Source organism: Algoriphagus sp. NF, from assembly GCF_028823735.1.
In the GTDB taxonomy this organism is placed as follows: Bacteria; Bacteroidota; Bacteroidia; order Cytophagales; family Cyclobacteriaceae; genus Algoriphagus; species Algoriphagus marincola.
In genome coordinates, this window is sequence record NZ_JAPEIB010000025.1 from 1 (window position 1) to 57,671 (window position 57,671).

The following is a 57,671-nucleotide window of genomic DNA, read 5'->3' on the forward strand; positions in this document are numbered from 1 at the left end:
GAAATATGTGTTTATATCGACTCTAGGCAGTTTATCAATGAAGATTCTGTGAAAAGCATTAGGAACTCTTTCCGTTAGACCATTTATTTTACCATCTTTAGTTTCAACAGGAAACTGTAAAACTTGGATAAAGAGGTCAAGCACTTCATCAATTTTGAGTTGTGGCTCTTTTGGAAGTATATTCCTCGTTTCGAGTTTAATCTCATTTTTTATTGTTGTCCAATCTATTTTCATAACTCATTTATTTTTGGTAAAAACGGCTCTTTTGGTTTAGCGAAGGGTTGGCTTGTGTGTTGGGCAAACCAAATGTGCCGTTTATGCTGATAGCTAAAAGAAATTTTAAAAAATGCGAGGGGTAGGCTTTTTCTTTCTTTTCTGTCAACTGCTCCAAGAGCAAAACATGCTCAGCTTGTAAGTCTGTCTGCTTGGTCAATATGGTCTGTATGTTGAGTCCTTTTTTAGTCATTGTCTTGCTGTGTCGTCTGTCTTTTTAGCATTGGTGGTAACTAGTAAACATCCTCAATGAGGTGTAAATTTTATCTATTTATCCAAGGGTCTTAACTCCAAAAATCTACTTTTTCCCCTTCCCTCTTCCCAAAGAAAAGCATTTCAAACTAAGAATCTATACCATAAACAGGGTATTTTTTGATTTTTTGGGACAGGAATTGGGAAAATTTGGAAGGAATGTGGGTTTGCGGAACCTATGGTTAATCGGATTTAGATCATTAGCTATTTTTTCTATCTGAGTTTAAGCTGGAAGTTGGGAGCTGGAAGAAGGAAGAAGGAAGAAGGAAGAAGGAAGCCTCCGGAATCTGAACCTTTCCGCTTGATTTTAGGCCGGACGGTTCTATTTCTTTGATTTATCCTTGGGTGGGGAGAGGTGGGGGAATGGAAGAGCGTGGATATGTCTAAAGGCTTTGCTAGATATCGGTAGTGCCGGTTGGAAGCTGGAAGTTGGAAGCTGGAAGAAGGAAGTCGATTATGGCTTGGTTTTAGGCCGGGCGGTTCTATTTCTTTGATTGATCCTTGGGTAAGGACAGGTAAAGGGGTTGAGGAAACGGTACATACTTTCCTTGCGTAAGGACACGCAAGGGGACAGAGTGCCGGTTGGAAGCTGGAAGATGGGAGCTGGAAGGAGGAAGTCGATTATAGCTTGATTTTAGGCTGGGTGGTTCTATTTGTTTGATTAGTACTTGGGTGGGGAGAGGTAAGGGGGAATGGAAGAGCGTAGATATGTCTAAAGGCTTTGCTAGATATCGGTAGTGCCGGTTGGAAGCTGGAAGTTGGAAGATAGAAGAAGGAAGTCGATTATGGCTTGATTTTAGGCTGGGTGGTTCTATTTCTTTGATTTATCCTTGGGTGGGGAGAGGTAAGGGGGCAGGAGAAAACATGAAGACTTGTAAGATTGCTTCTCCCGACCTTGTCGGGATCGCAATGACGGAGCTCACTGAAGAAAAGTAGCATAGCGATTAAGAGTCTACCGTCACTGCGAGGAGGAACGACGAAGCAGTCTCATGGAAAAGAAGACAACTTGGGAAATTGCCTTCCCTCCGGAAGGAGGGCAGTCTCAAGAATAAGAAGACAACTTGGGAGATTGCTTCGGGCATTGGAGGAAGCAGAATAGCTTGTAGATTTTTCGTTTTTGCCCTCGCAATGACGTCTGGACCGTCACTGCGAGGAGGAACGACGAAGCAGTCTCAAGAATAAGAAGACAACTTGGGAGATTGCCTGCCCTCCGGTAGGCGGGCCTGCCCTCCGGGAAGCGGGCTTCGGGCTTTAGAAGAAAAAGGAAGGCTTGAGATCTTCAGGTTTTTGCCCTCGCAATGACGGACTAAAACCTCCACCCTACTCTCAAATCCATATTCTCAGCTACATGCCCATGGGCTTTCATGCCTACGCCTAGTCGGAAATTCCTTCCCAGTTGGTAGGTCAAGGTGTATCGCTGGTAGAAATTCCGATCGGCTTGATAGGTATCCGGCTTGGACGCATACCAGGCAAAGCGTTGCTGGAAATCAAAGCGCCCAAACAAAAAGTGATTGGCAATAAAGGGTGCGGGCATCAGGGATTCCAAGCGGCTTTCCTCTACTGCCAAGGAAAAATCCTTGTTGAGGTCCAAGCCTGCACCCAAGCCCCATACACTCGCCAGTTTCCGGTACACTCCCGCCCCTATCGTAAAATTGGGGGATCTTCCTCCTTGACTATTCGATCGGGAGTTGATTCCCAAATCCAGGTAGAATTGAAATTCCTTCGGGATTTCGGGTTTGTCATAGTCCGGCAAGCTTTCCTTTTTCAGAAAGTAGGTTCCTCCCAAGGCAAACAGGGGGTAATTCATCCCCCGGTTCGGTTGCCGCTGTCCCCCATTGGAAATATGATTGTAATTGAAGGAGGCGGTCAAGTCAAACTGGGAACTCAGGCTGTAAGAAATGACAGGACGAACAAAGAGCAAAAAGCTCAAAGGGGCGGAAAAGAAGGTGTTTCTGGGATTTTCTACAGGATCATAGACCTGCGTCAGGTAGCTGGCACCTATGCCCATATCCAAGGCTAGTTCCAGTTTATTTTTTCTCCATAAAATCGGCTGAAAGCTTCCATAGAAAGTCCAAGCCTGACCCAATTCCTCGGGATTCTGAAAATCCTGCACCTGCAATCCCAAACCCAAATAATGAAAGCAGTTGCAGGCCTCCCAGTTTTCACGCTTGGATTTCAAGACTTGATAGCGCAAACTGAGACCGATGGGATTGGACTGGGAAATGGGAATCAGTTCTTCATTGTGGGGAATAATCCAGCCAGTCTGAGCAGAAAAATCCAAGGCTTTTCGCGCACTTTGCCCAAATGCTGAGGTCCACAGAATTCCGAAAAAAAGAAAAGGCAAAAGTGATTTCATATTTCAATCGCTTCTGCCTTTTTTAACTGATGGGATGGCTATTGGTTACAAATCCCGCTAGTCATTTTTGATAAATCGGGCCTGGTAAACGGTCTTTTTCTCGCCCAAAACCTGAATCCAATAGACTCCAGCTGCAAGTTGACTGATATCCAAATCAGCAGAGCTGTTGGTTGACTGAATAAGCTGAACCTGCCCTCCTACTTCTTTTCCATCCGTAGCGAATACTTGAAAGGATGGCTGATTTTGTCCTATTCCCTCCGGAAATTCCAAACGGATTCGGTTAGTAGCCGGATTGGGATAAACCTTGATAGCTTTCACCACAAAGTCAGGTTTAGCACCCAAGCCTGAAATCGTGAGTGTCACAGATGGAAGCAGGCTGCTACATCCTGCTGCACTCGTCAGGGAAACGGCATACTCGCCCATTAGATTGACCTGATAGCTTTGAGCGGTGGCTCCGGTGATAAGTTCCCCGTTTCGATACCACTGATAGCTAAAGTCTCCCGCAGGGGCAGTTAATACATCCCCATCCACTTCGATCTCGCCCGATGGTAGCGGGTTGACGATCACTTCGAATTCGTTGGATGAAGCAGTACAAGCCCCGATATAGCGGATCCTCGCCTGATAAATTCCACTTTCGCTTACTTCCAGGGAAGCCGCATTCTCATTCGGTATGACAGTACCGTTTCTAGTCCAAGAGATCACCTCAAAATCTCCCGTGGCATTGAGGCTAAGCGTAGCGCTTTCCCCTTCGCAAAACTCCGAATTCCCACTCAAAGTCACCGGATCACCCTCCAATGAAACAATGCTGACGGTGGCATTGGCTTCGGTAACATTTCCTGCGAGATCTTCGGCGCGAACTGTAACCACGAATTCCTTTCCGATATCCTCACAGCCAAACTGACTTTGACTCAGGGAAATTTCCAGTTCGCTGCAATTATCAGTGGCTGTGATGACCAGGTCATCCGCCGAAATCGATGCTTCACCTATTCGCAGATCCAATTCGAGTTCCAAATCCCGGACTTCGAGCACCGGTGCGATTTTATCCTCTACCAACACCAAGACCTCAAAGACCCAATCTGCTCCTCCTTCTGAATTGATAAGCAACTGAACGGTATTTTCTCCCAAATCGGCACAGTCAAATTCAGATTTTGACAGGTCAAAACTCAAACCCGAACTATCAAATGGCCAGGTTTCAAAGAGGGATTCAAGAGTCAAAGTGGCCGAACCTTGCGCATTTAATTCTAGACTCACCGCTTCCTTTACCGGTGGGAAAGGGACTTCCTCTACTTCCACAACCAAGGACTCGGAACTGACCAGACAGCCATTTTCTAAGGCCAAGACAGCGGTATATCTTCCCGGACTGTCCACGATAATCGAATTCCCCTTCTCTCCCGGAAGCTGCTCCAAATCCTTTCTCCACTCCCAGACATCAAAATTCAATTCCTCTCCCAAGCGTAATTCTACAGTTCGCCCTTCGTAGAGCGGGCCTTGAGCGGTCAAGGAAACCTTGCGGGATTCGAAAAATGTCAGTTGTGCATAGGTGGGATAAATCGTGGTATTTCCAGAGGCATCCGTCACGATTACATCCAGGTCAATCGGGTAGTTTGGCCGCTCGGAATCGATATCTGCGCAGCTCACGGATGTTTTGCTCAAGCTAACTTGGATCCCTTCCGAGCCACAATTATCGGTAGGTGGTGAAACGATGAAATCTTCCACATCGAAGGTGAGTTCACCAAGACTTAGATCAAAGTCATATTCAGCTGATTTCCATTCTAATACAGGCGGGATTTCATCGATTACTTGAATAAGTATTTCCAACTCTTTTTTCGCACCATTCGGTTTGGACAAGCTGACAAGTACGGTGTTCTCTCCAAGATCATTACAAGAGAATTGGCTTTGACTGAGGCTAACTTCAATGTCCTCGGCAATTGGCCATTCCGTGAAAACTTGATCATTAGTAAGCTCAGCTAGGCCATTTTGGCCCAAGCCTAAGCTTAGCGAGGCTTTGACCTCCGGAAAATCATCCGCTACCTGAGTGACTTCAATGGTTTCGGATTGGACAATACAGCCTGTGCTTAGTAATAATTTTGCATAGTAAACTCCAGGCTGATCGATTGTTAATGTTTTTCCGGTTTCTCCCTCAATCGGATTGGAAGACTGGAAGAACCAACCAACTACCTCATAATCCAATTCATCACCAAGTATCAGATCGATGCTTTGTCCGGAAACAAGCACTCCTGAGGGCTCAAGACTTACCTTGGTTGATTCTACGCTGTTTAGAATCTGAACTTTTACTTCCCGGATAAACTGATTGCCTGAGGCATCTTCAGCGATCAAACGAACCGGGAATTCTCCAAAAAACACTTCCGGATCCTCAAAGCTGCTACAGGTGATTTCAGGTCCTTCTACCCTGATCGGAAATGTTGAACAATTGTCTGAGAAATCCACCGGGTCAAAGTCGGCAATAGAATACTCCGCTCTTCCAATGCTCGGATCAAACACGACGATGGCGTTTGCTGCATCAAAGTATGGCGCGATGGTATCCAATACGATCAAGCGAGTGGTATCCTTGAAAACCTCCCCATCAAACTGACGGGTGGAAGTGACGATCAATTCCTGCTCTCCGATTGCATCACAATTCAACTGAAAGCCTGTAGAGTATTCAAAGGAAAAATCTTCATCAGGCTGCTCAACGAGTACCGCCTCAGGTGATAAAAAAGCCCTTCCTCCTTCATCGAGGAAGAGTTGCACCGAGTCCTTCAATACGGGTTCAAAGGCTTCAGATTTGAGCAAAACCTTCAGAGAGACTTCATCATTATAAACCCTTCGCTCTACATTCTGAAGATTATAATTCTGATCCAAAACCGGAAATACATAAACCGGTGAAAAGTCGATTTTTGCGAATTCCTGCCCGTTTTCAACCACCCGGTTGATATTCACTTCCAAGTGTCCGTAGTGCTTGCCGCCATCGGTGAGCAGGGGATTTCCACCTGAAGTATTCCATTGCTCGGGTTCGTTTTGATCAGCTGTCCATTGTTTGAAGGAATTGTAATTGAGAAGCTGAAGTGGATTACTGATCCAATTTCGCTTTTCTCCCCGCATACCATCTCCAGCGACTCCCACATCATAGTAAAGAACACCCGTTCCATCATTATTCAGATCTACAAAAGATCGCTCGAAAAGCTCATCATGTCCTGCCAGAACTGCGATAACGCCAAATTCCTCAAAAAGCGGATGCAGCACCCGCATAGGAACACCACCCTGTCCGGTCGCCAATTCATGGTTGATCGGTACACCATGCTCTCCGGAACTGTAAGGAATATGATGAAACTGCACAAAAATCAATTGTCCTGAGTCTTTTGCTTCCTGCAGATTGGCCTCCAGCCACTGATACTGCGGACTGCCGGGGCCGAAACTACTCAAGTCCGTACCACCTGCGGCCTGATAGTCAGACTGCGTATAATTTTCCTGCGTATCGGTTCCATTGACGGTAAAATCCTGATTCTTGAGTTTTTGATCATCCGGAAAATCCGATCGCTTTTGATCGGGCGTACCATTGGATGAGTCCAAGGTCAAAACCGTAACCGGCCCATAATCTACCCGGTAGTAGCTTTGCCTGTGAAGTTGCAGGGGGTCTGAAGTAGGCGTCTCGAAATATTCATGAAAGCGCTCTCTCCCCAATTTAGGCAGAAAATCACCCCGCTCATTTGTTCCATAGCCCCCATTTTTGGCTCCAAAGTTTTCCCAATTTCCCAATGCAGGAATGATGGGATAGTTGGATAAGCCCTGATCATATTCTCCGGCATTATGCCTCCAAAATTCATCCCAGGCGGGTTGATAGCCCGAACCCTGCACCAAATCCCCTGGCATCAGCAAGAAGTCAGGTAGGCGGGAATTTATTATTCGAAGATTATACTCATAGCCTTCCTTTTCGGTCAGGGCATAGTTGATTATATCAAAGCCTTGTTCCTGGGTGGTTCCGAATTTGGCTATCCATGCATCGAAGCCACTGCTAGGCCTGGAAGTAAGCCCAGCCGGATACCAAGCTCTGCGATTGACCCGGCCCAGGGGTTCGGTCTCACTATCGGAAAGGGCTATAAATCGGATCGAAGACCAGTTGGTAGGATCTGGGCCTGTTTGAAATCCGGAGGAAAAAGTTTCTCCTCCCATACTTACCTGATAAAAATAGGCTGCATCAGGGTCCAAACCTTCCAGAGAGATCCTAAATCGCCTTGTTTGATCAGGAAAAAGCCAAGAAGCGGGGCTTAATCCAGGGATACTTTCATTTTTTTCTATGGAAGTGTAATAAATCTCAGCTACCTCCTCCCCTGTCAGGTTTTCGGTTCTGACAGGATTTCCCTGTTCATCGAAAAGCGTAAAGACCGAGCTATTTTCTCCTGTTGACCACCAGGTAAGTTGAAAATTCCCCTCACCATAGGTCTGCAAATAAGGCTTTACACGAAAAGTTGAATTTTCGCTTGCAGGCTGAAATGACAAAAAACCCACCGCGAGCAAAAAAATCAAAGAGAAAGCGATTCTATTCATATCCAAAATTAATCGATTGCTAGAATCTAAGTTATAAAAATTAACTTTTATTCGATCCTCGATTTTAAAATTACCGATTGCACCGGATTCAAAGGATCATTGGTGAAAATGTAAATATTCCGCTGATCGATTCCTCTCCTACCTTTTGGATCAAAAGTCACGATCAAATCCATGCTTTCCCCGGGTGCTAATTCGGTTTTGGGAAGCGTTAGGGAAAGACAGCCACAGTTTCCCTGCACTTTCTTTATTTCCAAAAGCTCTCTTCCCCGATTGGTCAAAGTATAAGTTAGCTCTTGGATTTCATCGGCGGAAATTTCTTTCAAATCGATTTCTGTTGGACTGATCCTCATCGCAGGGACTGATCCAAGTTCATCCTTTGCAAAGCCCGGATAAAACTCAAAAATATTTGCAATCACATCTGTATCTGCCAGTAAGGAATCTGACCAAAAGAATTGAATAGGATCTTCAGAATATCCCAAGTCGTTTTTGGCAGCCCCGTCATAGCTGATTTCTAGAATCCCCCTTTTTCCAGGAGCAATGGAGTCTTGAATTTGGCGAATTTGAATATGGCCAGGACCAAAATATCGTAGACTATCAGCTCGAAGCACCGAGTCTGAGAAGTTGAATATTTCCAAAGCCTTGAAAGCCGGTTCGTTTGTGAACACATCTCCCATATTGGTCTTTTCCTGACGCATCCCAACCGGTCCACTGACAAAAGGATATTCAACCTCAGGGTTTCTAGGTTTGGGAACCGCCTTTCCTTCCAGATAGAGCGTGTCCATCATATTGGCAAGGTTACCTTTTACCACTACCAATCGAGAAAAACCACCTACAGCCGAACCGGGATCAAAGGCCACTTTCAACATCCCAACTTCACCTGCTGACAAGGAATCCTGAGTATATTCCACGGTAGTACATCCACAGTCTGTCCACACTTTCTCTATCCAAACGGCTGAGTCCTGAGAATGGCTGAATTCAAAGGTTGCCACCTGTATTCCTTCTTCCTCCAAAATGGCTCCTAGGTCAAGTTTATTTACTTTCCAGATAAGTCGAGAATCCTGAGTCCCTTGATCATGAAGTACTTGCGCCTGTAGGCAACACAGAAGTATGAAAAAAGACGAAAATCCAAATCTTTGCATAGACACAAATAACGGATAAATCCGGACGAATTATAGGTTGATTTACTTAATTTGCGCTAAAATTAGATTGATGGCAAGAGTACTGACAGGCATACAAAGCAGTGGAAGACCACATTTAGGGAATATTTTGGGAGCAATCGTTCCGGCAATTCAACTGGCTAAAGAAAACTCCGAAGAGTCCTATATTTTCATAGCGGATTTTCATTCACTCACCAGTTCCAAGGATGGAGAGCTTCGCAAAGAAAACACTCTGGCAGTGGCTGCCGCTTGGTTAGCCTTTGGCCTGGATATAGACAAAACGGTCTTTTATCGCCAAAGCCGCAGACCCGAAGTGGCTGAGTTGACTTGGTACCTCAATTGCTTCACTCCATTTCCCATGCTTGCCAATGCGCATAGTTTTAAGGATAAATCCGAACGCTTGGCCGATGTGAATGCCGGACTTTTCACCTATCCAGTCCTGATGGCTGCGGATATTTTATTGTATTCGGCGGATTTGGTGCCCGTCGGCAAAGATCAGATGCAGCACTTGGAGATGACCCGTGATATTGCTACCGCCTTTAACAGGATCGTGGAAGAGGATATTCTTACAATCCCTGAAGCCAGAATAGCAGAGTCAGTCAAGACCATTCCGGGAACTGACGGCCAAAAAATGAGCAAGTCCTACAATAATTACATCGATATCTTCCTTCCGGAAAAGCAGCTCAAGAAGAATGTCAACAGCATTGTCACTGACAGCACCCCTCTTGAGGAGCCCAAAGATCCGGATACCTGCAATGTTTTTAAGCTTTACAGTCTGATCGCTGAGGAAAGCCAAACAGCCGAACTTCGCAAAAAGTACCTAGGGGGCAATTTTGGCTACGGACATGCCAAGAAAGAGTTTTTGGAATTGATCTTGGAAAAATATGCTGAAGAGCGAAAAGCTTTTGATTTATACATGAACAACCCGGAGGAAATTGAGAAAAAATTAGCTGCCGGAGAAGAAAAGGCTAAATTAGAAGGAGAAAAGATTCTTAACCGAGTAAGGGAAAAGTTGGGTTTTAGATAGAGTTCAAATGAATATGCCATTTGGATCTCCAGTTAAAATATTGAATAAACATAAAAAGAGAACCAAATGCAGCACTTCGATTTCAAAGAACGTAATTTAATATTTGGCCCCCACCTACTTGGTCTCTTACTGGTCATCACAGGTATTTTTGTGTTAATCAGTCCGGCTTTTCTTTCAAGCGGAAGTTCGATAGAAAAAGTATTGGCCGTAGGTATGGTGTCAGTAATTATAGGGCTTTTAATTATCCTCACTTACAAAGGGACCCTAATAGACTTTGAAAAAAAGAAATTTAGAAAATATTCTTCCATTGCAGGATTCAAGTTTGGAGAGTGGAAACCCTTGCCACATTTATCCAAAATCAAAGTAGCATCCAAAACTTATATCAGTAGAAACACCCCAAACGGAATAAGTCCAACACTATCTGGCAAGGTAACCGAATTCAATACCCTTATTTATTCCATCGATTCCGAACCTATTTTTTTATTCACCTATCCAAATCAGAAAGAGTCACTTAAGCAAGCCAAGCGCCTAGCCAAAGGTTTGGAGATTGATCTGGATTAAGCCTTCCCTTTTTGGCTTCTCTTTTTTCTTGGAAAATTGCTTCTAACCAATCCTTTAGATATATTCAGACTGCTTGGGGAAATTTTAATCATCAATCCAACAGTACCATGGCTAAAAAGATCGATTGGACCAATCAGTTTTTTAATTTTTTGGGAGTGATTCTGGGGGTCTTATTGGCCTTTTTCATCAATGAACGCGCTAACTCAAATAAGGACAGAAAAGAAAGCCTCATTCTTATGGAATCTTTGATTGGTGACCTTCAAGAGGATATCCAAGCTTATGAAAACTTCCTAATCCCTCAAAACAAACTGATCCTTCAAAATCTAGAAAAGCTCCTAGAATTGATCAGTGAAGGGGAATATGAAAACATAGATGAACCATTTAGCATGGCTCTGCAGGTAGAAAACTATGGGCCAACAAGCGCAACTTATACTTCTACCAAGAGTTCCGGAAAACTAGCCCTCTTTGAGGATTTAGAACTACAAAAGCTACTAAGCAACTACTATGAGTCCATTTCGGAGGAAAGTGTCAAAAAAGGAGAATATCAAGTTCAGTACTTTACCAATGAACTGCTCGCCTGGTTGAGCAACAACATGGACTTGACCAATAATCAGCTTTATAGACCAAGTGATTCAGGCATATTGTTGAACAAACTACTAATTTATTCTTCCCTGATCGACCAAAAAATCGTTTCCTATGAAATCAGCTTAGAAAAAGCCAAAACTTTAAAGGAGGAATTGGAAAAATCCTTAGAAGAAAACAGGAAGTAATATTCGAAAAAATCTATTATTCACCTTTGCATGAACAATCTAATTCTACATGAATCTCTTTAAATTCTACTCTCTTTTTATTTTGTTTTTTCTCTTTAATGGGAAGAATGCCAATGCATGTGATTGTTCGATTCCTAACGTTTTAGACCATATCAGAGAAAGTGATTTTATAGCGGTGGCAAAAATAAATTCCCTCAGTTTAGACCCAGAAAATTCGAATCGCCATAATGCAGAGATTGAAATTCTAAAGTTATACAAGGGTAAGCCAATCAAAGAAATAAAGGTATGGAGTCTATTAAATAGTAGTTGTTCATTTTTACCTGATGAAGGCAGCTTATGGTTGATATTTTCTACTAAAAATTATGAAGGAATTCTTGGTTTTGGTTTTTGTTCTGGAGCCATTTTATTAGACGAAGAATTTGATAAAAAAAAGAAAACTATAAACACCAAAGATTTTTATGATAAAACAAGCTTCAGACTTCAGGTACTTGATTTTCTACCTAAATCTAAACTAAAAAGAGAAAACAAAGCAGGATTGTATATTTCCACTTCAGATGAGTACTTATCAGGTTATAGAGGGTCTGAGATAGAGGGTGACCGCTTTGCACTTTATGAACTTAGCATTGATACAAACCTATCAATTGAGGCAATCGAGCCTATCAAAGAATTTACTTTCAGTTCGTCCAATGGAAGTTTGATTCCCCATTTAAAACAGGATCTTAAAGTGTGGTCTAAAGATCAAGAAAAAACTATTGCTAAGCCTCAAAAAATGATCATTGCCATTTACTACTATCCAGCTGAAGGTGAGTATGAAAGCTTTTTGAGCCTTTTTGATCTTTAGAATAAATTTGTTGGCTTTAAAAATCAACTTCTTGTAACCAAAAAAATACCCCACTCCTTCAGAAGCGGGGATCAATTTTTATCGGCTTCGCCACAGATCTTTGAGTGGCTGTCCATTGATGAGCATTACAAATCTCGCCGGGTTGGGAATCAGCACGATTCTGACATCCTGACGGTCAAACTGATCGGACTCGATCGGCACTCCCTCCTGCCCTTTCACTTCATAGCTGACGATTCCACGTGCATCCGGAAGCAAAGGTTTATACTTATTGGCAACATAGGCTGTGGGAAGAAGGATATCCGTATCTGACTTCAAAAGGCTGTAGATCTTCTCCAGTTCCTTTTCTAAGATATCTTCGTAATCCTCATTGAAATCATCCTCCAAGTCATGAAGTTCCTCCTCGATATCATCGTAATTCTCGTCGTTGTAATCCATTCCAGCGAGTTGAATCCGCTTTTCTACAATTTCGGTTAGCTCCTGATCCAGCTTATCCCAATTCATGCTTTCTGTTTTTGATGGTGGTTTTTGTTTGAAACCACAAAGATGAGGATAATGTCCTGCAAAGCATGGAATTTTGGCGGAAATTAACTCATCAGTAGAATTTTTCCGTTTCTACCGGGCTTTTCGTAAGCCTCAATAGCCTCCCGGAAGGATTCCAAAGGATACTTGCCTTCGATATCAATCTTCGAAGTCTCAGCCATCAAAAAGCCGAAAACCTCGCCAAAAGCTTTTTTGCGGGAATCCTTATCCAGACTTTCGATCCAGGTACTCAGCCAAAAACCTTCGATCGTTAAGCCCTTGAAAATCAATAGTCCACTATTTACAGGCATGTTCTCAATACTGAGCGCCCCGAAGGCCATCATCTTACCGTTTTGGCGCAGACAGCTAAGTGCTTTGGCTCCCAAAATTCCCGATACCGCATCGAAGATAATATGAACGCCCCCATCAGTCTTTTCGGGAATGACTTTCTGAATCTTTTCCTTTTCCGAATTCACGACCAAGTCAGCGCCTAAAGATTGAAGCAATTCGATCTGCTCATCATGACGGACCGTTGCTGCTACTTTGATGCCTTTCTTCTTTGCCAATTGGATTGCAAACTTCCCAAAAGCTGAGGCCCCCGCTGTGATAAGCAACCACTCACCCGCCTGAAGACCTGACTTTTCGATCATTCCATAAGCGGTCAGGGGATTCACAAAGGCCTGACAAGCAACCTCATAAGGCATTGGCTCGGGAATGGGAATCACAGCCTGAACCGGCACACAGACATATTCACGCCAAGTGCCAATTGCTGAAAACATGACTCGTGTTCCGGCTGAAATATGACCTGCTTCATCGCCTTGCTCCACCACCCCTGCTGCTTCAAATCCTGCGCTACTCGGAAGCTGAGGAGTAATTCCATACATCCCTTGTACAAACATGATGTCTGAGGGATTGATATTTCTAGCCTTTACGCGAATGAGTACCTCGTGGGCTTTTGGCTTAGGAATTTCTGACTCTACGAGTTGTAAAACATCAAGTGGCTTACCTATTTTTTCAAAAATGATCTCCTTCATGAAATTTGGATTTAATGTTGGATAAAACTATGGATATATTTTAAGTCTATCCTTCTCGAAGGCCTTTTTTTTTATATCTTGAAAAGAAAAAATCAACCTACATAACATGGACTTATCTTCGGTTTTTTCTCTGGATGGAAAAGTAGCGCTGATCACCGGTGCTAGTAAAGGAATCGGCTTCAGTATAGCGGAAATTTTTGCAGCTGCAGGTGCCAAAGTTGTCATAAGCAGCCGAAAGCAGGAAGCGCTTGATGAAATGGCAGGAAAGCTTCGAGCCAAGGGCTATGAAGTCAGCGGCTTTGCCTGTAACGTGGGCAATATGGATGAACTGCCTAAGCTAGTGGATCAAACCGTTGAGAAATATGGCACTATCGATATTTTGGTGAATAATGCCGCATCCAATCCGGTATTTGGCCCAGTCCATGAGACAAGCTTGGAGGCTTTTGACAAAATCATGGATGTGAATGTCAAGGCCCCCTTTGAATTGACCCGGCTTTGTTTCCCCCACTTAAGAAAATCTGCAGAGGCTTCGGTGATCAATATCAGTTCGATTGGTGGACTTTCTCCGGAGGCCGGATTGGGTATCTACTCCGTGAGTAAAGCTGCTTTGATTTCCCTCACAAAAGTCTATGCCAAGGAATGGGGTGATGCTGGCATTCGAGTCAATGCCATCTGTCCGGGACTGATCCAAACCAAATTTTCGGAAGCACTCTGGACCAATGATAAAATCATGGGGATGATCATGAAGCAACTTTCTATCAAAAGAGCCGGAACTTCCGAGGAAATCGGAGCCATGGCATTATTTCTAGCCTCAGCAGCCTCTTCCTATACCACAGGAGGCGTATTTACTGCAGATGGGGGTTTCACAATCTAAAGCTATGCATATAACCCAAAATCTACCAAGTTCTGAATTAAGCAAGCTACTTGATTCTTACCGTGAATTTGTAGAGACAGAACTCTATCCTATAGACCTCAAAGTAGTCCAAGGGCCGTTTAGATCCTATTTGCCACGATTGAATAAGCTTCGGGAAAAAGCCAAGGACCTAGGACTATTTGCCCCGCATCTCGACAAAGAATCAGGTGGCTTGGGCTTAAGCTTAAGTGATTTTGCCAAGGTTTCAGAGATCTTAGGCACAAGTCCCTTGGGACACTATGTCTGCAACTGTCAGGCACCTGATATCGGAAACATGGAATTGTTGGAGCTTTTTGGATCGGACTGGCAAAAAGAGACTTTTCTCCACCCGCTTCAAAAAGGAAAGATCAGAAGCTGCTTTGCCATGACCGAACCTGCCAATGCTGGTAGCAATCCAGTTGTCTTAAGCACTACAGCATTCATAGATGGGGATTCCTATGTCATCAATGGGCATAAATGGTTTACCACAGCTGCCGATGGGGCCACCTTCACCATCGTCATGGCTGTCACCAATCCTGAGGCAGAATCACCCTATCAGCGTGCAAGTATGATTTTGGTTCCACTGGATAATCCGGGCTTTTCACTGATCAGAAATATCCCCATCATGGGAGAAGAGGGTGAGGATTACCTGTCTCATGCGGAGGTGAAATTCGACAATTGCCGGGTTCCTATTAATCATCTCATTGGAAAAGAAGGACAAGGGTTTGCCTTAGCGCAAGAGCGACTTGGTCCTGGGAGGATTCACCATTGTATGCGTTGGATAGGGATCTGCGAGCGTGTCTTCGATATGATGTGCCGTCGGGCTGTATCACGTGAGTTGCTACCTGGAAAGCCTTTGGCAGAAAAGCAAAGTGTCCAAAACTGGATTGCAGAAAGCCGGGCGGAAATAAACGGCAGTCGCCTGATGGTTTTGAATGTAGCTTCCAGAATGCAGGAATTAGGCAGTAAAGCTGTCAAAGAAGAGATTTCCACCATCAAATTTTATGTGGCTGACGTTTTGATGAAGGTAATCGATCGCGCTATTCAGGTTCATGGAGCTCTTGGAGTCACAGACGACACCTTGCTTTCATTTTGGTACAGACATGAGCGGGGGGCCAGAATCTATGATGGACCGGATGAAGTTCATAAGGCCTCTTTAGCTAAAAGCATTCTAAAAAAATACCGACAGCCATGAATGAAATGAATTTTGACAGGCTTAAGGCTTTTTTGGAGGAGCGGTTTTACTGGGATCCTGCATCGATCAAAATCAGTCCTCTCAATGGCGGCTTTTCTAATCTTACTTTTCTGGTAGAAACACCCAAAGGAAAATTTGCCCTACGCAGACCTCCTTTTGGCTACAAAATCAACACTGCCCATGACATGGCTAGGGAAAGCGGAATTCAGGAGGCCTTGCATAGAGCCGGTTACACCAAAGCCCCAAAATCTATTTTACTATATGAGGATGACCGAATTTTAGGTGCTCCTTTTTTCGTCATGGAATATATCGAGGGAACTGTCATTCGAAACCGAAGGCCCTCAGGGATAATCCCGAATAAAGAAGAATTCGAAAAACTAGCTTGGAATACCATAGATGCACTCTTGGAACTTCATCACCTTGAACTCAGAGAATCAGGTCTTCTGCTCCTAGGAAAGCCCGAGGGATATGTGGAGCGTCAGATACTTGGCTGGACCGACCGATATCTTCGAGCCAAAACGGATGAAATTGCGGAAATGGAAAAGGTAGCTGACTGGCTAAAGTCCAACATACCCAAAAAGGAGAATTACGCATTCATCCACAATGATTTTAAGTATGATAACCTTATCCTGGAACCTGAGGATATCAGCGAAATTAAAGCTGTTTTGGATTGGGAAATGTCCACTGTCGGCGAACCTTTGATGGATTTGGGGACCAGCTTGGCTTATTGGGCACAGGAAGACGATGAAGACATCCTGAAAATGTTCAATCTGACTCATTTACCAGGAAATCCTACCCGACAGGAAGTCATCGAGTACTACGATCGAAAATCTGGTCTGGACTTGAGCAATATGCTTTACTACTTTGTCTATGGGCTATTTAAGGTGGCGGTAATTGCTCAGCAAATCTATAAGCGCTACAAGCTTGGGCAGGCTGAAGATCCACGTTTTGCAGCATTGATAGAAGTAGTAAAAGCTGCAGGTAGAAAAGCAGAAAAAAGTATTCTCACTGAAAAAATCTAAAATGACCATCCAAAAAGTTTGCATTCTTGGTGCTGGAACCTTGGGTTCCCGTGTTGCGCTTCAAGCAGCTATTTCAGGCTACACCGTCTCTGTCTATGACATTCATGAAAAAGCGCTGGATTTCGGTTTTCAAACTATGAAAAAAATCTTGGCTCAATTGGAAAAGGGAAAGCTACTAAAGGAAGCACCCGAGAAGATTCTTTCCAGGATCTATTTCACCACCGATGCTGAAAAGGCGATTCAGGATGCCGACATTGTCAATGAAAGTGTGACTGAGGAGGTCGAAATAAAGAAGGAAGTTTGGAAAAAGTTTGGGAAAATTGCTCCGAAAAAGACCTTTTTCACCACCAACACATCCTACATGCTTCCATCTATGTTTGCTGAGGAGTCCGGAAGGGCTGAGATGTTTTGTGCTTTTCACTTCCATGATGTCTTTTACTCAAGAGTCGTGGATATTATGCCTCATCCAGGTACAGATCCTGCCATGATTCCGATGCTAGAGGACTTCGGGAGAAAACTCAATCAGGTTCCTGTCCTAGTTCAAAAAGAAAACCCAGGCTACATTTTCAATACCATGCTTTTGGCCTTGATCGGTGCTGCTGGTAAATTGCTTACCGGAGAAGTCGGTAGTGTCGAGGATATTGACCGGTCTTGGATGGTCAACTTTCATATGCCAATGGGACCCTTTGGAATTTTGGATTCGATTGGATTGGATACGGCTTGGCATGTCACCAAAAACCGAACCGATTCTGCTTCGCAGGCTTTTGCAAAGCTTCTCAAATCTTATATCGATGAGGGGAAGCTAGGTGAGAAATCAGGTGAGGGTTTTTATTCCTATCCTAATCCTGCTTATAAAAACCCGGATTTCATCCAATAAAGCGAAACTTCAGGTATTTGATTTTCTCTCCCTTTTCAGAAAACATCTTCTCATAGCGGGTTTGAATACCAAAGTGATCATCCTTCCATTCACTTTGATAAAAATCATGGGTGTGACCCAAAACCTCTATATCTTTTCTGGATTGAACTAAGTTCAAAGAGAAGTCAAATAAGCCAGTGTTATCGGTTTTGAAATGGACGGTTCCCCCGGATTTCAAAAGAGGTTTATACATGTCCAAAAAACGATCAGAAGTTAATCTCCGCTTTTCGTCTCCATCCCTCGGAAAAGGATCAGGAAAGGTAATCCACAGCTCATCGATCTCTCCTTGATCAAAAAACTTATCCAAAAGCTGAATCTGAGTTCGTAGAAATGCTACATTTTCCAATCCTTCTTCGGAAGCGGTAGAACTCCCCTTCCAGATGCGGCTTCCTTTGATATCTACCCCGATGAAGTTTTGATGCGGGAATACCCGAGCCAAGCCAACTGTGAATTCGCCTCTCCCACATGCCAATTCAACGACCAAGGGATTTTGGTTTTGAAATTGCCTTGCTCGCCACTGACCTTTGATTTCCTCAAAAATGGGCTTACCCTCTTGTACTACATTGGGGTTTTCTTCATTCGCCTTGAAGCGAACCAATTTTTTCCTACTCATTTACAGCTCTTCGATTTCTGCGACCACAAAAGTACTGCCTCCGATAAATATCAGGTAATCTTTACCCATTTTTTTCGGGAATGAATTTGGCAGTTCGAGAGTCATAACTTTGCTATCCTATAGACTGCTCAAAATGGTATTTAAACCCAACAACCTAATTTAAAGGAATAAGAAATAGATTTAGAAAACCAGCTCTGTATAAAAATCCTTACCTTTAATTATCACGTTAAGACAATCAAATGGATATTTCGGTAAAATATAAAATCATATCTGAAATCATGAAAAGCAATGATGAAGAGAGGCTGAATGCAGTCAAAACGATTTTAAATATCGAGGACAAAGCTGATTTTTGGGAAGAGATAAGCGAGGAAGATCAAGTGGCTATCGATCAAGCCTTGGAGCAACTTGATAGAGGAAATTTCATCTCACGGGATTCTCTTCATGCAGAAATTAAAGAGAAATATAATTTTTAGAATTGAGCCATCCCATTCGATATTCACTCCGAGCTAGACATGAGATTTTGGATATATTGGACTATATCGATCAAAATTTTGGTCGAAAAAAAGCCAAAGAGATTTATCAAAGGTTAGAAAGGGCTATTGATTTGATTTCAGAAGTACCAGAAATGTTTCCTGAATCCAAGAAAAGAAAAGGATTAAGAAGATATGTTTTCAGTAAACAAACCAGTATTTACTATCGTGTAAATTCAGACTCTATTGAAATAGTAAGTCTCCGACCAAACCGAAAAGACCCAAAGAATTTTTAATCCTAATTTACCACTACAGCTCTTCGATTTCTGCGACCACAAAAGTACTGCCTCCGATAAATATCAGGTCATTCGCTTTAGCTTTTTTTCTGGCAAATCGAACTGCCTCTGGAATAGAAGGAATGGTTTCGCCTTTTAAGCCCTGCATAGCAGCTTTTTCCGCCAGTTCTTTTGCTGGCATGGCTCTTGGGATGCTTGCTTCGCAAAAAATATAATGGGCATTTTTAGGCATCGAACTCAGCACTTTTGAAATATCCTTATCACTGACCATTCCTAAGACAATCCACAGTTGCTCAAATTGATAGGTTTTCAATTGCTCCAGTATTGCCTTAATTCCAGGTTCATTATGCCCTGTATCCGTGATGACCCAGGGATTTTTACCCAAAATCTGCCAGCGACCTTTCAACCCGGTAAGTTGAGAGACTTTTAAGAGCCCTTCGTGAACTGATTCATCGCTCAGCTTCCAACCCATTTTTCGCAGTTGCTCAATACTTTCCAAGATTCCTGGCAAATTGAATACTTGGTAGTCACCCAAGAGACCGAACTCAAGTTCTGTTTTCTTCAAATCATGAACTACCTCGTAGGATGCCGATAACAAAATGTCACTTTTAGCCTGGCCTTTATTTGTCTTTTTCACCTTCCAGTAATCATCAGCAAATACCAGTGGAGCACTTCTTTCAATTGCGAGTTGACGAAATACAGGCTCACATTCCTCCTGTGTTTGACTGATCACCACAGGAGTTTCAGCTTTGATAATTCCGGCCTTTTCCGCCGCGATTTTCGGCAAAGTGTCCCCTAAGTACTGCATGTGATCCCAGCCAATATTGGTAATCAGGGATAGTTCAGGCTCAATGACATTAGTGCTATCCAACCTTCCTCCCATTCCAACTTCTATGATGGCTATATCTACCGCTTCCTCAGCGAAGTACCAAAAAGCCATTCCAACGGTCATCTCAAAAAAACTAGGCTTAAGTTCCAGCAGAAACTCACGATTAGCCTCAACAAAGCGGACAACTTCCTCTTCCAGAATTTCTATTCCGTTGATGCGAATTCGCTCAGTAAAAGACTTGAGATGAGGGGAAGTATAAAGTCCTGTTTTGTATCCTGCAGCTTGGAAAACGGCTGCCAGAGAATGAGAGGAACTCCCCTTTCCATTAGTTCCGGCTACATGAACGGATTTAAACTTCTTCTCCGGATTCCCAAGATGATTGCAAAGAGCGATCGTGTTAGACAGGTCTTTTTTGAAAGCTGCAGCCCCGACACGCTGGAACATCGGCAAAGCACCATATAAAAAATCTAAGGCATCCTGATAGGTCATGGGTTTAATCAACCTTGATAATAAATGTGATTTTTCCGCTAGAGAAATCGGCAACGGCGGTACCACCCTGTCGCTTAAAAGAAACTTTATTCACTACTTGACGATAGTATGCAAGCACCTCATTGGAGACATTGTATTCCAATGGAACTGCTTGGACCACGCGTCCGGAATCATCCACAGTGATTTTAAAAACAATCCGCCCACTTCGAGTGGACACTTGGTCATTGATATTGGGTTTAGCGGCAAAATCCCATCCAGCCAAGTCCAAACTATAGCCAGCACCTGAATTGGTACCCTGACCTGAACCCTGCCCCATAATAGCACGACCATCCACAGTACCTTTAGGGTCTCCGGCATCCCCTTTTTCCTTGGAATCACCTTGTGCTCCACCAGCTGCAGGTTGGTTTCCTTTTCCTTTGGTACCACCTGCACCCATCAGCGCTCTTTCATTGATTTTAGGTTGTTCAGGTGCTTTCTGGACCGTTTCTTCTGCTTTTGATTCTGCGGGAGTAGTAACAGTTTTTGCTGGCTCAGTAGGTTTAGGATCCGGTTGTTTGACTGTTTCAGTAGCTTTCTCTTCTCCCTTCAAAGGAGATGGCTTGGCCGATACCGCCTGATTTGTATTGGGCTGAGGGTTTGACTTTGGTTTTGCCTGCTCGGTCTTCGGAGCGGGAGTTGGCGTAGCTTCGGGGCTGACTTTTTGGGCAATTTCACCCGGGGCAGCAGCTTCTACTACTGGAGTTTGAGTTTCAGAAGGCGGGTTAGAGCTATTGATATTACCGGAACCTGTCGGAGTAAAACCCAAATTCAACTCCAAACCAAAAGTGGGAAGCGGTGGAATAGGTTGTTTCCAAACGACAATAAAATAGATCGCAATCAGCAGTAGAATATTCACCAGGAGGGTAATGATACCCGCCCGCTTCTTGTTTTGGCTTTCTACTTTGTCTGCGTTCCAATATTCCATCTTAATACGGTTTTGTGGCAATGGAAACATTTGCTTCCAAGCCTGCTGCTATACCGCCAATCTCAACCAAGTATTCCACAGGTACTTCTTTATCAATATGAAGGACCACTTGGCTATCCTTTCCTTTGAGCAAGGAAGTCAATTCAGCCTTAATTTGATCCCGATTGACCACCTTATCATTTACGGCATATTTGAGGTCTTTGGTGACCGAAACGGTTACCTCCTGCAGAGCTATGTCTGATGTCTCACTCGATGGGAGATTGACAGGAAGACCTGAAGGAGTAATAAATGAGGAGGTCAACATGAAGAATATCAACAAAAGAAAAATGATATCCGTCATGGAGGACATACTGAAAGCTGACTCTACTTTATGTTTGGATTGAAGTGCCATGCTTATTTTTCTTGTAGGAGTTCGATAAATTCGATAGAGGCATACTCCATTCTATGGACCAACTTGGATACTTGGGTAACCAAATAATTGTATCCCAAATAAGCCAAGATACCTACTACCAGACCTGTGGCGGTTGTAATCATTGCCTCATAGATTCCTTCGGAAAGGAGCTTCGGCGAAACCATGCCCTCTTCTTGGGCAATGGCAATGAAAGCCTGAATCATCCCTGCGACCGTACCCAAAAACCCAATCATAGGGGCTGCTCCGGATACCGTTGCCAAAAGACTCAAATTCTTTTCGAGTTTGTAAATCTCTATTTTCCCTACGTTCTCGATCGAAACTTCGATGTTTTTCAAGGGAGAACCAATTCGCTCCACTCCTTTTGCGATCATATTAGCAATGGGAGTTTTTTCATCTGCACAGAGCATTTTGGCTTTTTCCACTTGTCCACTTGCGACCAAGACTTTCACCTGATCCAATAAATGAGCAGGAGTTTTAGAAGCTTTCTTCAAAGTCATCAATCGCTCAATGAAAATGTAAATGGCCAAAATAAACAATAGGTAGAGCGGGATCATCATATACCCACCTTTGATTAAAAGATCAAGCAAACCGATTTGCTCGGCCGCACCATTCATAGCCAGACTATCGGCTGCCGCCAAGGAATCTGTAGAGAGCGTTTGTAATAAGATCATATTAATATTTCAAAATCCACAATGCTTCGGTGTAATCGTCTTTGATCTCAGCGAGTGCATTATTTGCCTGTGTGAAGGAATTGTACTTTCCTAAAGCCAAACGATAATTAGGTGAATCTTCGTATGGTTCAATCAAATAAAGCTCCGGAACACGGGATTGATACTCAGCTGATTTTTCAATAGCAAGTCGCTCGGTACGAAGGCTTCCCACAATGATAAAATAGGTAGCTCTTTCACCTCTTGACTCAATTCTCGTCAAAGAACCTAGCTCTTTACGATCAATTGTTGTACCAGATTCCGCTGTTGGAGCAGGTGGATTTGGATTATTGGAGATAAGATTTGTAGACTTCTGATTATCAATACTTTCAGATTCTTGGTTTTGAGTTTCACTTGGAATAATTTCAGGCTCTGTCGCTGGAGAAATCGTACTTTCAGCCACAGTCTCTGAAGATGGCTCGTTATTCGGTGCAGGAGATGGATTTTCTTCCTTCATCAATTGCCAAACAATCGTAGAAATCAGAAGCAATCCGATAAAGGCTGCAACCATCACCCAAGAACTCGACTTATTTGCAGGAAGCTCAGGGGACTTTTCAGGTATCGTCTTCTTCGCTTCAGCTTTTGGCTCCTTAATATCCTCAACTTCCTTAGGTTCGAAACTTTCGGATAGTTCATCAAGAGGCTCCTTCTCCTGAACAGGTTTTGGTGGAATTTGAGAAAGAACCTTGGATCGTAGCTCAGAGGCAGATACCACTGTTTCTTCTGAGCCTTCTTTAGGCGATTCAGAATTGGACTTGATATTTTCCTCTAATTCTTTAAGTTTTTTGACTTCAACAAAAGGTAACCCAAAGTCTTTGGGATCGGTCCAGGTTTCTTTTTCTCTTTTCTTCACAGTCTAATGAAATTGCCTTGTTACGAAGCTAGTTGATTTGATCAAAAAGCACAAAAATATTAAAACTTCAACCAAGCTCCACCGATCAACTGCACGCCTCGAACCGGATAATTCAACCAACGCACATTTTGGCCATTGAGAAGGTTATTTCCTTCCACAAAAACACCAATCTTTTCTGTAATCTGGAAATCAGCTTTCAATTGAAGGTCTGCAATGGTCTTTAGCTTTTCAGAAGAAAATGGGACTTCTGGGTTTGAAGTAATCGTGCGGGCCTTGATTCCTCCCATAAAATTCAGATTTGCCTGAATCAATAAACCATCCAAAGGTAATAACTGATTATTGATACCTACCTGCCAAGTAGGCCGATGCCAAGCTTCTTCCTGAAGATTCATATCGTATTGAAAAAGGTCAAGCCTTGAAGAGAGTCGATAAAACTCATTGACACGAACCCCAAATTCGGCATTGATGTTAAACACCGTCACTCGATCATCATACACCAATTCAAAGCGGGAAGTATCCGCTCCAGAATTCACAAAAAAGTGCATTTGATTAAATCGACTGACATCTATTCCGGCCCGGTAATCAACCGTATTTTGAACCGTCCCCTCGATTCCTCCTGCTACCTTGTAATTATTAATCGTATTTAGCAATTGTGCAGATGGCCCGATGAAGGGATTTTCCATGGCAAAACTGTAATAAGTATTTCGAATTACATCACCGGAAAACTCCCCGAAGAATCCAAATTCATCAGCAAATTGATAAGAAGCTTTCAAAAGAGGGAAAATTCTGAAATCACTGGATTTTCCCGGAACAGAATCATTTTCTGAAATCAAATTTAAGCCTGCGGTAAACTGAAAAGCATCTAAGCGATAAACCACTCGAGGACGGATGGCAAAATAATTTCTGCTTACATCATAGTCCCTATCCTCAGGATTGGTATTGAAGAATGATAAATTGACCGAACCTGTCCAGTCATCAGAAGGCCTGAAAACCGCTTCTCCTTGCAAAGCTATTTCTGTTTCTTTTGCGAGATAGCTATCCTGGAAGTTTTGAAAATGGACTTTTCCTTGATAAGAGATCGGCCCGACCTTTTCTATGTCCCGGATACCCGCATGAAGACGAATGGTTTGGAATACATTTCCCTGAATTCCGGTAAATTCCAAGTTAGGGTCATTGATTACTGAAGTATCAATTCCGTAAAAAGAGTAAGAATCCTGTGCCCATTCCAAGCCTCCGAATACTTCTATTTGATCCAAAAAGTAACTGGCATTCCCTCCGAGATTGGTATGGGATTCTTTGGACTCTTCCCCCAAAATGGGGCCTTTGCCAAAGCTTTGATGCTTCAGATTGAAGGAGTAATTCCAATCATAGACCTCAGTTGCCATCAATCGAGCCTCCAAAAGAGGGCTGGCAAAATTTCCATAACCAGCCTTCAAAAACCCGGGGTATCGATCAGCAATATCACGTCGATAGGTCTTTTGTACCGGCTCTGCCTTTAATTGAACTGGGGGTAAATCCAACTCATAGAAATTGACCTTGTAATTGAAATTACTGAGCCCTTTCGGTTGAGGCAAAACTGGTAGCTTCTCATAAACCCGAGGTTGATTCGGAAGAGTCAAAACCCGGTCTTTTCGGATAACAAACTCCTGGTCTTGAACTTCCCCTCTATTTTGTATTTGTGCCGAAGCAATTCCAGGAGTTCCTAGAATCAATGCCGCGAAGAATATTTTTAATTTTCTCATGGTTAGTTCAAGGTTTGGAGTTTATCCTGAGCAAGTTTTTTGATTTCCTCATTCGTGGAGTTTTCTACGATAGACTCAAGCGTGGCTTTAGCCTGAAAATCCTCTCCAGAAAGCAAATAGTTTTCAGCCAGAAGTAGGAACATCCGACCATACCAATAATCGAAATCGGCAAAAGGACCGGACATTTCAAAAATACTGTCATTTGAAAGGTCGATCTGACCTTGCTTTTGATAGGATTCTGCTAAAAGGAACAAGCCCTCGGCCCCTTCTATCGTCTTATACTCATCTACCAAAACCGCCAATGTGACCCCTGCAGCCTGATCTTGCTTTAAGGCAAATTGTGCTTTGGCCTTGTTGAGTAGAGCCCTTGGAGTCGATTCCGGTAAAATACCATCCAAGCTTTCCAATTTTTCCGCAGTGTTGATGACTTCCTGATAGCGTTGCGTTTCATTGTAAGCTTTCAATAAAGCCATCAGCGACTCGGCCTCTTCTACCTTACTTCGGGCATTTTGAACGGCAGTTTCCAAGTAAGGAATAGACTCTGAATAATTTCCTTGCGCTGATAAAATCTCCCCTATTCGCTGCATTGCCTTTAAGCGTTGCGGAGAGGCGGGTTCGCTTTCTAGCTGACGGAATACTCGCAAAGCATCATCTTGATTACCTGACTGGAAATAAGAGTCACCCATAAAATACAGGGCGTCCACTCGCTGACTGCTTTCCGGATAGCTACTCAGATAGCGCTCAAAAGCTTGGCTCGCCTGAGCAAAATTTCGCTCAAAATACAGACTCTTCGCTGATTCAAACTCCAAAGCTTGCACAGAACCATTTTCTGGATTGGATCGCTTGTAGCTATCCAAATAACCTGAAAACTCCCCTGCCCTTCCTTGCAGTGCCAGTGTCTCTTGCAGACCCTTTAGGGCTGTTTCAGCATTTCCTGAATTTGGGAATTCATCCAAAATGGTTTGATAGTCCCGAACCGTCTGATCGTAGTTTTGCTGAGAGAAGTTCGCAACTGCTCTGCCTTCCAAGGCAAAGGGAACAAATGGACTATTCGGCCGCTTTGAAATCAAATCCGAAAATGCAAAAGTTGCGTCGCTATACTGGGTCTCTTCCATCAGGATTTGACCTTTTTGGAAAAGTGCGTCTTCCAGATATAGTGAATTTGGATAGCCTGCGATCAATTGATCCAAGCTTCTCAAGGCTGCACTATTTTTTGATTGGAAATTCTGAACAACCCCTAAGCGATAGTAGGCATAATCAATACCTGCATTTCGCTCCGAAATCGCTTGCTGAAAAGTACTTTCTGCTTCAGCAAAGCGCTTTTGCACGTAGTAGCAATCTCCTAATCGAAGTAATGCGTCATCGTAATTTTCCTTGTTTTGGCGGGTGCGCAGACGGTCTGTGTAAGTTTTGAACTGTGCCTCAGCCTCGCGGTATCGCTTGGAGTTAAAATAAGCATAACCCAGACCGTACAAACTTTTGGTCAGATAAGCACTAGAGGTGGTTCTACCCAACTGAAGCGCTTCCTGGTAGGAGGCTATGGCTTTATCCAATTCTCCATTGGCAGAATAAATCTCGCCCTTCCAGAAGTGTGATTCCAAAATCAAGTCTTTATTGACTGGATAATCCAAGGATTTATCTAAATATGAAATTGCCGCAGGATATCTTTTATCCCGGAAATAGACCATCGCTTGATAAAAAGCAACCCGCTGATACGCTTCCCGAATGCGCGGAGACTTATTTTGGATTTGATCCATCTGCTGAATCGCCCGGAGATAATCGCTGGTATTGATCAAGGCTTCAGAAAGCAAGGTCTCGGCCTCCGAGCGAAAAGCCCCCGAGGGATATTCATTCAGGTATTGATCCAATCCGGAAATCCCTTCTTGAAAGCTGCCTTTCTGAAGATTTGACTTGGCATAGTTAAAAAGTGCCTCCTCTTTGATTTTTGGATTGAAATCCGCAGAGGCAGCCGCTTTGAATGAGGTGCTGGCAAACTGATAATTATCCAACTTCAAATAAGCATGCCCCAAATAATAAGACGAAGCTTGCCCCTTTTCATCAGCTGTGGAAGCCGAAACTTTCAAATAGTCTGAGGCTCTCTGGTAATTTTCTATCTCAAACTGGGCAATTCCACCTTTATAGACTTGCTCGGGGGTAAGTTCTCCCTTTCGGGCATTGATGAAAGCGTCATAGTTTTCTGCTGCTTTCTCAAAGTTCTTTTGCTCGAAATACGCCTCGGCCAAGTAGAGATTAATCATTTCCTTGCGCTCAAGATTAGCTCCACCTTTAAGCTTTTCTTCTGCATAGCTGATCAACTGAGTAAAGCTCCCCTCCTGATAATACAGGGAAGCTAGAAGGTAAGGGACTTTATCTCTGTAGAAGGGAGACTTTTCAGCGTTTTGAAGATCTTGAATCGCTTTGGCACTATTTCCATTCTGCAGCGCAATAAAACCGCTGTAGTAATAAGCATCAAAGCTTACCTCCTGTCCAAGTACTTTTGCCTGATCAAAATAAGGAGCTGCTGAGTCATAGTTTTTCAATTGAAAATGGGCATAACCCTGCTTAAAAAGCAAATCTGCGCGCTTGGAAACTTCCAAATTCACAGGACTTACCAAGGCGTATCCATCTATTGCTTCCCGGTAGTTACGCTTAAAAAAGAAATGATCCCCTAGGTACAAGCCTGCTGTCGCAACACTTGGATGCTTACCATTGTCCAAAATGTAGGACTTCATCAGCCCTACCCCATCAGGACTCTCCAATTCCAAGGCAGACTGTGCAGCTAAAAGACGAGCTGCTCGGGATTGATCGAGGTAATTATCTTTAGAGGTTACTTTTTCAGATTCATACAGGCTGGCTGAAAAAAGTTGCTTTTCAAAGAAAGCGGTTTGATCATCCAGGAATCGCTGTTCTCCAGTTTGGTAAAGGGTGGACTGAGCCAGCACCTGAACACTGAAGCCTAAAACAGCAAAAAGCACAAGGCAGTATTTCATGGGCAAATGATTAATTATAATGCTTCCGTACAATCCCAAAAGCACAGATTCAGCCTTGGGATTTCAAGAAAAGAAGCGTTTCAATGCAAAATTTTATACACGAGATCTCGGAGAATTTCACCTTCGCTCATATTTCCGGAGTCTACTCCTTTAGAACGAAGATCTGCTTCCCGAATGTGTGCGAACACCTCAATTATCTTGCCCAATTTATAGTTGCGGGAAGCAGTGAAGTATTCTCTTGCAATGAAGGCATTCATCCCTAAAGCCGCAGCGGCTTGGTCAGCATTTTGAGCCTTGTGCTCATGAATGATTGCTAACTTACTGAAATAGAAGTAGATCAATGAAAAAATCGGAATGATGGGATGATTTTTTGGGTTCTGAGAAAAGTATTGTATGATTTGATTGGCTTTGACCACATTTCTAAAACCCAAAGCCTTGGTCAGCTCAAAATTGTTGTAATCCTTATGGATCCCGATGTATTTGGAGATATGGTCTACCGTGATTTTGGTACCTGCAGGAAGATTGATAAACATCTTTCCAATTTCATTGGTCATCACCTCCAAATTATTTCCGATCGAGTCAGCCAATAGATTGATGGCATTTTGATCAATGCCATAGCCAGTTTCTTTAAAATAGCCCTCGAGCCATTGCTTGAGCTTGTATTCAGGCACTTTCTCAGATCTCACATAGACTGTATGCTTGTTCAGGGCTTTGGCCAAGGTCGTTTTTCCGTCGATCTTTTTATGCTTGTACGCAAAAACCAAAATCGTACTGGGTAGCGGGTTTTCTACATATTTGATCAGCAGATCGGCAACACCTTCATTGCTCCAATCGGGTAAGCTTTGGGCTTCTTTTACCACTACCAACTGACGCTCAGCCATCATCGGAAATTTGCGGGCATTATTCAACACCACCCCCATGTTAGCGTCTTTTCCATATAGCGCCAACTGATTGAAACTTCGCTCATGCTCCGGAATCGCATTGTCCTCAATTATCTTTGTAATGAGATCGATGTAATAGGGCTCATCTCCTTCTAAAAAATAAACTGGAGAAAATTTCCCCGCTTTCAAATCCTTGATGACGTCCGTCGGTTGTTTAGGCATGGTTTGCAATTTGAGACTTAAAGATAAGAGTAGCTATCAAAAGCTGCCAAAAGCAAATTGATAATTGTGAAAACTATTCTCCTGTTAATTTTGTAATAATTAAAAAGCATTCAAATGGACTTTCAGACAGGTATCTCTTATTATAAATCTGGCAAATTCGAAGAAGCATTGGTGATTTTCAACCAATTGATAACAGAAAATCAAAGCGAAAGCAATTATTTTCTCTTTCGCGGCAGAATACTTTCCCGTATGGGTCAAACTGAATCTGCCTTGGAAGATTTCGATAAAATAGTAGCTCTTGAGCCATATAACACCGATTTTATCTCTGATAGAGCGGTAGTTTTGCACTTACTAGGTAAAAATGAAGAGGCTCTGACGGAATTTGATCGAGCTGCCAATCTTGATCCAAATAACCCTTACCGCTATAGCAGCAGGGCATTTTTCAAGGATAGAATCGGGGATTTGATGGGTGCTATTCAAGATTATGAAAAAGCAATCGAATTGGACCCTGAAGATGCTGTCGCGTACAACAACAAAGGCTTGGTCGAGGAAAAACTCGGCTATCAGAAAAAATCGAAGAAAAGCTTTGAAAAGGCTGATGACTTGGTTGGATATAAAGCTCCTGAGAAAAAAGAACCAAATCCGCCTGCCAACGAAAAGCCAGCACCCCTACCGGAAATTCCCAAAAATGGAAATACTAATGAGGCTTTGACGCTGGGAAATTACTTTCAGATTGTGAAAAAGGTTTTCACTGATTCAAAGACCCGATCTGAGTTTTTCCAATTTCTGAAAAAGCCTTTTTCTTAAGCTTAAAAATTTTTGATCACCCACAGCGGTTTCGTGATGAAGTAGGCCATTTTCTTGGATAGGCTTTTATTGAAGATTTTATCAAAGAAATCGCGCTGTCTACTTAAAGTAATGAGCATATCCCCCTTGGCGGAGGCTAGATAGCTTTCCATGCCTAGAGCCAGGTTGTCCCGAAAAGACTTCAGAACAAAATTCACCTTATCGTACCTCACAAAGGGTGTAATCTCTTCCACCATCGATTGATGTAAGGGTCTATCCAGTTTGTTTTTGCCATCAGAGGCATGAACAATATCTATTTCAGCATCAAAAAACTTTGCAAACTCAACTACCTTCTGAATAGCGATTTTATCTTCTTCTCTATAGTCTGTACCAAAGACCAATTTCCTCGGTTTCTTATAAAAAACCTTTCTAGGCACCACCAATACGTCCACGGGGGACTTCCCTACTATCTGACTTGTGCGACTACCAATAATATTTTTTCGTAGGTCATTCATCCCTTCTGTGCCCATGACCACCAGCTGACAATCCGTTTCATCGATTGCATTTAGCATGACTTCGATCACATCTCCCTCTAAAATCATCCCTTCGCAAGATTCCAGCCCTAAAGGGATTGATTCCGCTTGTACTGTTTTTTTAAGATTATTCAGTTTTTCTTTTAAAAAATCACGCTGATAATCATTGTCTTCCCGGCCTGGATTCAGCTTTAAAAAGTCCTCTTTGTTGCTGACATGAATTAAAATCAGCTTTGCACCATATTGCTCCCCGATTCGGCTTGCATACTCAATTGCATTGAGTGAACACTCAGAGAAATCGGTAGGGCAAAGAATAGTCCCGTTTTTTTCCATAATTAATAGCCTCGAGATCGGTTTACGAGATTAATCAAAGGTTCGTTGGATTCAAGTCGGCGGATATTTTCCACTACCTGAGGAGAAGCCGCCTCCGGATTAGTGACACTCGCAATGTGGGGTGTCATAAAAATGCCTTCATTTTGCCAAAAAGGATGATCCTCCGGGAGAGGTTCCTTCCGATAGACATCCAACATAGCTCCTGACAGCTGACCTTTTGAAATTGCATCTATCAAGTCCTCTTCGACTAGATGTCTTCCACGGGCGACATTGATCAAATATGTCCCGGGATTGACTTTTTCAAAAAGCGATTTATTCAGAATATTTTCAGTATCAGCAGTCAGCGGCAGCAAACAAACCAAAACATTCACCTCCTTCAAAAACTCATCTAATTTTTCCTTTGGAAAGTAAGGAAAAGGAAAATCGTCCTTCTCAGAAAAACCAAAGCCTACTACTGGAAATCCCATAAAATCTAGTTTTTCCAATACATCAAAACCCAAAGCTCCTACGCCCATCACTCCAATGGTAACCGGAATCTCGGGTTCAGACATATCCCAATTTCGATCTTTTTTAAGTTGCTGATATCGAGTGACCTGCCTATGAAAATTCAGCACACCCATCACCACATAATTGGTCATGGACCAGGTCAGCTTTTCATCTACAATTCTTACAATCGGAAGCTCCTCAGGGATGGAATCATCACTTAGAATATGATCTACTCCCGCACCCATAGAACTAATCATTTTTAGATTTGGGAAATCTGCAAGAATTCCTTTTGGATGCTGCCAAAGAAGGGCAATTTCAACCTTTTCGGGATATTGGATATTCGGAAATACTTCGATTTCCAATTGATCGTTTTGCTTTCGGATAGCGTCGATCCAAGGTTGAGGATCTCTTCCAGGACTGATGATTGCAAGGCTCATAATACAAAGGTCGACATTTGTAAATATCTACTCAATCTCGGTATAAAACGATACATCCATTGATCAAAAATTTGACGAAAAAACACAAATTCTTGGTCAAAAATTAAGCAAATTGCACTCAATTAACTGAAACGATATAACCATGAAAAAATTTAGCTTGATATTCTTTTTGGCAGTTTTTGCTGCTTTAGGGAGTTCTTTCGCCCAACAACTTCAAATGCCTCAGGCCTCCCCTTCGGCAAGTATTTCCCAAAAGGTAGGTCTCACTGACGTACAGGTCATCTATTCAAGACCTAGTACAAGAGGAAGAAAGATATTCGGTGAGTTGGTGCCTTACGGCCAAGTATGGCGCACAGGAGCCAATTCGGCTACCACTTTGGATTTTTCTACGGATGTCATGATTGATGGCAAGACTGTACCAGCTGGGAAATATGCGCTTTACACAATTCCCGGGAAAAATGAATGGACCATTGTCCTATCAAAAAACACAGAACTTTGGGGTGCTCTCGGTTATTCGGATGCCGATGATTTGATGCGATTTACGGTCTCGCCCAATAAGCTGAGCCGAAAGTACGAAACCTTCGAAATCAGCTTCAATAATATGACTGACAATGCAGCTGACCTTTCGATGAAATGGGAAAACACCCGAGTGGATTTCCGGATCTCTACAGAAGTCGACCCAATTGTGATGGCTCAGATTCAGGAAATGGTCATCGATACGAAGACGGAAAATCCAAGCTTACTTTACGCTTCCGCCAATTATTACTTCAACAATAACAAGGATCTTAATCAAGCTTATGAGTGGATCAAAGCTTCCACAACTTCTGATCCGAAGTACTGGACTATGCACCTGAAAGCTAAAATCGAAGTGGCTTTGGGCAAAAATTCAGAAGCACTAGCCTCAGCTAAAGAATCTATGAAACTAGCGGAAGAAGCTAAAAATCCAGATTACATAGCTTTGAATGAAAGATTGATGAAGTCGATCAAATAATTTGAAGAATTCTGCCAAGAGCTAATTTTTCATTGATTATCTAATTGGAAATTGGAAGTATGAAGACCGAAGCTCCCTGAACCTGAACTTCAGGCTTTATTCTAGGTCAAAAGCTACGAATAGTGAGAGAAAAGTAGATAATCAGATAAAACAAAGAATGAAGGCCCTTTCAATTTGGAAGGGCCTTTATTTTTTCAAGACCTGAAGCAGCATGGCAAAGAGCATGACGGAAAGACAACCGATGGCATTGTACCAAAGAAAGCCGATGTCCCATACGAATCCGAATAAGCCTTCCCCATTTTGAAAATGGATTACTAAAATCAAAACCTGAGAAAGAAGCGCTGCTAAAAACACAGCAAAACCTTTTACCCATTTCATGAAGAAGCCTACCAGGAATATTCCCAAAATAGTTCCGTAGAAGAGTGATCCCAATAAGTTAACTGCCTGGATCAGATTCTCAAAAAGTGAGGCATAGATGGCAAAGAAGATCGCGAGAGCACCCCACAAGGCGGTAAAAAGCTTCGAAGAAATTACATAGTGACCATCTGAAGCCTCCTTTTTGATAGACCGCTTATAAAGATCAATAGTGGTGGTAGAACCTAGCGAATTCAACTCAGAAGCGCTGGAAGACATAGCAGCCGAAAATATCACCGCAAACAATAACCCGACTATCCCTACGGGTAAATGATCCATCACAAAGCGCATAAAAACATAATCCGTATCTCGGGTCTCCGCTACCGGATCATTCTTGACAATTAAAGCCTTCACCTCATCCCTGACGGCTTCCTGCTTTTGCTTGATCTGCCCAAGTGAGGCTTTGATTTGATTTTTCACGACATCATCTTCCGCATCCACGGCTACCAAAAGCTCCTGATATGCTTGCTTTCCTTCCTCAAACAAGGCGTCAAATTCTCCCTGAAGGGATTGAAATTCAGAGGCATACTCACTTTCCTGAAGTTTTTCAGTCTGTACCGTATTGAATACCACAGGAGGCTGGTAGAATTGGTAGAATACAAAGACCATGACTCCTATAAAAAGAATAATGAACTGCATGGGAACTTTCAAAAAGCCATTCATAATGAGCCCCATACGGCTTTGACTTAAAGTTTGACCGGAGAGGTAGCGCTGCACCTGACTTTGATCAGCTCCAAAATAGGACAGAAATAAGAAGACAGCTGCAGTCATTCCTGACCATACATTGTAGCGGTCGGATGGATCAAACTCCAGATTGACCAAGTTCAGCTTTTCCATGCTCCCTGCCACATGCAAAGCTTCTGTAAATGAGACCGGAAGCATCCGAATGACAATAATACCTGCCAAAATCATCCCTCCCATCATCACTGCCATTTGCTGTTTTTGCGTGATGGATACGGCAGCGGTACCTCCTGAAACAGTGTAAATAATCACTACTACCCCAATGAATACGACGGTCCAAGTCAGATTCCAACCCAAAAGAGTCGAAAGAATAATGGCAGGCGCATAAATAGTAATCCCCGAAGCCAAACCGCGTTGAATTATGAAAAGTAAGGCAGCTAGCGTCCTGGTCTTTAAGTCAAAGCGATTTTCCAAATATTCATATGCGGTATAGACTTTCAGCCGATAATAGATAGGGATAAACGCGACGGAGATAATAATCATGGCTATGGGCAAGCCAAAGTAAAATTGGATGAAACCCATCCCGCTTTCATAAGCTTGCCCAGGCGTACTAAGGAAAGTAATGGCAGAGGCTTGAGTGGCCATGATAGAAAGCCCAATGGTCCACCAATTCATGGAATTCCTTCCTCGAAGGTAAGAATCTAGGCTATTTTGACCCCTTGTTTTATAGATACCATAGCTTGCAATGGCACCCAGGGTTCCGAATAGTACAATCCAGTCTAGGCTAGTCATGAAAAGTGCTGCATCAGGAAGTAGAAAAAGAAAATCAATACAGCCAGATTAAGCATGAGTCCCCAGTAGAGGCGCTTCCATTTGATATCTTTTTCTTCCATTTGGGTTTATTGTTCGATTAAGTTTACGAATAATTTTACGGCTCCGGGTACTCCAGCAGGCAATTGTCTAAAAAAAGAAAGTCCCGTGTAGACATAATTGCCTTTTCCATAAGCAGCATGAATGAGCGAACCAGTCTGGGTGTCTTCTCCTGGATCATTCATATACAATGGAGTCGAGTATTCCTCATCAAGGCTTCCGGCAAAATATAATCCTCGCTCCTGCACCCATCCTTCAAAGTCATTCGGGGAAATCTTATTTGGGCCAGCTAGAATTGGATGTGTGTAGTCGGCTTCAACCGGAGCAGTTTCTACAGAAACCCGATCTCTGGTTAGAGAGAAGGGATAGGGACCAAGTTGATTGGTCAGTAATCTACCCGTTGTGTTGTATTGCACAATCATATTTCCGCCTGAAAGTACGTAACCCATCAATGCTTGCTGGTTTGCTGCAGCCTGAGCATTGGTATTGTAGGCACGAATTCCCATAATTATAGCCTTAAACTGAGCTAAATTATCCAAATCAAAATCACTGTCTCCAAGCATGGTCACTTCATAACCTAGGGCTTCCAGGACCTCAGGTACTTCATCTCCAGCGCCAGGAACATAACCAATTTTACCGCCTGATATTTCCCAATCCGCTTGAATCCAATCAATAGAAGCTGAAGTGAAAAATGTAAGATTAGGGATATGCTTATAGGTGATTCTGTTTAAAGTCTGATCAAAACTTCCTGATGAAGTTGTGTAAGTAGCCAGAATTCTTCGTTTTCCCACTTGATCAGAAACAAACTCAACTTGATATCTTCGCTGCTTTCTTCCCACTAGGTCTTCTGATTCTAAGATTCGATATTCGCTAGAATCAAGGCCGGAAAAACTCAAAACGCCATCTACGATTTTATCTCTAAAATTGACAAAAACCGTTACCTGTGGTCTTTTTTCATTGATTCCAAAAAGCACTTTCTTCGACAGTTCCAAGTCTATCGATGGAGTAATGATAAATGGCTGATTTACCTCCCCATCTACGGGATCATTAAATTTATAGACTAAAGGAGTGCTAATTGTCAACAACTGCCCCTCAATCTCCAAATTCAGTGTGGCTTGTATACTCGCATCATTAAATGGCTTTCCGATCATTTGCTGATCGCCAACCGGATACATGGGCCCATCTTCGTAATTTTCAAGCCAGTAAGGCTGGGTAAAGTCAAAACCCTCAGGAATGGTCAAATTAATATCCTGACGGAAAGGCTCATTTGCTGAACTACCACCCCCTTCTACCTCAACCTTTTCTCCCAAAACTTCCACGCCCAATATATTTATGGCTGTATTTCCGGGAGAATTAATCACCAAGTCTGTACTGACTGATGCCCCGGGAAAGGCCACTTCCTGATTGGTGACAAATTCTATTTTTGATCCAATTACTTTTAAAACAATATCATTAATAGACTCTTTTTTCTCTTTAATCCAGAGATCGCTTCCTTCCATTTGATTGATTTGCTCTCTGATTTTTAATAAAGCAGAAAGATTGTTCGCTGGGGACCGAAAATCAAAATTTTGAATCAGATCGTTTATTAACAGTTCTGTTGCTTTCCCATTTTCAAAATGATCCCACCTGTTTTTCACACCCTCAAAGGGGCCTTGCTCAAACTTTTCTCCTGCAATAAATTGAATATGATCATTTGAAGCCCCAATGTAAGCAGTCGATCCAAAGCCTTGAGACTTATGCATGGTTCGGCTATTCGCTGCCATTTGATTGTAGGTTTGACCCAATACAGGATTGTAATCCCCAGTGGGAAACTCATGGTAAACCTCGCCTTCCTGAGCTTCAAACTCTCCTCGAAAATTATATGCATTCCAAAATATCCGCTTTGCTGACCAAGGTTTCACATACTCAAGTTGCTCAGGGAAAGCGTTTGGATCTCCTGAGATTGCAAAAGCCTCCTCTGCTAAAATTGCTGAGGTGGTATGATGACCGTGAGTTACGCCGGGAATGGTATTGAATCTGGTAATGATAATATCAGGTTGAAATTTTCTAATCACCCATACCACATCTGAAAGGATTGTTTCTTTATTCCAGTTTTGGAGGGTTTCACTAGGATTTTTACTGTATCCAAAATCCTTTGCTCGGGTAAAATACTGAACTCCCCCATCTGTCATTCTAGCTTGCAAAAGCTCTTGAGTCCTGATTTGACCCAAACCGATTCCTAGTTCTGGCCCAATGAGATTTTGCCCACCATCACCTCGAGTCAGACTCAAGTAAGCTACTCGGGCTTTTGTCTCGTTAGCCAAATAGGCAATCAGCCGGGTATTTTCGTCATCCGGATGAGCTGCGACATAAAGCACTCGCTTGGTCTCTTCCAATTTCAAGAGCTCATGATATAAGTCTGAGGAAGACAAGGACTGAGCGAACAATGGAAAATTAAGCCCTAAAAAAACCAATATAATTGGCAGAAAGAAACGTAGTTTTTTCATCTGTTTACTTTTCGACTTCAAATTGCCAGATGGAATCTTTGACGATTAAAATAACCATATCAATATGTCTTTAAGGATGATTTTAATCGTGTCGATTTCATGTATTTTCTTAAATCAAATTCCAAACTAGCATTAGCTAAGTGTAATAAAAAACAAAATTTGATAGGTGGGTCTCTTTTATTGTTTTCTTAAAAATCGGTAGCCCAAAGTAAATTCAAAAAAGTCAGCCTTGATTCTATGGGCCTTGATTTGAACTCCAAATTGTAAATTTTCAGACATCAAGTATCTGAGTCCTACCCGCTCATAATAGACTGTTGATTCTTGGTTTTCCCTGTTTCTATGGATATAAAATCCCAATCCAACCGGGGCATACAGCCTTTCGGTAAGTTTCCACTCCCAAGCCCCTGCAATTGCTACACTGGTTTGATCCCAAAATCCCACATCGGTATTACCTGTTCGTTCTGACAGACCTGGAGCAAAAAAGACATCTAAGCCCATCCCGTATCGATATTTGTAATTTTTGTCCCAGATATAGCTCAGATTAAAACCACCTCGAAAGTAGGTCCCCTCTCCGATTTCGTAATTCTTAGAGCCGGTGTAAAGCATAAAATTCCAGTACCCTTCTTCGAAAAGAATGGGGCGGTCTCGTAGAAAAGCTTCTTCGGGTTTTACTTGGCTTGGTTGAAAATTATACCGCAAACCTACTGAAACCGGGACCAAATTAATTCCGGCGTTAGGCTTTCTGGTAGATCCATTTGAAAAGTGCTTTAATCCAAGCATTGAAAAAAGCTGAAATCGATCTGAGAGTGTATAATTGGCTTTTGCACCAAAATGGATGTAGCTGTTTAATTCGGAGCCTATAAATTGATTGATAGGGTTATCCAAAGAGTCATATGGATTGAGATTGAAGCCTAAACCCAAATGAGCAAAGTAGGAAAAATTTAACCTATTATCCTGAGAAAAAGGTCTAAATGGAATATCAAAAAACCAATAGACTCCCATTGGTCTACCGATTTCAGATTGATAGGGTAGTGTGGAAGATACCCCAATCCCGAAAATTGGGTTTCTGTATAGATCTCCCATAAAGGTTTTGTTTTGACGCCATCCAAAACGAAAATCAAAAGCAGTGTAAGAAACTAAATCGATCAACTCATCAGCCCAAGGATCCCCATTGCTGATAAAAGGACCGGATTCGACCGATAACTCAATAATCTTATCATATTTTTCCTGAGAAAAAGCTTGAAAAGAGACCAAACTTAGGTTCAAAAAAACAATCATTATCAGACAAGCATGCCTAATATTCAAAAACAGACTACTGAAAAAATAAGCTAGTCTCATAAAGTTAAGAATTAACGAAATGTCAAATCATTAAAACGAATATAATGAAAACAAAAAAGCTGCCAAATGGCAGCTTTTTTAGGTACTTGAATAAGTTCAAATTATCCTTCCATCCAGTTAGGACCGAGAAGTTCAATTAGTTTTTTGTTATACTCTTCAGCTTTAGCGTCATTCTTCAAGCGAGTGTGAATCTGGAACAGAATTTCCATGATTCCTGTATCCTCAGGCTTGATTTCAAGAGCGCTTTCGAAGTAAGTTACTGCGTCAGCATAGTATTCGTTTGCTTCTTTGCCCATAGACTCAGAACGCTTCTCCCATTCTTCATCGGACAGACCGTTCAACTCATTGAGGATTTCACGTGCTTTTTCGATAAGCAATGCAGCGGCATAGTAGTTACCTTCAAAGAATTGCGGATCAACCTCAACTGACTTTTTATAGTCGGCAAGTGCACCTTCCATATCACCTGCTTGCTCTTTTAGATATCCAGATCTTAGCAATAAAGCAGTATTGTTTGGATCGCTTTCAAGAGCTGTTTTGATTTGAGCCATTGCTTCATCCATTTTGTTTAGCTGAAGCAAAAGTTGGATTTCGTAAGTAGAAAGGTCCTTATCTGAAGGATACTCTTCTTTTGCTCTTGTTACCATTGCATAAGCAGCTTCAGGGTCTTTGTCTTCAGTAGACAAAATCTGAATCATGAAATAGTATGCATTTAGCTTGTTGTATCCTTCGATATCAAGTAGAGTAGAGAAGTGTCTTTTAGCATCTTCAGTTCTTCCAAGATCATTTGCAAGGAATCCTGCATTGTAATGGATAGTGGTGTCTGTTGGATCAATTTCACCAGCCAAGTTGAAAAACTCATAAGCCATTTCATAGTCTTCCTCATTGTATTGAACAATTGCCTTATCAAATGCTACGTTTTTCAATTTGTTAATTGAATTAGGACGCAAATTCTCAGGTGCTCCAGGGATATCTTCTTCGAAAATATCCTTTCCTATACCCGAAGTTTTATCTCCATCGCCCATTTCGAAGGCTTTCATAAAAGACTCATAGGAGTTGTTACCTACCTCAAGATTCTCCATGGTATTAGAAGAATCGGTAGCGAACATTCCTAATTGAATCTGAGCTTTCAACAAAGTGGTCTCAGGATCTGAACCAGTCTCTGGATCCTGAAGAGCTGTTTCTACTTCTGATAGAGCAGTGGCATAGTCTCCATTTTTAAAGTTTTTTTCAGCTGAACGTACTACCTTTTTTTGTCCAAAGGCTAGGGTCGTTGCGCCGACCAAAACCATTGATAGAATTAGCTTTTTCATTCTTGGCGTTTATCTTATTTTGGTTGATTATTCTTTTGTTTCATTTGGATTCTCTTCAGAATCTGGTGCAATTTCTGAAGAATTTAGATTTTCTTCATCTTCTTCTTTGGAAATTTTTTCAACAGATGAAATCTCGTCTCCCTCAGAAATTTTGATCAATCTCACTCCCTGTGTGGCTCTTCCCATAATTCGAAGTCCATCCACTGAGATCCGGATTGTAATACCAGACTTATTGATAATCATCAAATCATCGGTATCGACAACTTGTTTAATGGCAACAAGCGCTCCGGTTTTATCGGTGGTGTTCATGGCTTTCACACCTTTTCCACCTCGATTTGTGATGCGATATTCCTCAAGGAATGACCTTTTGCCGTATCCTTTTTCCGAAACTACAAGTAGCGTCGCATTTTCCTCAGATGCACATACCATGCCAACGACATAGTCATTCACATCATTTAAGGTTATGGCTTTTACTCCCGTTGCAGTTCGGCCCATTGGCCTTACCGCAGACTCATGGAAGTGAATGGCACGGCCTGATTTTGCAGCAATAACGATATGCTGATCACCATTCGTCATGTCTACATTTACCAGTTGATCATCCTCCCGAATGTTCAGGGCGATGATTCCATTGGTACGAGGTCTACTATATTGTTCCAGAGTAGTCTTCTTGATGATTCCTTTTTTAGTCACCATTATCAAGAAGTGGTTATTGATGTAATCTTGATCATTCAAGTCATTTACCTGAATAATAGCTCTAATCCGATCATCCGAGGCAATATTGATCAAGTTTTGGATCGGTCTTCCCTTGGAAGTCTTTCCGCCTTCAGGAATGGCATAGGTTTTCAACCAGAACAATTTACCCTGATCAGTGAAAATCAGCAGGTAATTGTGCGTGGAAGCGGTGAAAAGATACTCGGTGAAATCATCCTCTTTGGTGCTGACTCCTCTCGAGCCTACTCCTCCTCTACCCTGGGTTCTGTATTCGGTCAAAGCCGTTCGCTTGATATATCCTTGATGAGAAACAGTGATTATCACTTCCTCATTTGGGATCATATCTTCATAGCTGAAATCTTCAGCATTATGCTCTATTTCTGTACGACGGTCATCACCATATCGATCTCGCATTTCGGTGAGTTCGGTTTTGATGATTTCCATTCGCTTATCTTCATTAGCAAGGATATCCTTTAGCTCCTCGATCAATGCCATGATCTCCTGATATTCCTGAACGATCTTATCACGTTCCATGCCAGTAAGACGCTGCAGACGCATGTCGAGAATGGCTCTCGCCTGAATCTCAGTCAATTCAAAACGCTCCATCAAGCCATTTCTAGCAGTCTCAGGATCTACTGAGTTACGGATTAGAGCAATTACTTCGTCCAAATTATCCAAAGCAATCAGATAACCTTGTAAAATATGAGCTCGCTTTTCAGCTTCTTTAAGTTCATATTCCGTTCTTCTCACCACTACTTCATGTCTGTGACTGACATAGTGTACGATGAGATCTTTCAGATTAAGCGTTTGTGGCCTACCTTTTACTAGTGCCACATTATTGACTGAGAATGAGGTTTGTAGCTGTGTATGCTTATATAAGTTGTTTAGAACAACATTTGATATGGCATCCCGCTTCAATTCGTATACTATGCGCATACCCGAGCGGTCAGACTCATCTCTGATCGCAGAGATACCATCAATCTTTTTCTCATTGATCAAGGCAGCAGTTTTTTCTACCATGCTAGCCTTATTGACCATGTATGGAATCTCCGTAATGACAATCATCTCCCGGTTTCCATTATCCTTCGTTTCAATACTGGCTTTTCCTCTTACGACTACTCTTCCACGCCCAGTTTCGAAAGCAGCTTTGACTCCATTGTACCCATAGATAATTCCTCCGGTAGGAAAATCTGGGGCGGTAATGTGCTCCATCAGTTCTGGGATGGTAATTTCTCTATTATCAATGTAGGCGATAATGCCATTGATCACCTCTGTCAGGTTGTGAGGAGCCATGTTTGTGGCCATACCTACAGCAATTCCCGAAGCACCATTCAAGAGCAGTGCAGGAACCTTGGCAGGTAACACTACCGGCTCTTTCAATGAGTCATCAAAGTTGAATTGGAAATCAACAGTGTCTTTATTAATATCAACAAGAAGCTCTTCGGCTATTCTTTTAAGCCTGGCCTCTGTATATCGCATAGCCGCAGGGTTGTCACCATCGATGGATCCAAAGTTACCCTGACCATCTACCAATTGGTACCGAAGTGACCAAGGCTGCGCCATTCGAACCATGGTATCATAGACAGCAGAGTCACCGTGAGGGTGATATTTACCAAGCACCTCGCCGACAATTCTAGCGGACTTTTTATAGGGTTTATTATGAAGAACTCCGAGCTCTTGCATTCCGTAAAGTATACGGCGATGAACTGGCTTCATTCCGTCTCGGACATCTGGCAACGCTCTTGAAACAATAACCGACATCGAATAATCGATGTAGGCACCACGCATTTCCTCCTCAATATTGATAGGAATAATATTCTCGTTTTCTCCTTGGGCCATATAATGCTAATTCACGGGATAAATTAAGGCTGCAAGATAGTAAAAAGGCCCTGCTTTTGAAAAGTTAATTCCAAAGACAATCAGGTACGATCAATCAATACCATTGACCTATTTTTCGGTTTTGGAGATTAAATATGGAGCTACCTCTGTACTCGACTCCATTGTGCATGTGTTTCATCACCACTCCGCATCCTGCGATTTTGCATCGCTTGGTCCCCGGGATCCGAATTGCTAGACCTACTTGCATGCCATAGACACGTTGGTCAAGCTCCTGAAATTCAGAAAAATCGGAGGCAGAATATGTAAAACTCCGAATATCCATGGAGCCTTTAATGAAAAGTTTGGTGTACTCTGAAAAGTCCCTTTCCAGCCGGAGCCCAATTCCAAATGCAGGCTGATCTGCCACTGCCAATCGAGGGGTATAATTGGGGTTTTGAGTCAAGCTGGGATCAATAAAATTTTTGATATTTAAATTACCAAAGTCGGCCTCAGCGATCAATCGCCAAGGATAAATCTGCCGAACTCGCTGTTTAAGCTCAGATTGCATGTAAAGATTGGCAGATGCATATCTTCTATATCGCCATTGTAAATACTTCGCCCGACGATTTGCATCCCAAAGGACTAAACCCACCGTACCATAAAAGCGGGTGGCTTGATAGCTTGCCCCTTCAAAGGGAAATTCAAAATTTCCGCCCAACATAGGTTTTATATTCCCCCACTCCATACCATATCCCCCTCCGATTGTAAGAAGATTGAATAAATTCACTCGCACTCCTGCATTTAAAACAGGAAAAACCCAATCTGAGCCTTTCATAGCTAATGGGTTTTCTTCGGAAATATCCAGCGGCTCATCAAAATTTTGAAACTGAGTGAGCGGATACAAATCTGGATTTGATGAGAAAAAATCGGTTGAAAACTGCTGATATCCAGCTCCTGTAGATATTTCCAGTGCAAACTGCTCCAATACGTTTCTAAAAGCGTTTCCTACTGCAGATTCACTTTTTGGGTTCTTGGCTTTACGGGTAATCCCAAAAATATCTTCCTCTTGGGCAAAGGCAGACCCAAAAACCAAAATTAGAAAGCATAGTAGTAGCGTCTTCTTTTGCATCATAAGGCAATAACGAATAGAATCAAAGTATGGTGTGAATATATAAAAAAAGCCTCCCAGAAGGAGGCTTTAAATCAATTATGAAATTGAATTACTTTCCGTCTTCAACTGCTTCACCGTCCTCGGCAGGAGCTGCTGCAGCTTTCATCTCTTCGATCATTGTATCTAGTTTCTCTTTTACAGCCGGATCTTCTTTAATAGCTCCTAGCACTTTATTGTAAACAGAAACAGAGATTACATCGCTGTCAGTGATCAGGTTAGTCTTATAATCAACAACACTTTGCTGAAGACCGCCTTGAAAATCCAAAATAGCTTGGTAAGCGGTTTTTTCTTCTTCTGTGACATTCGCCTCAGCCATTTTCGCCTCATCTCCCCAAGCAGCTTTGATTTCATTGTATCGAGCACCGCCGTCAATCACCTCATTATTGAGAATCATATTACGAAGCTCTTCCGTTTTTTGCTCTACATACTGTGAAGTCATTACTTCTACAGTTGCATATTGTGTTAATTCCTCATCAGTCACGGGTCCTTCAGTTGCCTCTTGTCCGAAGGACATAAAAGCAACAAACGCTACAAAAAACGTAGAAAGCAGAGTCTTTTTAATCATGATTAGTCGTTTGGTTAGTTACAAGTTTGCAAAAAAACAGTCAAGGCTCAAAAAATCAAGGAAACCGTTGATATTTTAGAATTTTTATGACAAATGGTCAATTATTAAGCTCTTTTGAGCATAGCAATTGTTTCTTTCGGAGATTCTGAGTTGAAAACAAAACTACCGGCTACTAAAATATCAGCTCCTGCATCTTTCAGTTTTTGGACATTATTTAAAGAAACACCCCCATCTATCTCAATTTGGGTTTTACTCCCCTTCTTTATGATCAATTCCTTTAATTTACTCACCTTGGAGTAGGTGTTTTCTATAAATTTTTGTCCACCGAAACCAGGGTTGACGGACATCACACAAACCAAATCTATCAAATCCAAGGTATCAGTCAGTAACTCCACTGAGGTATGCGGGTTTATTGCCACCCCTGCTTTAGCACCAAGATCATGAATAGCCTGAAGTGTTCGATGTAGATGATCGCAGGCCTCGTAGTGCACTGATATGTTTGCGGCGCCGGCATTTCTAAAAGCCTCCAAGTATCGGTCTGGCTCTACAATCATCAAATGTACATCCAGTGGCTTTTTGGCATGACGATGAATGGCTTCTGTCACAGGAAGCCCAAAGGATATATTGGGAACGAAGACACCATCCATAATATCGACATGGATATAGTCTGCTTCCGAGTCATTGAGCATTTCTACGGCAGACTGAATATTTGCAAAATCAGCAGCTAGAATGGATGGGGCAATTTCTAAAGACATTGAAAAGGGTAATTTGATTAGAGGCGGATTAACTTTTGCTGTTTGATAAGCTTTCCGTCCTGCATTTGGATAATATACATACCGGGTCTAATCCCTTCCAGCTGCAACTCATAAGGGTCTTTTGCAGTATTGCGAGATAGACTCTGGTTTTGAAGAGTTTTTCCGTTTAGATCAATCAATGAAAACTCAGCCGATAAACTTGACCCAAAATAAATGGTCAACTTGTTTCCTTCCATGGGATTAGGAAAGACTTTCCAAGGGATAACTTCACCATTTTCTTCTACTGAAAGAATTTCTCCGTAAAGAGCTTCCCGGAAGTTTGGAATTCCATACCCTAAAAGATTATCCGGGTTTTCATATTGGGAGGCGCTTCTAAGAAGATTTTCTATTAGTTCTGCCCGAGTCCATTCAGGCTTTGCCTGCCACAAACCTGCTGCTAAGGCCGTGATTTGTGGAGCAGAAAAAGAAGTCCCGTTGGCAAAACCAACGTTTCCATTACTTCTCAAAAGCGCTACTCCATTTCCAAAAGCTGCCAGGTCCGGTTTGATTCTTCCATCACCTGTAGGACCTCTAGAACTGAAATTTGAAACCTCCAAGCTTTGATTGACCGAACCAATAGCCAATACATTTGGAGAATCCGCAGGAGCCACAATGGAAGGTTCATTTGGCCCATAATTCCCAACGCTATTCACCACCAAGATTCCTTTGCTGGAGGCAATATTCGCTGCTTGAGTGATTACAGCAGTTTTCCCATCCAATTGTCCTGAACTGTAATTCATCTCCGGATCCTCAAAGTCATAATAACCCAAAGAGCTATTGATAATATCTACTCCAATGGAATCCGCATATTCAGCAGCTCGAAGCCAGTTATATTCTTCAATTCTGTACTCGGTTGCTACCTCCTCCGTCATGGCCAAGAAATATTCTGCCTCCGGAGCGCCGGCGATAAAACTTTCAGTTTCTACCGCGGCTATTAAAGAAAGGACATTCGTGCCATGCTGATTGTCGGTAAAGACATTTTGATTCCAAGGCCTGACAAAGTCTTTCTGCGCAACAAGTTGATTATTGCTCAGCAAGTGAGATAAGGGACTGGCATTATCGGTACCCGGAAAACCTGCATCAAATACAGCAATCCTAATTCCTTTTCCTTTAAAACCTTCCTCATGCATAAAATCAATTCCCAAGAGGCTATTTTGAAAATCTGAAGGCAATTCCTGTGCAGCAAGTGTCCGCTCAGCTTTGCCTCCTGGAGGGCAAACCTTTGCCGTAGTACTCACAAAAAGCCTTCTTCCAATTCGCGCATTGGGATTTGGAATGTATCCCTTTCCCACCAACTCCACTTTTTCTACAAATGGAAGTTCAGATATTGACTTTGCTCCCTCCATATCTGTCACAATCAAGGAGGCATTAAGCCATTTTGATTGGTAAAGAATGTAATGCGAAAGCTGGTAAACTTCATCGACGTAGCGCTGAGTTACCGGCAGATCAGTACTGTCTACAGCAACGCCTTCTTTCGCTCTTCGAAGCAAAGCCCGATCTGTCAAAAAATCTTGTGGCTGATCTAGATTTAAGCCATCCTGAGGCTTGTACTTATAAAAAACAGCATAGCGATCTTGTGCCTCCACCAAAAATGGTAAAAGCCAAAGCGTGACCGCAAAGATTAATAGCCTATTCATTACCGTAAGTTATTAATTTCATATTCAAAAATCTACCAGAATCTATAAGCTGTTCTCCAAGACAATCGTTTCTTGAACAATAAGTTAACACTTCTGAATATCTTTCTGTTAAACCAATCCCCCTTTGAAAAACATCGTAACGAATATCCCGAAAGGTAATCAGGTCATCTTCGTTTTCTTGTAGCACCCGGATTTGCTCAGTGCTAGACCCGGATGATTCCTGAATCAACTCAAATTCATCCTGCTCAGCCCCACGATATAAATTGCCATTCCAGGTCAATCCTTCTTTAGGCGGAAAGGCAAGGATGACAATTGGCTGATTGTTAAGATTCATAACCAAATTATTATCCCTGTTTACCAGTGTATAGTCAACTTCTACCTGCCAGTTTATCTGATCAAGAGATCGTTCCCTTTGGACAATGAAAACCTGTTCACCTGCATCATTTACGAATAAACTGCGGATGCGATCCTTCAAAAAATACTGACTATCTTCGAAGTCATTCTCACCAAAATACATTCGCTCTGAAACTTCATAAACCCAGAAATTTCCAATCAACAAAGGAAAGTAATCCAAGCCTGGATCAACTTGTGGGTTTTCTACCTCTCTTTCACAGGAAAGTAGAATTAAAAAAAGAAAAACAAATGGTAGTTTTTTCATCATTATCAGAACCCTAAATTACTGGTTTTACTTCAATTTCATCCAAAATCAAATTTGAAAGGCAGAAATGAAAGCAAAACTGTCATCATTGGTTAACTTAGCCAAAAATTTTATTTAATGGCTCTTAGTACTTTCGTAAAGATCAGCGGCGTAACCAACTTAAGTGATGCAAGGTATTGCGCAGGAATGTTTGTAGACCTACTAGGTTTTGATTTACAGGAAACCTCAGATAAGTTCGTTTCACCAACTCAATTTCAGGAGATTTCAGGATGGGTTTCAGGTGTTGATTTTTGCGGGGAGTTTGGTAATGATTCTTTGGAAACCCTACAGGAAAAACTCAAAAAATACCCCGAGATTTCGTGGATTCAACACAATAAGTTGGAGACTTTACTTCAATTTGATTCTGAAAAATATCAGTTGATCTTTCAGGCAGATCTCAGTGAAGTCAGACATATCGAAGAGGAACTTGCAGAAAAAATTTCTAATCAAAATCTTCACTTATTGCTTTCAGTTGATCAAACTGAATTGAATACTGATCAGAAGGAATCCATCAGATCCATTTCTAAAAACGCTAAGGTCATCCTAGCAGGAGGAATAAGTCCATTCAATGTAAAGTCAACCGTTTCTGAATTAGAGCTCTTTGGTATTGCTCTTGAAGGAGGGGAAGAAATAAAGCCAGGGCTCAAAGATTTTGATACCCTGGCAGAGATTCTAGAGGAGTTGGAATTGGAAGATTAAATTCTCGATTACTCCCAAAGATCTGAAAGATTGTAAGGGCTACTTCCCTGAGTGAAGAAAGTACCATCAACAAATCGGTGACTGATTCCGATATCTTTTAGCTCCATCATATCATGATCATCTAGTTTGATATCAGTAGCCTTCAGATTTTCAGTTATTCGGGATTGATTTACTGATTTTGGGATCACTACAATATTTCGAGCAATCGACCATGCGATCAGCACCTGTCCCTCTGAAACTCCATGCTTTTTAGCAATTTCCTTTACTACCGGATTTGAAAGCAATTTCGGATCATTTTTATGCTTTTCTGCTCTCGAATCAGGCGAGCCTAAAGGACTATATGCCGTCAATAGGATATGATTTTCCCTGCAAAACTGAACCAATTTGTCCTGAGGTAAAAAAGGATGCATCTCAATTTGATTCATTTCAGGTGATTCTCCCCCCATATCCAGAAGCTCCTGAAGCTTGCGGCTATTAAAGTTGGACACACCAATATGCTTGGTTTTGCCAAGTGCTTTTTGCTCCTGCATAGCTGACCAAGTCTGGGTAAGCGGCACATCCTTATAGGTAAAGAACTCTTCTCTAAGCGTCGCAAAACCAACTCCATGTTTGAAAGCAATTGGCCAATGAACTAGATATAAATCCAAGTGATCAAGCCCAAGATCTTGAAGGGTTTTGTCCAAAGCAGGCCCTACATCCTCAAGTCTATGTGAATCATTCCATAATTTAGATGTGATAAATACCTCTGACCGAGTGACAATTTTATCAGCAATGGCATCTGCCAACCCCTCTCCAACTTCTTTCTCATTTCCATAAATAGCCGCACAGTCAATATGTCGGTAACCTGCTTCAAGAGCCCAGTAAACCGCCTGACGTACTTCTCCTGGTTTGCTTTTCCAAGTACCAAGACCAAGAATAGGCATGGTATCTCCGTTTTTAAAAGTGACTTTTTGCATTTGATGTTGTTTGATGGAGTTCAAAATTTGAATAATCGTAATTTACTAAAAAAACGAAGGTCAATCGGTCCTTGTTTCCAGATATCTTTTGAATTGGTTCATTACCCAAAGATGAAAGCGTGCCTGAGTATTCAGATAAAGTATCCAAGGAAGACGGGGAACGAACTCATGGATAGCTGATAGAATATAATTTCCACCAAGAACACCTCTAAATTCCAACCATCCATAATCAAAGCGCTTCACTAGCCAGCCTCCCGTAATGTAAAACAACTGACGCTCTTGATCACTTCGATCCGGAATCATGGTAAGCTGAAGCATGGGTTTCTTTCCCCATAGCAAATGAAATCCGATATCACCTCGCTCAGTCCTTTTTCCATTGATGAGAAATTTAAAAAAGCTAGGCAACCATAGATTATATCGATTTGCAACCCAAGCAGCAGAATGACCATTTTTATTACTCATTCGTTGAATGCTTCTGACCGTGTTTTTCATCCCCTTCTTGGGGTAAAACTTGGGTAGATTTGGCCTTTGATCGGATTCCAAAGCCTCTTTGACAGACTCTTCATAGGAGATATACTGAAGCTCTTTTAAATCAAATGCCTTTTTGGGATCAACCTTTAAGGTATGTACCAAGCTTTCTACCAAAGGAGACACCAGCTGTGGCGGGCTATCCCCAAACAAGCCAACCCAAAACTTGGATAGTCCCAAGGAAAAAACAGGAACAGAGAAAATAATTCTCTTTTTCCCCAAAGCCGTGGCGGTTTTTGCAAGCATGGATTTATAGGTTAAAACTTCAGCTCCTCCGATATCTATAGCCCGGCCATAAGCATCCTCATTGCCAATGCATGTATCGATAATTTGAAGTGTATTTCTCAGAGAAATTGGTTGTGTCTCAGATTCAGTCCATTGAGGACACATCAATACTGGCAATCGAGTCACCAAGTTTTTAATCATATCAAAACTCGATCCTCCCGGCCCTACAATAATGGATGCCCTCAAGGCCGTAAGAGCAGCTGATCTAGAACCTAAGGTATGCTCCACTTCTAGACGACTTCTTAGGTGTCTCGATAAAGTACTTTCTGGTTCATCGGGTATCAATCCACCTAAATAAATAATTTGCTGGACCTGGTTGATATCCGCAGCTCTGCTGAAATTATCTGCTAAAAGCAGGTCTGTATCCTCGAAACTTCCCTGATTGAGCCTGGTGGAAGCATTCATCGAATGGACCAAATAAATGGCGACATCCACTCCTTTCAGAGCCTCCACTGTGGATGAAATCGAATAGAGCTCTACTTGTCTCCATTCTACTTCCGGGTAAGGGTTCTTTTTTACTTTCCGACGGCTTAAACCGATGATTTTGTACTTGTGCTTGTATTTTTCGATAAACCAACTCCCGATGTAACCTCCTGCTCCTGCTATGGCGACGGTAATTCGAGTATCTGATGGGGAGCTGTCTTCGTGCATAAAAGTAGATTTGATTATAAAACTAATTCAAATCCAGTCTGTTTTCGATTTTTTTATTTCGATGCATATTCCTTGGCTAAGGTGGTTGTATGATACTTGGTAATCATATTAGGCACCTCCCAATCTGGCAAATTTCCGTTTTGATAGTATTCCAAAAATCGTTCGGTAACCTGCGCGAAGTGTGCCTCATGCCCATTGTGATAGCGATCAGGAATAATAACCCGATATTCACCATTGCTTGATTCTTCCAAATCAATTCCTGGATAAGTGCTTTGAAGCGTTGTTTTGACGGCATTTTCCAACTCAGTAAAATTTTCTCCCAAAAGTTGGACATAGAGTTCCGGACGGTAATTCTGCTCTTTTCCCTGTCGGATGACCAAATTGGCCTTGGTCCCACGCATCATACTGTAATGCGTATCCCCTGCCCCTTCAGGTGCCTGAAAATTCCATATTACACTGACTTTGGCATGGATTCCTTTAAGTGAATAATTCATCTCCCCATTAGAATAGACCTCTAAGGATTCATTTTTGATATCCTTTTGGAGAAAATCCGGAAACTCAGCTTTCCCAGTCACTTGCCGAAATTGCTCCAAGCTAAGCGGCGTAGCCCATCTTTTGGCCGAAAGCATGGTGACATCGGTGATATCTACGATTTGATTGGGAAAAGCTTCCCATTGAATCAGGTCCACTAGGTGCGTAGTCACGTCAACAATTCCCTCACCCTCGATTTCCACATCAAAAAACCAGTCAGGTCGGACCAAAGGAACTCCAGAAACATACTTGAAAAAGTGATGTACGGACTCCTTGGTGATTGCAGGGTTGTCTGGACTTCCCTTCTCCAGCTCCCCAAAAACTTCCGGGATTTGAGAAAGCTCTTTTTGAAGCAGGGTGGTGATTTCAAAACGCTCGGTCATGATATCATAAACCAGCAAATCTTTCTCCTTGGCAATGGCAAAAGCCTGCTTCAGCTTTTCAAAACCTTCGCGATTAATGACCAAGGGCTTATCAGCATACACATGAATCCCATTTTGAACGGCTTCGAGGATGTAGTCTATTTTTTTATCATTCTTACCCGCTACCATCATCACATTGCCGGGTTTTTGGGAGATCATCTTTTTCAGGTAATCATCCCCTGCAAAAACTTCCAGATTCCAAGCGGTGCGATTTTCTGACCTTGTATTGTAGGACTCCAATCTGTTCAGATGATCTTTCAACTCATCTCCGGGAGGTGCAAAAATGTAAACCGTCGAATCCACCTGCGGATACATGGTCTTATGGATCAAGCCGGCATGAAAATGCCCAGGATCCAAAGTCATAATGGTTACATTTTGGATGGTGGATTCACTCATATTGCTTTCAGGTTCTGTCGAGCTACAAGCCCCGAACAAAAGGGCCGCAAAGGCCCAGATTGTATAACTTCTTAAATTCATCGATAAATTTTTGAATGAATAGACATCATAGAAAAGCAATCTAAATTGCCCTCGAAAACACACCAATTTCACTAAATTTTAGGTTTTAGGATTTTCATTAATTGATTCCTGACTTGCCAAAGCCGAGAATGAGTAGGGCATGAATTCCCGCACAAAAACCAAAATAAGCATGCTTCCAGCTTCTAGCTTCAAACTTCCTACCCTCTGAGAAATAAAGGGAATTCAAAATTAGAAAAGGTAAAAGATTAAACCTTCACATAATCCGTTCCCCAGGGTCTTCGCTGAGGTCTACTGAGATGGGTGTTGGCTTCCGGATCATTGATGAATTCTTCTTTCACCGGGTCCCAAGCCAATTTTCTTCCCAATTTCATGGCGATATGGCTAATCAAACAAACTGAACAAGCTCGATGTCCGATCTCTACCGGAGAAAGCAATTCCGTTTTTCCCTGAATAGCGTCCAGCCAATTGCCATGATGCTCATCACTTCGGGTCAATCGAATTTCATTTTCTCCGATCTGAGAAGTCAGGATTTTTGGGTCTGATGCATCCAAGGCTTTAGCATTGTTGTTTTGGGAAACGGGATCAGAAGAGGAAGCCACATAATTTCCCCGGGAAACCCAAATCCATCCTTCAGTTCCTTCGTATCGAATTCCGTTTGGATAGCCTCCGGAAGTAAACATCATGACACCATTATCGTATTCGGCCTTGACCATAAAGTCTCCGTGCACATTCCAAAAACCTGAGCGTGGAAATTCTGCCACTGCCTCAATATACCTTGGCCCTGTCAACTCGGTATCCATGCCCCAAGCTGCTGAGTCAAAATGATGCTGACCCCAGCCTGTGATCATTCCCGCACCATAGTTTTCATGCCGCAACCACCCCGGACGGCTGTAGTCGTTTTGCGGATGGACACCGATTTCCGTGTATGGAATCTCAGGCGTAGAACCCAACCACATATCGAAATTCAAATTGGAAGGAATCGGCATAGCCGGAGCATCTGGACCCGATGGATCGCCGGGAAGTCCTATTCGTACGGTATGAAGCTTTCCGATTCGGCCATTTCTAACCAGTTCTGCCGCAATTCTGAATTGCTCGCTCGATCGCTGTTGTGTACCCAGTTGGAGTACTACACCAGTTTTGTTGACCACTTCAACCAATTGTCGACCTTCCTTGATGGTCAGTGACGTGGGTTTCTGCACATAAATATGCTTTCCTGCCAAAGCGGCTTCCATGGCAGGCTGAGAATGCCAATGGTCAGGAGTGGAAATGATTACCGCATCGATGTCTTTATCGAGCAGCATTTCCCGGTAATCCCCGTATTGCTTCACATCCATGTATTTTTCGCCCAGCTTTTTGCTGTAGTAGTCTTCGACCAGTTTTTTCCCATCTGCCATCCGCTTGCTGTCTACATCCGACACAGCCACAATTCGGGCAACATCATGCCTCCAAGTGCCGGGCAAATCATGGTCTCGGGCAATTCTTCCGCAGCCGATCTGACCGATATGGATTTTATTGCTTGGGGCATTTTTTCCGAAAACGGAAGCCGGAACGATCGTGGGGAAACCGAAAGCTGCCCCTGCCATGGCGGTTTTTTTCATAAAATCTCTTCTTTCCATATTCTTAGTGATTTATTGCTTGGGTTTATTTTACAAATGCTCTCCAGTAAGCCTCGGCTTCTTCTGCCTTAAGATCCCCGTCAAAGACAATCATCTGATACTTAAGGGAGTATCGCTTTTCTGGCTGAATTTCCCAGGATTCATGACGGATGGGACAAAATTCGATGAATACATTTCCTTTTCCATCGTATTGACCCACAGGCCAAACACGCAAGGGTTCGGGATGGGCTTTGTTGGTATTGTGGCTCAGAAAAAGAATCCCACTTTGCCCTTCGGGTGAGTCGGTTTTTCCCTTGACAATGATCCACTTAGCCTCGGTGCCGTCGGCAGTTTTGCGATCGTGACCTTCTGAAGTCAAAATAGTGCTGTTTTCATCTCCCCATACTTCCGTAGCTCTGAAACCTATTCCTCCTCCGTATCGGTAATCATCCAAAAGGATTCCTCCGGGGATTTTGGTGGAAATGGTAGTCGTATAATCAACCATATATCGGCCTTTATCAGCCGGCTTCAATTTGATTCTCAGGTCTTCTTCAATCGCCAATCCTTCTGACTCGGGAGCCTTCAAATCAATATGATTCTGCCGCACATTCAACTCTGCTGCACCGCCGGCTACTTTTTTGGAAAGAATATGGGAGAAATCCACTCGGCCCTTTTCATCTCCCAAATTCCAAAAATCCACCTCTCTCCCACTGATGGTAGCCCGGGTCCAAGGTCCCCAAATGCCATAGTGATGGTAATGATCTTTTGGTTGAATCCGACTGAGAACTTGTCCACTAGGAGAACTGATGGGGTGGATAAAACCGGATTTGCTAAAAGCTTCTTTGACACCCTCAGGAACAGGTTCTTTGACTGTCTGATAGGTAAGAACTTTCTTTCCTTCAAAATAAAAGTCCACTCCCTTTTCGGATTCCTTAAGCTCAACTTCTTGCGCAAACGATCCCGTAGAAAAAAGGGCGAAAAATAGCACGGAGGTCAAAATTCTTTTGAAAGACATAGAAATTTCAGGTTATTGGGATTGTGTTTTTGAAGTTATTAAAATCTCTTAAAAAGCCCCGAACTACTAACCCAATATACCTATGATCAGAGCTATTATCTACGGAATCGTTTTCTTGTTTTCGTTTCAATTCGTCTCTGCACAGAGCCTTCCTGAAGTCACATTAGATGAAGCTTGGAAAGAAAAAATCAGAGATTTAGCTCCCGAAAAACCCACTTTTCCAATCTCAAAAAAGAAGAAGGTTTTGGTCTTTTCATTGCATACCGGGTTCAATCACTGGGTAAGACCTCACACCGAAGAAGTGGTCAAAATCTTAGGGGAAAAAAGCGGTGCCTTTGAAGTCATCAATAGCAGAGATATTGATTACATGGAATTGAAGAACCTGAAAAAATTCGATGTATTAGTGTTGAATAATACAAATTCCAAACCCGACAAACGCAATCTTTTTTGGGATGAGCTTAAAAATCAATCCTACGGCGATTCAGCAGCCATCATGCAAAAAGCGCTAGAATTGGAAGAAAATATCCGCAAATATGTGTCAGATGGAGGAGGTCTCTTGGTCCTCCATGGAGGAAATACCATCCTCAACAACTCTAAGGACTTCAGTCGCCTTTTGGGAGGAAGCTTTGATTATCACCCGCCACAACAAGCTTTTCAAGTAAGGTTGGAAAATCCAAATCATCCCTTGGTTCAGGCTTTTTCACCCGAAGGGTTCAAGCACATAGACGAACCCTATTTTTACAAAAACGCCTACGAGGAAGGTGATTTCACTCCACTTCTATATTTCAACAATTCAGAAATCACGGGGCAACGTGAGGGACAGGAAAAAACGGATGGAAAAACCTACGTAGCCTGGATCAGACCAGAAGGCAAGGGAAAAGTCATGTACGCCTCCCCATCCCACAATGCCCAGAGTTTTGATAACCCTCAATTGCTCCAATTCTTTCTGGATGGAATGCAATATGTGGCTGGTGATGTAGACTGTGATGAAACTCCTATTGGGAAGATGAAACCCTAATGAGTAGGCATGTACGAATGAATAATAGCCTGTGCTGCCGTACGTCCTGAAGTCATTGCGGCATTGATGGAGCCATTTAGAAGGTAATCTCCTGCTAAAAAGACCTGATCTGTGATTTTGCAGGCCGTAGGTGCAATCTCATATTTCATATCATCCACATGAGGGAGCGCATATGAGATTTCATACGACTTTAGAAACTTGAAGTATTCCGCCTTCACTCCTGAAATCTTTGAAAGTTCTTGTTGCACCTTCGAAATAAGCGTTTTCTGATCCATATCCGCTTCCAAAACTGTGACTGAAAGCAAAGAACGATCTCCATTTGCATAAGCCTCAGACACATCATCCATGAAGACGATATTATTGACCAAATGGTCACCTGGGAGCAATCCGATCATCGGCCTAGCCAGAAATGATCGCTGTAATGTAAAGTAAAGGTTGCAAACCTTGCGAGGGCTTCCAAATTGTCCCTGTAGTTGCTTCATCACTCGGTCAGGCTGTACAGCAATGATTACTCGATCCGCAATCAAAGTTTCTCCATTTTCCAGATGGATTGCATTTCCCTGTACTTCTTTCACAGGATGATTAAAATAAATCTGTGTCTCACTCAATTGCTCTCGGATCATAGCAGGAATTTCTCCCATTCCTTTCTCAGGAACTGCCGCATGTCCTTGGGCAAACATCTTGAATACAAACTCAAACATCCTAGCCGAGGTATTCAAATGCTTTTCTAAGAAAATTCCTCTAAAGAAGGGAGAAAAGAAATTCTCAATAATCCGATCCGAAAAGCCATAATTCTTCAGATATTGATGGGTGGGGATATTTTCTCCGGCAAAAATCTCCTGATTGGATTTGTTTTTTAACTCCTGGGTAAGGGAAAACATTTTCACCTTATCCATAAAAGTCCCAACCTTAGAAAAGGCCATACTGACCACTTTCAGCGGATTTCGCATTGGGTCTGAAATAATGTAAGTATCATTTTGATCAAAAATGACAGCACCCGGGTCGAAAGTTTTCAGGTGAAGAGCCTGAAAATCCAGATACCTTTTAGCCTCTGGATAAGCAGTATTTAAGACTTGAAACCCATGATCTAAAAGAAATCCATCCACTTCATCGGTCTTCATTCTACCTCCGATTCGATCACTTGCCTCCAAAATAACAGGACGAAATCCAGCTCGCTCTAACTCAAGTGCCGCAATCAAGCCTGATATTCCAGCGCCGATGATGTAAATTTTTTCTTCTTTCATAGTTCAAGGGTTCAAATCATTCTAATTACAAAAATGGCCAAAATCTTCGAATCTGACCTGAATTTCTAACTCATGCGAATTCAAAGAGTTTTACCAAATTTTGATGAAATCCATCAATGGTCTAGTCCTTTCACCTGCAATTTCTTAAAATCACAAAAAAATTAGACCATGCGATCCATCCTATTCATTTGCTTACTGCTATTTAGTTTCTCTGCTACTCAAGCGCAAACTTACTTTCCAGAAAAAGGTAATTGGGAAAGAAAATCACCTCAAGAGCTAAACATGGACGCCTCAAAAATCCTAGAGGCCATTGAGTTTGCAAAAACTCATGAAAGTAACGCAAACCCAAATTTAAAGATCGCTCACTATGAAAGTGGCTTCGGAAGGGAACCCTTTGGCTACCCCATCGGGCCAATGAAAGTGAGAGGACCAGCCACAGGCTTGATCATTTACAAAGGCTATGTAGTTGGGCAATGGGGAGATCCAGATCGGGTAGATTTGACTTTTTCTGTTGCAAAAAGCTTTCTATCAACCACCGTGGGACTGGCTGTCCAAGAAGGCCTCATTCGCAGCGAACAAGATTTGGTATATCCATACATGGCACCGATCTATCCCTACTTGCCAGAGCGACCCTCCATCAATAAAGCTGACCATCTGGAAGAGGAGGACGTATTTGATCTTTTTGGAACAGAACACAACCGAAAAATCACTTGGGATCATTTGTTGAGACAAACTTCCGATTGGGAAGGAAGTCTATGGGGCAAACCTGATTGGGCTGATCGTCCTGCTGAAGGAGTAGCACAGAAGCGAGCAAGACCGCAAAATGAACCCGGAAGCAAATATGAATACAATGACACTCGGGTAAATGTACTTGCTTTGGCTGCCATGAACATATGGAGAAAGCCTTTACCGGTAGTCCTCAAGGAAAAAATCATGGATCCGATCGGTGCAAGTGATACTTGGAGATGGACCGGCTATGAAAATTCCTTTGTAATCATCGATGGACAAATCATGCAGTCTGTCAGCGGTGGATCGCATTGGGGAGGTGGAATGATGCTTTCAGCTTGGGATCAAGCAAGATTTGGATACCTGACTTTACGAAATGGTAACTGGCAGGGAGAGCAGCTTATTCCGGAGACTTGGATGGAAAAATCCAAAACCCCCACTCCTGCCAATCCTAGCTATGGGTTTATGAACTATTTCCTCAATGAGGATCAAAAGCAAGTCCCTGCTGGTCCCAAATCAGCTTTTCTCCATATTGGAGCTGGCACCAATATGATCTATGTCGATCCTGAAAATGATTTGGTGGTGGTAGCTAGATGGATTCCGAATGGAGATAAGGCCGAATTGGTAAGGCTAATCCT

Annotated in this window: 49 protein-coding genes (1 of these 49 running past the window's edge); 15 read left to right on the forward strand and 34 right to left on the reverse strand. The window is 42.4% G+C overall.

Translation table 11 applies throughout. The annotated features are described in order from the left end of the window. The 5 genes from OU792_RS12445 to OU792_RS12465 all read right to left on the reverse strand — a co-directional run. Positions 1–234: hypothetical protein (locus OU792_RS12445; protein ID WP_274670328.1), on the reverse strand; the 234-nt coding region annotated here is incomplete at its 3' end. 7 nt (positions 235–241) lie between these two features. After that, positions 242–466 carry a hypothetical protein gene (locus OU792_RS12450; RefSeq protein WP_274670329.1) on the reverse strand — a complete coding sequence of 75 codons (225 nt, stop codon included), beginning with the start codon at positions 464–466 and terminating at the stop codon, positions 242–244. Positions 467–1,831: 1,365 nt separating this feature from the next. Then, a complete protein-coding gene (locus OU792_RS12455; RefSeq protein ID WP_274670330.1) occupies positions 1,832–2,881 on the reverse strand; it encodes an acyloxyacyl hydrolase in 1,050 nt (349 codons plus the stop codon). A 57-nt stretch (positions 2,882–2,938) separates the two neighbouring features. Beyond that, complete coding sequence (locus OU792_RS12460) at positions 2,939–7,426, reverse strand: T9SS type A sorting domain-containing protein (RefSeq protein WP_274670331.1); 4,488 nt, start codon at positions 7,424–7,426, stop codon at positions 2,939–2,941. A 47-nt stretch (positions 7,427–7,473) separates the two neighbouring features. Then, positions 7,474–8,565 (reverse strand): DUF1573 domain-containing protein, encoded by a 1,092-nt coding sequence (locus OU792_RS12465; protein ID WP_274670332.1) that lies wholly within the window; start codon positions 8,563–8,565, stop codon positions 7,474–7,476. 70 nt (positions 8,566–8,635) lie between these two features. Between OU792_RS12465 and trpS the strand changes: the two genes are divergently transcribed. The 4 genes from trpS (at position 8,636) to OU792_RS12485 (ending at position 11,782) form a co-directional block, all read left to right on the forward strand. Further along, positions 8,636–9,610 (forward strand): tryptophan--tRNA ligase, encoded by a 975-nt coding sequence (gene trpS / locus OU792_RS12470; RefSeq protein ID WP_274670333.1) that lies wholly within the window; start codon positions 8,636–8,638, stop codon positions 9,608–9,610. Between the two features lie 66 nt (positions 9,611–9,676). Continuing rightward, positions 9,677–10,171: a hypothetical protein gene (locus tag OU792_RS12475; protein WP_274670334.1), complete on the forward strand. Its 495-nt coding sequence runs from the start codon at positions 9,677–9,679 to the stop codon at positions 10,169–10,171. A gap of 107 nt (positions 10,172–10,278) precedes the next feature. Continuing rightward, on the forward strand, positions 10,279–10,941 hold the full coding sequence (locus tag OU792_RS12480; protein WP_274670335.1) for a DUF6090 family protein: 663 nt from the start codon (positions 10,279–10,281) through the stop codon (positions 10,939–10,941). A 49-nt stretch (positions 10,942–10,990) separates the two neighbouring features. Beyond that, positions 10,991–11,782: a hypothetical protein gene (locus OU792_RS12485; RefSeq protein ID WP_274670336.1), complete on the forward strand. Its 792-nt coding sequence runs from the start codon at positions 10,991–10,993 to the stop codon at positions 11,780–11,782. A gap of 78 nt (positions 11,783–11,860) precedes the next feature. Here the strand turns inward: OU792_RS12485 and OU792_RS12490 are convergent, their stop codons facing one another. Together OU792_RS12490 and OU792_RS12495 are read right to left on the reverse strand one after the other, a co-directional pair. After that, positions 11,861–12,283: a hypothetical protein gene (locus tag OU792_RS12490; protein ID WP_024282292.1), complete on the reverse strand. Its 423-nt coding sequence runs from the start codon at positions 12,281–12,283 to the stop codon at positions 11,861–11,863. An 83-nt stretch (positions 12,284–12,366) separates the two neighbouring features. Beyond that, positions 12,367–13,335, reverse strand: coding sequence for a zinc-dependent alcohol dehydrogenase family protein (locus OU792_RS12495; protein WP_274670337.1), 969 nt, complete (start codon positions 13,333–13,335; stop codon positions 12,367–12,369). Positions 13,336–13,441: 106 nt separating this feature from the next. Here OU792_RS12495 and OU792_RS12500 point away from each other — a divergent pair, with 106 nt between their 5' ends. Genes OU792_RS12500 through OU792_RS12515 form a run of 4 tightly spaced genes read left to right on the forward strand, consistent with a single transcriptional unit; the run spans position 13,442 to position 17,321 of the window. Then, positions 13,442–14,209, forward strand: coding sequence for an SDR family NAD(P)-dependent oxidoreductase (locus tag OU792_RS12500; RefSeq protein ID WP_274670338.1), 768 nt, complete (start codon positions 13,442–13,444; stop codon positions 14,207–14,209). A 4-nt stretch (positions 14,210–14,213) separates the two neighbouring features. Beyond that, entirely contained in the window at positions 14,214–15,422 is a 1,209-nt protein-coding gene (locus OU792_RS12505) for an acyl-CoA dehydrogenase family protein (protein WP_274670339.1), read from the forward strand. Next, positions 15,419–16,444 (forward strand): phosphotransferase family protein, encoded by a 1,026-nt coding sequence (locus OU792_RS12510; RefSeq protein WP_274670340.1) that lies wholly within the window; start codon positions 15,419–15,421, stop codon positions 16,442–16,444. The genes OU792_RS12505 and OU792_RS12510 overlap by 4 nt, the downstream gene beginning before the upstream one ends. Before the next feature lies 1 nt (position 16,445). Continuing rightward, on the forward strand, positions 16,446–17,321 hold the full coding sequence (locus OU792_RS12515; RefSeq protein ID WP_274670341.1) for a 3-hydroxyacyl-CoA dehydrogenase: 876 nt from the start codon (positions 16,446–16,448) through the stop codon (positions 17,319–17,321). Here OU792_RS12515 and trmB read toward each other — a convergent pair. Further along, complete coding sequence (gene trmB, locus OU792_RS12520) at positions 17,311–17,973, reverse strand: tRNA (guanosine(46)-N7)-methyltransferase TrmB (RefSeq protein WP_274670342.1); 663 nt, start codon at positions 17,971–17,973, stop codon at positions 17,311–17,313. The genes OU792_RS12515 and trmB overlap by 11 nt on opposite strands. 278 nt (positions 17,974–18,251) lie before the next feature. Between trmB and OU792_RS12525 the strand changes: the two genes are divergently transcribed. Both OU792_RS12525 and OU792_RS18685 read left to right on the forward strand, forming a co-directional pair. Further along, positions 18,252–18,446, forward strand: coding sequence for a hypothetical protein (locus tag OU792_RS12525; RefSeq protein WP_274670343.1), 195 nt, complete (start codon positions 18,252–18,254; stop codon positions 18,444–18,446). 2 nt (positions 18,447–18,448) lie between these two features. Continuing rightward, positions 18,449–18,739, forward strand: coding sequence for a type II toxin-antitoxin system RelE/ParE family toxin (locus tag OU792_RS18685; RefSeq protein ID WP_051260740.1), 291 nt, complete (start codon positions 18,449–18,451; stop codon positions 18,737–18,739). Between the two features lie 13 nt (positions 18,740–18,752). Here OU792_RS18685 and OU792_RS12530 read toward each other — a convergent pair whose 3' ends face one another. The 8 genes from OU792_RS12530 to holA all read right to left on the reverse strand — a co-directional run bounded on the left by OU792_RS12530 (position 18,753) and on the right by holA (position 28,828). Then, positions 18,753–20,057: a bifunctional folylpolyglutamate synthase/dihydrofolate synthase gene (locus OU792_RS12530; RefSeq protein WP_274670344.1), complete on the reverse strand. Its 1,305-nt coding sequence runs from the start codon at positions 20,055–20,057 to the stop codon at positions 18,753–18,755. 4 nt (positions 20,058–20,061) lie between these two features. After that, complete coding sequence (locus OU792_RS12535) at positions 20,062–21,021, reverse strand: energy transducer TonB (protein ID WP_222583090.1); 960 nt, start codon at positions 21,019–21,021, stop codon at positions 20,062–20,064. A 1-nt stretch (position 21,022) separates the two neighbouring features. After that, complete coding sequence (locus OU792_RS12540) at positions 21,023–21,412, reverse strand: ExbD/TolR family protein (RefSeq protein ID WP_026945802.1); 390 nt, start codon at positions 21,410–21,412, stop codon at positions 21,023–21,025. Between the two features lie 2 nt (positions 21,413–21,414). Next, positions 21,415–22,104 (reverse strand): MotA/TolQ/ExbB proton channel family protein, encoded by a 690-nt coding sequence (locus OU792_RS12545; RefSeq protein WP_134202955.1) that lies wholly within the window; start codon positions 22,102–22,104, stop codon positions 21,415–21,417. A gap of 1 nt (position 22,105) precedes the next feature. Then, complete coding sequence (locus OU792_RS12550) at positions 22,106–22,993, reverse strand: SPOR domain-containing protein (RefSeq protein WP_274670345.1); 888 nt, start codon at positions 22,991–22,993, stop codon at positions 22,106–22,108. A gap of 59 nt (positions 22,994–23,052) precedes the next feature. Then, positions 23,053–24,735, reverse strand: coding sequence for a TonB-dependent receptor (locus OU792_RS12555; RefSeq protein ID WP_274670346.1), 1,683 nt, complete (start codon positions 24,733–24,735; stop codon positions 23,053–23,055). A 2-nt stretch (positions 24,736–24,737) separates the two neighbouring features. Further along, positions 24,738–27,725 carry a tetratricopeptide repeat protein gene (locus OU792_RS12560; protein ID WP_274670347.1) on the reverse strand — a complete coding sequence of 996 codons (2,988 nt, stop codon included), beginning with the start codon at positions 27,723–27,725 and terminating at the stop codon, positions 24,738–24,740. An 80-nt stretch (positions 27,726–27,805) separates the two neighbouring features. Further along, complete coding sequence (holA, locus tag OU792_RS12565; RefSeq protein ID WP_026945807.1) at positions 27,806–28,828, reverse strand: DNA polymerase III subunit delta; 1,023 nt, start codon at positions 28,826–28,828, stop codon at positions 27,806–27,808. A gap of 114 nt (positions 28,829–28,942) precedes the next feature. On the opposite strand from holA, the gene OU792_RS12570 reads away from it, so the two are divergent. Further along, the gene (locus OU792_RS12570) at positions 28,943–29,635 is read left to right on the forward strand and encodes a tetratricopeptide repeat protein (protein WP_274670348.1); all 693 of its coding nucleotides are present in this window, start codon (positions 28,943–28,945) and stop codon (positions 29,633–29,635) included. 2 nt (positions 29,636–29,637) lie between these two features. On the opposite strand, the gene OU792_RS12575 is transcribed toward OU792_RS12570, so the two are convergent. Both OU792_RS12575 and OU792_RS12580 read right to left on the reverse strand, forming a co-directional pair. Continuing rightward, positions 29,638–30,480 (reverse strand): universal stress protein, encoded by an 843-nt coding sequence (locus tag OU792_RS12575; protein ID WP_026945809.1) that lies wholly within the window; start codon positions 30,478–30,480, stop codon positions 29,638–29,640. A 2-nt stretch (positions 30,481–30,482) separates the two neighbouring features. Further along, on the reverse strand, positions 30,483–31,403 hold the full coding sequence (locus OU792_RS12580) for a 2-hydroxyacid dehydrogenase (protein WP_274670349.1): 921 nt from the start codon (positions 31,401–31,403) through the stop codon (positions 30,483–30,485). Between the two features lie 142 nt (positions 31,404–31,545). Between OU792_RS12580 and OU792_RS12585 the strand changes: the two genes are divergently transcribed. Continuing rightward, a complete protein-coding gene (locus tag OU792_RS12585; RefSeq protein WP_222583084.1) occupies positions 31,546–32,394 on the forward strand; it encodes a DUF2911 domain-containing protein in 849 nt (282 codons plus the stop codon). Positions 32,395–32,580: 186 nt separating this feature from the next. Here OU792_RS12585 and OU792_RS12590 read toward each other — a convergent pair whose 3' ends face one another. The 10 genes from OU792_RS12590 to OU792_RS12635 form a co-directional block, all read right to left on the reverse strand. Continuing rightward, positions 32,581–34,281 carry a sodium:solute symporter gene (locus OU792_RS12590; protein ID WP_274670350.1) on the reverse strand — a complete coding sequence of 567 codons (1,701 nt, stop codon included), beginning with the start codon at positions 34,279–34,281 and terminating at the stop codon, positions 32,581–32,583. Positions 34,282–34,388: 107 nt separating this feature from the next. Beyond that, positions 34,389–36,845: a PIG-L family deacetylase gene (locus OU792_RS12595; RefSeq protein WP_274670351.1), complete on the reverse strand. Its 2,457-nt coding sequence runs from the start codon at positions 36,843–36,845 to the stop codon at positions 34,389–34,391. Between the two features lie 177 nt (positions 36,846–37,022). Beyond that, entirely contained in the window at positions 37,023–38,183 is a 1,161-nt protein-coding gene (locus tag OU792_RS12600) for an acyloxyacyl hydrolase (protein WP_274670352.1), read from the reverse strand. Between the two features lie 101 nt (positions 38,184–38,284). Further along, entirely contained in the window at positions 38,285–39,493 is a 1,209-nt protein-coding gene (locus OU792_RS12605) for a tetratricopeptide repeat protein (RefSeq protein ID WP_134202944.1), read from the reverse strand. 27 nt (positions 39,494–39,520) lie between these two features. Continuing rightward, positions 39,521–42,043 (reverse strand): DNA gyrase subunit A, encoded by a 2,523-nt coding sequence (gene gyrA / locus OU792_RS12610; protein WP_274670353.1) that lies wholly within the window; start codon positions 42,041–42,043, stop codon positions 39,521–39,523. A gap of 94 nt (positions 42,044–42,137) precedes the next feature. Then, complete coding sequence (locus tag OU792_RS12615) at positions 42,138–43,154, reverse strand: hypothetical protein (protein ID WP_274670354.1); 1,017 nt, start codon at positions 43,152–43,154, stop codon at positions 42,138–42,140. A gap of 88 nt (positions 43,155–43,242) precedes the next feature. Then, positions 43,243–43,758 (reverse strand): hypothetical protein, encoded by a 516-nt coding sequence (locus tag OU792_RS12620; protein WP_274670355.1) that lies wholly within the window; start codon positions 43,756–43,758, stop codon positions 43,243–43,245. 104 nt (positions 43,759–43,862) lie between these two features. Continuing rightward, entirely contained in the window at positions 43,863–44,513 is a 651-nt protein-coding gene (rpe, locus tag OU792_RS12625; RefSeq protein WP_274670356.1) for a ribulose-phosphate 3-epimerase, read from the reverse strand. Between the two features lie 17 nt (positions 44,514–44,530). Next, positions 44,531–46,189 (reverse strand): S8 family serine peptidase, encoded by a 1,659-nt coding sequence (locus OU792_RS12630; protein ID WP_274670357.1) that lies wholly within the window; start codon positions 46,187–46,189, stop codon positions 44,531–44,533. After that, complete coding sequence (locus OU792_RS12635) at positions 46,182–46,763, reverse strand: hypothetical protein (RefSeq protein WP_274670358.1); 582 nt, start codon at positions 46,761–46,763, stop codon at positions 46,182–46,184. Before OU792_RS12635 ends, OU792_RS12630 begins: the two co-directional genes overlap by 8 nt. 201 nt (positions 46,764–46,964) lie before the next feature. Between OU792_RS12635 and trpF the strand changes: the two genes are divergently transcribed. Beyond that, complete coding sequence (gene trpF / locus OU792_RS12640) at positions 46,965–47,585, forward strand: phosphoribosylanthranilate isomerase (protein WP_274670359.1); 621 nt, start codon at positions 46,965–46,967, stop codon at positions 47,583–47,585. 8 nt (positions 47,586–47,593) lie between these two features. On the opposite strand, the gene OU792_RS12645 is transcribed toward trpF, so the two are convergent. The 5 genes from OU792_RS12645 to OU792_RS12665 form a co-directional block, all read right to left on the reverse strand. Next, a complete protein-coding gene (locus tag OU792_RS12645) occupies positions 47,594–48,541 on the reverse strand; it encodes an aldo/keto reductase (protein ID WP_222583074.1) in 948 nt (315 codons plus the stop codon). Between the two features lie 60 nt (positions 48,542–48,601). After that, entirely contained in the window at positions 48,602–50,005 is a 1,404-nt protein-coding gene (locus OU792_RS12650) for an NAD-dependent epimerase/dehydratase family protein (RefSeq protein ID WP_274670360.1), read from the reverse strand. A gap of 53 nt (positions 50,006–50,058) precedes the next feature. Next, positions 50,059–51,354, reverse strand: a complete 1,296-nt coding sequence (locus OU792_RS12655) for a putative oxidoreductase C-terminal domain-containing protein (RefSeq protein ID WP_274670361.1) — start codon at positions 51,352–51,354, stop codon at positions 50,059–50,061. Positions 51,355–51,680: 326 nt separating this feature from the next. Beyond that, entirely contained in the window at positions 51,681–53,051 is a 1,371-nt protein-coding gene (locus tag OU792_RS12660; RefSeq protein WP_274670362.1) for a Gfo/Idh/MocA family protein, read from the reverse strand. A gap of 25 nt (positions 53,052–53,076) precedes the next feature. Beyond that, positions 53,077–54,045, reverse strand: a complete 969-nt coding sequence (locus OU792_RS12665) for a DUF6807 domain-containing protein (protein ID WP_274670363.1) — start codon at positions 54,043–54,045, stop codon at positions 53,077–53,079. A gap of 82 nt (positions 54,046–54,127) precedes the next feature. Here OU792_RS12665 and OU792_RS12670 point away from each other — a divergent pair, with 82 nt between their 5' ends. Continuing rightward, positions 54,128–55,063, forward strand: a complete 936-nt coding sequence (locus tag OU792_RS12670) for a ThuA domain-containing protein (protein WP_274670364.1) — start codon at positions 54,128–54,130, stop codon at positions 55,061–55,063. Here OU792_RS12670 and OU792_RS12675 read toward each other — a convergent pair. Then, entirely contained in the window at positions 55,060–56,307 is a 1,248-nt protein-coding gene (locus tag OU792_RS12675; protein WP_274670365.1) for an NAD(P)/FAD-dependent oxidoreductase, read from the reverse strand. The genes OU792_RS12670 and OU792_RS12675 overlap by 4 nt on opposite strands. Positions 56,308–56,475: 168 nt before the next feature. Here OU792_RS12675 and OU792_RS12680 point away from each other — a divergent pair, with 168 nt between their 5' ends. Beyond that, positions 56,476–57,671: the 5' portion of a serine hydrolase domain-containing protein gene (locus tag OU792_RS12680; protein WP_274670366.1), read on the forward strand. Its footprint extends 16 nt past the window's final position; only the first 1,196 of its 1,212 coding nucleotides appear in the window; its start codon is at positions 56,476–56,478; its stop codon lies off the right edge, out of view.

Excerpts from the sequence above, each read along its gene's own strand:
- OU792_RS12495 (WP_274670337.1), bottom strand. The coding sequence starts at position 13,335 with ATGAAGGAGATCATTTTTGAAAAAATAGGTAAGCCACTTGATGTTTTA.
- OU792_RS12615 (WP_274670354.1), bottom strand. The coding sequence starts at position 43,154 with ATGATGCAAAAGAAGACGCTACTACTATGCTTTCTAATTTTGGTTTTT.
- OU792_RS12525 (WP_274670343.1), top strand. The coding sequence starts at position 18,252 with ATGAAAAGCAATGATGAAGAGAGGCTGAATGCAGTCAAAACGATTTTA.
- OU792_RS12485 (WP_274670336.1), top strand. The coding sequence starts at position 10,991 with ATGAATCTCTTTAAATTCTACTCTCTTTTTATTTTGTTTTTTCTCTTT.
- OU792_RS12585 (WP_222583084.1), top strand. The coding sequence starts at position 31,546 with ATGAAAAAATTTAGCTTGATATTCTTTTTGGCAGTTTTTGCTGCTTTA.
- trpS (WP_274670333.1), top strand. The coding sequence starts at position 8,636 with ATGGCAAGAGTACTGACAGGCATACAAAGCAGTGGAAGACCACATTTA.
- OU792_RS12570 (WP_274670348.1), top strand. The coding sequence starts at position 28,943 with ATGGACTTTCAGACAGGTATCTCTTATTATAAATCTGGCAAATTCGAA.
- OU792_RS12450 (WP_274670329.1), bottom strand. The coding sequence starts at position 466 with ATGACTAAAAAAGGACTCAACATACAGACCATATTGACCAAGCAGACA.
- rpe (WP_274670356.1), bottom strand. The coding sequence starts at position 44,513 with ATGTCTTTAGAAATTGCCCCATCCATTCTAGCTGCTGATTTTGCAAAT.
- OU792_RS12540 (WP_026945802.1), bottom strand. The coding sequence starts at position 21,412 with ATGGCACTTCAATCCAAACATAAAGTAGAGTCAGCTTTCAGTATGTCC.
- OU792_RS12505 (WP_274670339.1), top strand. The coding sequence starts at position 14,214 with ATGCATATAACCCAAAATCTACCAAGTTCTGAATTAAGCAAGCTACTT.
- OU792_RS12580 (WP_274670349.1), bottom strand. The coding sequence starts at position 31,403 with ATGAGCCTTGCAATCATCAGTCCTGGAAGAGATCCTCAACCTTGGATC.
- OU792_RS12645 (WP_222583074.1), bottom strand. The coding sequence starts at position 48,541 with ATGCAAAAAGTCACTTTTAAAAACGGAGATACCATGCCTATTCTTGGT.
- OU792_RS12490 (WP_024282292.1), bottom strand. The coding sequence starts at position 12,283 with ATGAATTGGGATAAGCTGGATCAGGAGCTAACCGAAATTGTAGAAAAG.
- OU792_RS12455 (WP_274670330.1), bottom strand. The coding sequence starts at position 2,881 with ATGAAATCACTTTTGCCTTTTCTTTTTTTCGGAATTCTGTGGACCTCA.
- OU792_RS12595 (WP_274670351.1), bottom strand. The coding sequence starts at position 36,845 with ATGAAAAAACTACGTTTCTTTCTGCCAATTATATTGGTTTTTTTAGGG.
- OU792_RS12605 (WP_134202944.1), bottom strand. The coding sequence starts at position 39,493 with ATGAAAAAGCTAATTCTATCAATGGTTTTGGTCGGCGCAACGACCCTA.
- OU792_RS12670 (WP_274670364.1), top strand. The coding sequence starts at position 54,128 with ATGATCAGAGCTATTATCTACGGAATCGTTTTCTTGTTTTCGTTTCAA.
- gyrA (WP_274670353.1), bottom strand. The coding sequence starts at position 42,043 with ATGGCCCAAGGAGAAAACGAGAATATTATTCCTATCAATATTGAGGAG.
- OU792_RS12480 (WP_274670335.1), top strand. The coding sequence starts at position 10,279 with ATGGCTAAAAAGATCGATTGGACCAATCAGTTTTTTAATTTTTTGGGA.
- OU792_RS12460 (WP_274670331.1), bottom strand. The coding sequence starts at position 7,426 with ATGAATAGAATCGCTTTCTCTTTGATTTTTTTGCTCGCGGTGGGTTTT.
- OU792_RS12590 (WP_274670350.1), bottom strand. The coding sequence starts at position 34,281 with ATGACTAGCCTAGACTGGATTGTACTATTCGGAACCCTGGGTGCCATT.
- trpF (WP_274670359.1), top strand. The coding sequence starts at position 46,965 with ATGGCTCTTAGTACTTTCGTAAAGATCAGCGGCGTAACCAACTTAAGT.
- OU792_RS12620 (WP_274670355.1), bottom strand. The coding sequence starts at position 43,758 with ATGATTAAAAAGACTCTGCTTTCTACGTTTTTTGTAGCGTTTGTTGCT.
- holA (WP_026945807.1), bottom strand. The coding sequence starts at position 28,828 with ATGCCTAAACAACCGACGGACGTCATCAAGGATTTGAAAGCGGGGAAA.
- OU792_RS12600 (WP_274670352.1), bottom strand. The coding sequence starts at position 38,183 with ATGAGACTAGCTTATTTTTTCAGTAGTCTGTTTTTGAATATTAGGCAT.
- OU792_RS12510 (WP_274670340.1), top strand. The coding sequence starts at position 15,419 with ATGAATGAAATGAATTTTGACAGGCTTAAGGCTTTTTTGGAGGAGCGG.
- OU792_RS12535 (WP_222583090.1), bottom strand. The coding sequence starts at position 21,021 with ATGGAATATTGGAACGCAGACAAAGTAGAAAGCCAAAACAAGAAGCGG.
- OU792_RS12630 (WP_274670357.1), bottom strand. The coding sequence starts at position 46,189 with ATGAATAGGCTATTAATCTTTGCGGTCACGCTTTGGCTTTTACCATTT.
- OU792_RS12500 (WP_274670338.1), top strand. The coding sequence starts at position 13,442 with ATGGACTTATCTTCGGTTTTTTCTCTGGATGGAAAAGTAGCGCTGATC.
- OU792_RS12665 (WP_274670363.1), bottom strand. The coding sequence starts at position 54,045 with ATGTCTTTCAAAAGAATTTTGACCTCCGTGCTATTTTTCGCCCTTTTT.
- OU792_RS12660 (WP_274670362.1), bottom strand. The coding sequence starts at position 53,051 with ATGGAAAGAAGAGATTTTATGAAAAAAACCGCCATGGCAGGGGCAGCT.
- OU792_RS12465 (WP_274670332.1), bottom strand. The coding sequence starts at position 8,565 with ATGCAAAGATTTGGATTTTCGTCTTTTTTCATACTTCTGTGTTGCCTA.
- OU792_RS12655 (WP_274670361.1), bottom strand. The coding sequence starts at position 51,354 with ATGAGTGAATCCACCATCCAAAATGTAACCATTATGACTTTGGATCCT.
- OU792_RS12675 (WP_274670365.1), bottom strand. The coding sequence starts at position 56,307 with ATGAAAGAAGAAAAAATTTACATCATCGGCGCTGGAATATCAGGCTTG.
- trmB (WP_274670342.1), bottom strand. The coding sequence starts at position 17,973 with ATGAGTAGGAAAAAATTGGTTCGCTTCAAGGCGAATGAAGAAAACCCC.
- OU792_RS12545 (WP_134202955.1), bottom strand. The coding sequence starts at position 22,104 with ATGATCTTATTACAAACGCTCTCTACAGATTCCTTGGCGGCAGCCGAT.
- OU792_RS12515 (WP_274670341.1), top strand. The coding sequence starts at position 16,446 with ATGACCATCCAAAAAGTTTGCATTCTTGGTGCTGGAACCTTGGGTTCC.
- OU792_RS12560 (WP_274670347.1), bottom strand. The coding sequence starts at position 27,725 with ATGAAATACTGCCTTGTGCTTTTTGCTGTTTTAGGCTTCAGTGTTCAG.
- OU792_RS12530 (WP_274670344.1), bottom strand. The coding sequence starts at position 20,057 with ATGACCTATCAGGATGCCTTAGATTTTTTATATGGTGCTTTGCCGATG.
- OU792_RS12650 (WP_274670360.1), bottom strand. The coding sequence starts at position 50,005 with ATGCACGAAGACAGCTCCCCATCAGATACTCGAATTACCGTCGCCATA.
- OU792_RS12575 (WP_026945809.1), bottom strand. The coding sequence starts at position 30,480 with ATGGAAAAAAACGGGACTATTCTTTGCCCTACCGATTTCTCTGAGTGT.
- OU792_RS12475 (WP_274670334.1), top strand. The coding sequence starts at position 9,677 with ATGCAGCACTTCGATTTCAAAGAACGTAATTTAATATTTGGCCCCCAC.
- OU792_RS12555 (WP_274670346.1), bottom strand. The coding sequence starts at position 24,735 with ATGAGAAAATTAAAAATATTCTTCGCGGCATTGATTCTAGGAACTCCT.